Origin of the sequence: Neorhizobium sp. DAR64872/K0K18, assembly GCF_050500175.1 — a bacterium.
Lineage (GTDB): Bacteria > Pseudomonadota > Alphaproteobacteria > Rhizobiales > Rhizobiaceae > Neorhizobium > Neorhizobium soli.
Genome location: NZ_CP191445.1, coordinates 347,589 through 403,433, shown reverse-complemented (window position 1 = coordinate 403,433; position 55,845 = coordinate 347,589). Strand labels below are relative to the sequence as shown.

Sequence of the window (55,845 nt, the reverse complement as noted above, 5' to 3'; positions counted from 1 at the left end):
CGTCGGCATGCAGGCGGCATCCCGCGCCCGCATCACGCCCGGCGATACGGCGGTCGTCACCGGTTGCGGCACGATCGGCATCATGGTGGCGCTGGCGGCACTGGCTGGCGGATGCTCGCGTGTGCTGATTTCCGATCTGTCGGAAACCAAGCTCAAGCTTGCCGAGACCTATGCCGGGATTACCGGGGTGAACCTGCGCGAGACCGATATCGTGACAGCCACAAACAACGCCACCGACGGCTGGGGCGCGGATATCGTGTTCGAATGCTCCGGTGCGCCTGCCGCCATCCGCGACATCTTCAAGATCGTTCGCCCCGGGGGTGCCGTGGTGCTCGTCGGCCTGCCGCCGGAACCCGTCCCGGTCGACATCGCGGCCGCCTGCTCGCGCGAATGCCGGATCGAGACCGTGTTCCGCTATGCCAATGTCTTCGACCGGGCCCTCGCACTGATAGCGGCCGGCAAGGTGGACCTCAAGCCGCTGGTGTCCGACACTTTCCATTTCGACCAGTCGATCAAGGCGTTCGAACGGGCAGCGGAAGGCCGGCCGGAAGACGTGAAGCTGCAGATTGTCATGGGTGACTGATTGCCGGCCTGGAAGAAATTCCGGGCGGCGACCTCCCGATCGGATACCCGGCTCGTTGAGATTTATTTCAGCTCGACGACGCCGGCGGCAATGTCGGGCATTTCAGGAATGATTCCGCTTTTGGCGTACCACTCAGCCACGGCATTGATCTGCTTTACGGCCGATTGCGAAACGGCTGTCGTCGGCACCGCATTGTTTTCGCCGATCTTCGCCCCGAGTTCTGCCGGTACGTTCATTTCCTTCGCCCAGATCGCCCCGGCCTCCGGCTTGTTGGCAACTGCCCAGGCGTTTTCCGCTTTGATGACATCGAAGACGAGCTGCAGCTGATCGGCCTTGTCCTTGGCGAATTCGCGGCTCGCGACAAGAACGACAGCGTTGTCGGACCTGATGGCGGCGCCATCGGCGATCACCGCGCCGTCATAGGCTTTTTCCGCGATGGTCAGGAACGGATCCCAGGTCGCCCAGGCGTCGACATGGCCCTGGCTGAAGCTTGGGCCACTGTCGCTGGGGCTGAGATAGACGCGTTCCACGCTTGCAGGATCGATGCCGTTCGTCTCCAGTCCGCGCATCAGCAGATATTCCCCTGTGCCCCCGCGGTTGACCGCCACCTTCTTGCCCGCCAGGTCCCTGATGGTGGCGATGCCGGAACCCTTCGTCGCCACGATACCCTCAGAGCCTGACGCCATCTTCTGATAGGCAAAGATCACCAGCGGGATCCTGGCCGAGAGGGCTGCAATTGCCGAGGTCGAGCTGCCGGCGGTGATATCGATGCTGCCGGCGTTGAGCGCTTCGAACGCAGGTGCGGCCGCCGGGAACGGGCCCGCCCACTCGACCTTGATGCCTTTTGCGGACAGCGCCTTTTCCAACGTTCCGCGGGATTTGACGAGCGTGATGTCGTTGGGTCCCCGCAACCAACCGATCCGCACCACCTGATCGGCTGCCTGGACAGGAGGGGCAAACACGGCGGCGGCACTGAAGAGGGTGACAGCGGCAAGGAATGTACGCTTGGAAATCATAGCTCAGTCCAATCTGCGGTTTTCACATGGAAGTCAGTCTTGTGTGGGGAGGACGCCGAGATCTTCCAGCAGCGCCGCTTCGATGCGGCCCGTTCTGCGGTCGTCGCGGCGGCGGGGGCGGTCGATATCGACATTGATTTCGCGGATGAAATGTCCCTGATCGAGCACCAGGATTCGGTCTGCAAGCGCCACGGCCTCCCAGACGTCGTGGGTGACGAGCAGCACCGCCGGACGATGTTTGCGCCACAGCGCGAGGACGAGCTCATGCATTCGCAACCGAGTCAGCGCGTCGAGAGAGGCAAACGGTTCGTCCAGCAGCAGCAATTCGGGTTCACGCACGAGAGCCCGCGCAAGCGCCGCTCGCTGTGCCTCGCCGCCTGAGAGCGTCAGTGGCCAGGCATCGAGCCGATGGGACAGGCCGACTTCGTCCAGTGCCTGTGTGGCGAGCGTCCGGGCATCCGGGTGGCGCAGACCGAGCGCGACATTGTCGATCACACTTTTCCACGGAAGCAGGCGCGGTTCCTGGAAAACTACTGAACGCCGTGTGGTGAGCTGAAGCTTGTCGGCTGAAGCGGTGTCGAGACCGGCCAGAATGCGCAGAAGCGTGGTTTTTCCGGATCCGCTGCGGCCGAGCAGGGCCACGAATTCGCCGGGCGCCAGTGTGAGGTCGATGCCGTCGAGAACTGCGGCGGCGCCGAACGAGAGGGTGAGTTGCCTGATGTCGACGAGGGGGCTCACCCGATCACCTCCGGACGCCAGCGCAGCGCATAAGCTTCGATCACGCGCACGAGACCGTCGGTCAGCAGGCCGAGGATCGCGTAGACCAGAAGGCAGACGACGATGACATCGGTCTGCAGGAAGTCGCGGGCATAGGAAATGGTGTATCCGATGCCGCTTGCGGCATTGATTTGTTCGCCGACGACGAGGCTGAGCCAGGCGACGCTGAGGCCGTATCGGACGCCCACGAGCAGCGAGGGGAGGGCGCCTGGAATGATGATATGGCGAATGATGCTTGTCGTGCCGAGGTCCATTGTCTGCCCCGCCTCGATCAGCTTCCTGTCAATGCCGCGAATGCCGCCATAAAGGGTGAGGTAGATCGGAAAGATGGCGCCGAAGGCGACGAGCCCGATCTTCGGCATCTCGCCGATCCCGAACCAGAGAATGAATAGTGGCAGAAGACCCAGGAACGGCATCGCCTTCAGCATCTGGACCGGCGGGTCTATCACCGCTTCTCCGAACCGAGACAGGCCGGAGATCAGAGCCAGAACAATCCCGGCGACGAGCGCGATCGAAAAGCCTGCAAGCACCCGCAGGAACGATACGATCAGACCGCTGATCAGTTCGCCGGACGCGATGAGGCGTCCGGCCGTTGCGATGATGTTGCTCGGTCCGGCAAGAATGCGCGGCGACAGCAGTCCCGTCATGCTGGCGATCTGCCAGATGACGAGGAGGGCAACCGGCGAGGCCAGTCGCGACGCGAATTGCGTCATGCGTCCGGCCCTCGCAGGCCCCGCGATTCCCAAGCTCATGCCGGCCACCACCTGTGGAAGTGGTGGACCGGACCATGCCCGCCGCCGATCGAAAGGGCTTTTCCGGCGATGAGAGCGTCCTGGAGGTACGTCTTCGCCGCTCCCACGGCCTCGTGCAGCGTCAGGCCGCGGGCGAGGCCGGCGGTGATGGCTGCGGCAAGCGTGCAGCCCGTGCCATGGTCGTTTTTCGTATCGACACGGGGGGCCGAGAACTCCGTCACGCCTGACTGGTCGAAGAGGAGATCGATGCTGTCGCGGCCGGTTCCATGCCCTCCCTTGATCAGCACGGCGCTGGCCCCGGCGTTCAGGATCACCTCCGCCTGACGGATCATATCCGACCGCGTTTCGGCAACGGGCATGCCGGTCAGCAGTGCAGCTTCAGGCAGGTTCGGCGTCACGATCGTCGCTTTCGGCACGAGGCTGGCGATGAGGGCGGAGATCGCATCTTCGCGCAGCAGCCGATCGCCCGAGGTCGCGACCATGACCGGATCGAGGACGACGGGACCGCTATAGTGTGTCAGCCCCCCGGCAACCGCGTGGATTGTTTCGCAGCGGGACACCATGCCGATCTTGATCGCATGGACCGTGATATCGGCGAGCACTGCGCGCATCTGCTCCCCGATCATTGTCGACGAAATGTCTTCGACGGCGCTCACGCCCCGCGTGTTCTGGGCGGTCACGGCGGTGATCACGCTGGTTGCGAACACACCGAGTGCGGAAAATGTCTTGATATCGGCCTGAATGCCGGCGCCGCCACCGCTGTCGGAACCGGCAATCGTCATGGCAACTGATGTCATTGCTTACCCTCGCTCAAGGCATCATCGACAAGGCGCCGAAAACTGCGGCAGGCGTCTGCAGGATCCGGTGCGCGGAAGATTGCCGAAATGACCGCGACACCGTCGGCCCCCGCGTCGATGACGCTCCGCACCTGCTCCAGCCCGATGCCCGCGATCGCGCCGACGGGGAGGGTCGGATCCAGTTGTCGCAACCGTTCGCGCAGATCCCGAAAACCGTCGAGGCCGACCGGTGGATCGGGGTTCTGTTTCGACAAGGTCTCGAACACCCCGCCGATACAGGCATAGCTCGCCTGCGCCCGGCCGGCACGTTCCGCATCGGCACGTGTCTTGACGGTGAGGCCGATGATGGCGTGGGGGCCGAGCAGCCGGCGTGCGGTCCCGGCATCCATGTCGTCAGCACCCAGATGCACGCCGTCGGCGCCTGAAGCGAGCGCCACATCGACACGGTCGTTGATCACAAGCGGCACGCCGGTGCCTTCAAGGGCGGCCTTGATGCTTTTGGCCATGGCGATCATCTGCCGGGTGGAGCCGGCCTTGTCGCGGTACTGGATCAGCGTCGCGCCGTTTCGGACGGCGATCGCGGCGAGGTCCACGAGATCGCCGCTATCGGAAAGACCGGCATCGACGATCGGGTTCAGTCGGTAGTCAAATTTCATGGTCGATCCTTCCGTGCAGACTGAGCTCGTCGGGAGTGAGCGCCGAGAGCGCATCCAGAAACGCGATGCCGAAACTGCCGGGGCCGCGCGCGTGCCCGGCGGCCTGTTCGGCGGCGACGCCGGTCGTCGCTAGTGCCGCAGCCGCCGCAGCCATGGCTTCCGGTTCGACGGCCAGATACGCTGCGATGATGCCACCTGACAGGCAACCGGTCCCGGTGACATCCGCCATCCATTGATGGCCATTCCGAACAGTGGCGGTTCGCGCGCCATCCGTCAGGCGGTCGTGAGCGCCGGTCTCGATTTTCAGTGTTTCGCCAATGTCTCCGAACAGCGCCATCTCCGCGCTGTTGCCACGCAGTACTGTTGGGCGGCGGGCGATCAATGTCTTTGCAAACTCCAGCCGCACGGGGGAATAGTCGCTATGAACGGGATCGAGGACCCAGGGTTTTCCATGATCGTTTGCGACCTCGACAGCCAGTTCGATCACTTTGCGGCGATCAGCATCCAGCGTGCCGAGATTGACGACGAGGACATCAGCCTTCGAGACGAAGCCGACGATTTCGTCCGGGGAGGAGGTCATCGAGGGGATGGCGCCGATTGCAGTGATGCCGTCAGCAACGAATTTCTGCACCACCGTGTTCATCAGGCAATGGACGCGTGGGCGCCGGGCCCGCACACGTGCCAGGCGATCGCCGGCCTGTTGCGGCGTCGGGGAATTGTTCATTGTCATCACCGGATTTCGATCGCTAGATCTTCGACCGGCGGCGCCTGCGGAATGAGGCCGCTCGCGGCCATGAACTCACCGAAGCGCTGGTAGCGACCCCGATCCAGCGCTGCAGGCCGTTTGGCGAAACGCGGCAGCGTGTCGGTGAACGCCTGACGATTGAGCGGGTCGTCGAGGTTGGGATAGGCCTTGATGAACAGTTTCCAGGCATCATCGGGGTGATTGGTCAGGAAGATTGCAGCCTTCTCGACGGCTTCGAGAAAGCGGGGCAGGCGAGGATCTGTCGCCAGCCCGTCGCGCGTGATGAAGATCAGCTCGTCATAAACGGGGACGCCGTGTTCTTCCGGAAAGAAGGAACGGCCCTCGTGCCCTTCGATTCGCATCTGCGTCAGTTCGAAGTTTCTGAAGCCGCCAAGCGTGGCGTCGACCTTGCCGCCGATCAGCGATGGCGAGAGGGCGAAATTGACGTTGATCAGTTCGACCTCGGTAAGTGCAACGCCTTCTCCCTCGAGCATGCGCTTCAGCATCGCGTCTTCGAAACCCGTGACGGAAAAGCCGACCTTCTTGCCGCGCAGGTCCTTGAGGCTCTTGATCGGGCCATCGGCGAGAACCGTCACCGTATTCAAGGGCGTTTCGACGAGGGTACCGATTCGCTTGAGCGGCAGGCCGGCTGCACGATCGAGATACAGGTTCGGTTGGTAGTGGATGCCGATATCGGCCTGGCCGGCGGCAACGAGGCGAGGCACCGTCGACGGGTCGGCGGGAGGCACCAGCTCGACATCGAGGCCGGCGGCTTTGAAATAGCCGTTTTCGGCGGCAATCACGAGCGGCGCATGGTCCGGGTTCACAAACCATTCAAGCATGACGGTGAGCTTTTCTGCGGCATGCGTTGCGGATGCATTCATGCTGGCGGATATGGCAATGGCAAAGGCCAGAAGCATGCGTTTCATGGGTGGTCGTCTCTCCTCACGATGATAACTGTGTCTGTTGTTCGGTCTCGGTCGCCCAATGGGGGCGTCCCTTTACGAGACGGTCGAAACCGAGGCGCAGCGCGACGCTGGTCAGGGCCAGGATGGTCATGGCTGCGAAAACGGTGTCGGTCTGCATGCGGGCGTTCGCCTGAACCATGACGAAGCCGAGCCCGGCTGAAGCCCCGACCCATTCGCCGATCACGGCACCCAGCGGCGCGAGCGGCACGGCGACGCGCAGACCGGACACGAGCGCCGGCAGCGCAAGCGGTGTTCTGAGCCTCACAAGGATCTGCCAGGGCGTCGCGCTTGTCAGCGCGGCGGCTTCCAGGATCGCTGGTTCCGTCCGCCTCAGGCCATCTGCGAAGGCGGAGGCGACCGGGAAGAAGATGACGAGCGTCGTCATCATCACTTTCGACGCCATGCCGAAACCGAGCCAGAGCACCAGGATGGGTGCCAGCACGAAGACCGGAAAGGTCTGCAGGATAAGGATGATCGGCCAGGCAAGCCTGCCGGCCCGCGGGAATGCCACAACGAGAAACGCAACCGCCGCACCGAAAATGCTGCCTGCGATGAGACCTGCAAGGATTTCGCTCAGGGTGACGAGCGTGTGGTGGGCGAGGAAGCCGCTCTGACCCACCAATGCCTGCACCACCGCGAGTGGTGACGGCAGAAGATAGCGCGGCGGCGAAAAGACCTGAACGGCTATCTGCCAGCCTACCAGCAGCAGAAAAAGCCCGAGGGCTGCAAACCGGGACTGCATGTCAGCGACGCGGGTTGAAACCGTCGAACCGCATTCGTCCTATTCGGGTATTTCTCGAGAGCGTAAGCATGGCTGATCTCCTGACCTTGACATCATGGAGATCCAGGCGAGCGGAGAATAAGAAAGAGGTGCGGTATTGCGCCGTTTCCGTTCCTACGCCGGTATGACCCGGATCAGGTTCAAGGGTCCGGCTCACCGCCATCTCAGCACCGTTCGATGCTCCCCTCGGAATGACGCTAAGGTTGGACAAAGAAACGGCCTTTGTCAATCGCTTGCGATCGCTGTCCGGCAGAGCCTGCGCGGCGAGCTGACAAAAATTTTATTCTATGTCATCCGCCTCCCGGAAACCCGGGGCCCGTCCGCTGGTTATGTCTTCGCAACTTAGGAGGAGCAACCATGACCGATAGAGAACAGGAACAGCGCGAACGGGCCTACAGACTGTGGGAGGAAGAAGGCCGTCCTGAAGGGTCCCATGACGATCACTGGAAGCGTTCCGAGCATCCAGCCGACATGTCGGATCAGGAAAGCGACGATGTGACCAAGGTCAACCAGCAGGCTGATGCGGCGTTTGGTGGAGAGAACGATGCAGCGGCCGACGATGCCGCCACAATCCGGCCTCCGTCGTCAGTCGCGCCGGACTGACGTCGACCAGCGGTAGTCTGGATAGGTATCAGACCTGCCCTGCATGAAAGGGGTTGGCACAACACCTCGAAATATCGGCTGCCGATAGTTCGGCCGTCGACACACTTCAGCCGTCACAAAACCCGTTCGTCCGGTCCACTTTATGCGTCGTCGGGCGATCGAGAACCTGACCGAAACACACGACGGCCACCCGTTTTCCGGTGGCTTTCGCCAGATACATATAGTCGTCAGCGCGTTTGACATAGGTTTGCGGCGTGTCTTCGGCCTTTAGGAACGTAACGCCGACCGCGGCACCCGTGAATGTCACCTGGCCATCGATGGGGATCGGCTTGAACACCCTTTCCATCGTTTCCTGAATATGCGTCTGCATATCGCCCGCAAACTTGCGATCCATGTCGAGAAGAATAGCAAACTCGTCTCCTCCGACCCTGGCGATGAAATCCGTTGCTCGGAAACTTTCGCGAAGTCTCGCCGAGATCGTTCGCAGGACTTCGTCGCCTGCGGAATGCCCCAGACTGTCGTTGACGATCTTGAAGCCGTTGAGATCGATGTAGGCGATGGCGAGTTTTCTGTCATTGAGCAGGTTGCGGGCAACCTCTCCGGCAACAACCTCATCGAAACAGGCTCGGTTTGGTAGACCTGACAGGGCATCGGTCTGCGCGGAGGTTTTCAGAGCGCTTTCGATAGCGCGCTGCTGCCTGACGCGGGCAGACACATCGACAATGACCTCCACATCGAATGAAACGCCATCGACGATCGTGCGTTGCGCGGAAATCAGGGTTGGGATGATCGTACCATCCGAATGAGCAATCTCAACATCTTCGAGCTCGTAGGCGCCGTCCTCGCGCAATAGCCGGTGCCGTCTGTCGCGGGCGGGATTGTCGATCGCGGCACCCTCGGAAATCAGCTTCTTTCCGTTGATCTCGTCCCATTTCAGGCCGGTGAGCTTCAGATAGGCATCGTTGACTTTGACGTAGCTCGAGGTTTTCGTGTCGCTCGTCGTGATGGCCATGGCAATGGGCGCGGACTCAAACATCCTCATCAGCATTGAGATCAAGTGTTGCGTCGGCAGGACATCAGCCTGGTCCGGATCATGCCAGACATGAGGAGCCTTCACGGATACTTTCCCGTCCAGCGGGACCTCCGTGGGCACGATCTCGGTGATGGTGCCGTACCATTTCACGATCTTGCCGGTCGCATCGCGATGAGGCTTTGCCCGACTGACCATCCATCGCCAGCTGTCGTCGTGCAGACGCATGCGAAACCTGGTTTCGAATGGGTCGCCGGATGGCAGCCATCCAAGCCATTCCCGCCGAACCCGCAAACTGTCGTCCGGATGCATCCGACCGTACCAGTCCGCGATCCGGTCACGCATCCTGGACATCGTCGGGTCTGGCGTTGGCCCCATGAAATTGACAATGCCTTCGGCATCGCTCGACCAGGGAATGTTCGGGCTGAGTTCGATCGACCATCGTGCGTGGTCTTCCGTCTCGGTCAGCGCCTTTTCCATCGATTTGTGACCGGTAACATCGATCGCCGTGACCGAAATGCCGATCGGCTCGCCTGCGTCGTCATCGACCCGCTGGTTCACCACGAGGAGAATGTTCTCACTTCCGGGCGGACGATATTCGTCCACAATCAAAGGCTCGCCCGCAAGGACTCGCTGAAGATCTTTGGTGACCCGGCGCGCCTCTCGTGCCGGCATGAAACTGTGAACGGTGAGCCCGATCATCTGCTCGGGCGTTAATCCCAGCATTGCAGCGAACCGATTGTTTACACTGACATGGCGCAAGTCTGAATCGAGAAAGCAGAGACCGACCGGTGCCGCCTCATAGAGCGTTTCCAGTTGATGGACCCGCTGGAACAGCGAGCCGGTTCCGCGGCGTTCCGTGAGTGGCTTCTGCTTGCTGACAGCGAGAAGCCGTTCTGTCGCATCACCGTCGACAGGTCTGCCAAACAGCCACCCCTGTCCAACGTCGCAACCAAGACGCTTCAGCATTTCTGCCTGTTCTTCGGTTTCAACGCCTTCGGCAACAACCGTCATGCCAAGGCTTTGCCCCAGCCCAATGACCGAGGCGACGATTTTCCGGCTGCCGCTGTCATGCTGCATGGAGCGCACGAAGCTTGTGTCGATCTTCAGTTTGTCGAAGGGGAACGCGTGAAGCCGCGTCAGGCTGGCAAAGCCGGTCCCGAAGTCGTCGAGGGAGATACCCATTCCGGCAGACTTGAGCGATGCAATGTTTTCCCTGACGACTGTATCGTCATCGAGCAGTGCGCTTTCCGTCATTTCGATATGGATTCGGTTCATCGGAAACCCGGTTTCCGAGATTATCGAAGCCAGAAAGTGGAAGAGGTCTGGGTCCTGAAACTGCGTCGGCGACAGGTTGATCGCGAGGACAAAGTCTCCCCTCCAGCTTGCAGCTTTGCGACAGGCATCCTGGACGATCTTTTGCGTCAAAGCGCCAATCAGATTGCTGGTTTCGGCGAACGGAATGAAATCTGAAGGTGCGATGGCACCTGCTTCAGAATCGGTCCAACGCGCAAGAACCTCAAAGCCGATGATCGCACCGCTCTGCAGATCGACAAGCGGCTGAAATGCCGGCCAGATCGCATCGGTTGAGAGGGCGTCGGAAAGTCGTCGCTTTGACAAGATGCCGTCTTTGGCGGACGCGGGTCTTTTTGTCGAAACCTGCGGTGCAGATTTCCGATTTGCCGGACCGATATGTCGACCAGAGATCATGGCACTTTCCACACTTGCGGAAAAGCAATGTCAGAGACCGCTTAAGAATAGATTAGCATGGCTTAATTTAAGAAACGATGCGTATTTGTCGGCATCTACATTGGTTCGATGGCCGCCATGAGCTATGACCCCGCTCGTGAGACTACAGGAGCGCGCTGCGGATCTTGCTGATGGCGACGTCGGGATCTGAGCCATAGGGAATGAGCCCCTTCAACCGGCCATCCGCACCGATCAGGAACAGGTCCATCGTGTGGCTCATGGAATAGCCGCCACTCTTGTTCGGCTTCTTTTCCGCGAATGCGCGCCATCCGGCGACCACCCGCCGGATCTCTTCAGGCGTTCCGGTCACCCCCGTGATCCGGTCGGAAAACGCGGTGACATAGCCGTTCATAATGTCAGGAGTGTCCCGTTCCGGATCGACCGTGACCAGGTAGCTTTTGATCGGCAGGCCATCTTCACCCAGTTCCTTGAGATATCCAGCAACTTCATAAAGCGTCGTCGGGCAGGCTTCCGGGCAATGCGTGTAGCCGAAATAGACCAGTGACGGGTTGCCCTTGAAGATCGACTGATCGACCGCTTCTCCCCGATCGTTGATCAGAGAAAACGCGGCATTGAATGTGGTGTTTCTTGGCTCATCCTTGAACGTGAAGAAGAGGATTCCGACGAGGACAGTGATGAAGATTGCCGAGATTGTCGTTGCAACCAGCATGAACGGGTTCTTCATCATCAGTCGTGACCTTCATGAGCGGCATGAGGCTTTTGCGCACCGGCAAACGGTCCGACGGCAAAATCGACCTCGATCGGCCCGGCCTTTTCAAAAATGAGCGTGACCGCCAGCGTCTCGCCCTCCTTGAAAGGTCTAGAGACATTCGTGAACATAAGATGATAGCCACGGGGTTCCAGCTTGACGGTAGACTTGGCCGGCACGGGGATGCCCTTGTCCAGTTCCCGCATTTCCATCACGGCGCCGGTCATCTTCATCTCGTGGATCTGGACGTCTTCGGCACGATCCGACTTTGCGCCAACCAGCCGGTCGGCCGCACCGGAGTTGTTGATCGTCAGGTACCCCCCGCCGACCTTTGCCACCGGCAGCATGGCGCGGGAATATGCGGACTCGATCGTGATATCGCCGGTCCCGGGTGCATGCATGTGCTGGGAAGATGCGGTGCTGGGCAGCATCAATGCCACGGCCGCTACAAGAAATTTCGCTCGGATTGTCGACATGGGTATTCGCCTTTGACGTAGCAGAATTGGTTTTGCTTTCTCATCAGCTACGAACAGGAGGCCCTCTGGCCGAGGTGCCAGTCAGCAGGACGAACCGAGGCGGGCTTTCGTGGGTTCCGGAATTCGCGTGCACGATCTCGCGCAGGATCGGCGCACCCAACGTATCTGTCGGCAGTGGCAGTATTGATGCCGTCACATGCCGGCAGGCGTCGCAGGAGATCTTGCTTTCACCTTTATGGTGATGCGTTTTCCCGGCTTCCGAGGGAAGGCAAAGATCAGGCAGACTTCCGTCCGGGAGGATGTAGGACGCAATCGCGATGGTCTCGATCGAGCGCGCATTGGCGGTCGGATTGGAATTGGCAAATCCAAGCAGCAGAAACGCAAGGCTGCAGAGAATGCGCAACCCTACCTGTCTAATCTGCCCAAAACGCCGGATCATCTCGCCTATCAGCTCATCATGCAGCCCAAGGTCATAATGAGTTACGGCAACCCATGCAATGCGTTGCAACCACGAGGACATTGTGACGCAGATGAGCCGCGCGGGCACACGACCCGCCCGATCACGTGCAGCGCTGAATTGGCGTCAGAGGCTCACGCCGCTTTCCCGGTCGAAGACGTAGACGAGGTTTTTGTCGATGCCGGCGCGAAACTGCGTTCCGTGTCGCACGGGATGGTCTCCATCGACAATGGCGGTCATCTGCTGGCCAGCGAATTCAAACAGCACATGCGTCTGGGCGCCCGTCGGTTCGACGAGCAGCGTTTCTCCACCGATATTGTCGCCGCCGGCCGTGAGGTGTTCCGGGCGGAGCCCGAGCTTGACGCTCTGGCCGCGACGGACCTTGCGCAGCGGTGAAATGTCGATTGCGGATCCTTCCGCCAGACGAACGACCGGTCTGTCGTTTTCGCCGTCGATCGTGCCGTCGAGCAGGTTCATGGCGGGCGAGCCGATGAAGCCCGCGACGAAGAGGTTGGCGGGTGTCCGGTAGAGCTCCATCGGCGTGCCGACCTGCTCGATGCGGCCGGAATTGAGGACCACGATCCGGTCGGCAAGGGTCATCGCTTCGATCTGGTCATGCGTCACATAGATGGACGTCGTCCCGACCTTCTGGTGCAACGCCTTGATCTCGGTGCGCATCTGGACGCGAAGTTTGGCGTCGAGGTTGGAGAGGGGCTCGTCGAACAGAAACACGGCTGGATCGCGCACGATCGCCCGTCCCATCGCGACGCGCTGTCGTTGCCCGCCGGAAAGCTGGCTGGGCTTGCGGTCCAGAAGATCTTCGAGCGCCAGCATGCGGGCTGCTTCTCCGACGCGGGTGGCGATGTCAGGCTTGGTGACACCGGCAAGCTTGAGGTTGAAGCCCATGTTCTCGCCGACCGTCATGTGCGGGTAGAGCGCGTAGGACTGGAAGACCATGGCGATGTTGCGTTCCCGGGGCGTCATGGCGTTGACCACCGTACCGCCGATCGTGACTTCGCCGTCGCTGATGTCTTCAAGCCCCGCGATCATGCGCAGCAGCGTCGACTTTCCGCAGCCCGACGGCCCAACCAGGGCGATGAACTCGCCGTCATCGACCGACAGCGAGATATCGTGAACCACCTGGAGCGCGCCGTAGCTCTTGCGAACGTTTGTAAGGCCAACCGATGCCATGATGCTAATCCTTCAATTCAAGACTTTACGGCGCCGGCGGTAAGGCCTGCGATGATGTGTTTCTGGGCCAGGAAGAAGACGATGATCGTCGGCAGGATGGTGAGCGTGATAAAGGCAAGCACCAGCTGCCAATCGGTGCCGAACTCACCGCGATAGACCATGATGCCGAGAGGCCACGGATATTTGCTCTCGGTGTTCAGCATGATCAGCGGCAGGATGTAGCTGTTCCAGCTGCTGACGAAGGTGACGATGCCCACGGTTGCCACGATCGGCCGCGATAGCGGCAGCGATATGTACCAGAAAAAGCGGATATAGCCGCAGCCATCGACAAAGGCCGCCTGGAACAGCTCTTCCGGCAGGTTGCGGAAATAGTTGCGGAACAGAAGGATGCTCATACCGAGCCCGAATGCGACCTGCGGCAGGATCACGCCCCAATAGGAGTCGAGCAGGCCAAGATCGCGAATACGGATGAACAGCGGGAGAATTGCCGTTGCTGCCGGAAACATCAGCCCGATCAGGAAGTAGTTGAGCAGCTGGTTTGAGCCGAAGAAGCGGATATGCGCAAAACAGAAGGCCGCCATCGATGAGACCACCAGTGTCAGGAACACGGTAACACCCGCGATGATCAGCGAGTTCATCATCTGGCGCCAGTAGCGCTCGCCAAACAGGATATCGACATAGTTGGACCAGACCCATTCGCTGGGCAGTCCGAACGGATTGAGCCGGAGGTCGCCGAGCGTCTTGAAGCCGCCCAGTGCCGTTGTGACCAGCGGAACCAGCACGATGGCAGCGACCAGCGACAGCGAAACATAGACATAGAGGCGCGTTGCTGTGGACACGCGGACTGTGGACGATGTGTCAGTCATTGCGCATGAATATCCTTTTGTAACCGAATGCGATCGTTACACAAATGACGAACAGGACGACGCCGACGGCGCTTCCCAATCCGACCTGCATGCGCGTGACGCCGTAGGTGTAGAGAAAGGTGACCATGGTCTGCGTCGAGTTCGACGGACCGCCGCCGGTCAGCGGCATGATCAGGTCGAACAGCTGCAGCGATCCGATGATGGCAAAGAAGACGGACAGGCGCACGGTCGATCCGAGCAGTGGCAAGGTGACGTAGCGGAATTTCTGCCAGCCGGTCGCACCGTCGATCTCGGCCGCTTCCATGACGCTCTTGTCGATCGACTGGAGGCCGGCGATGAACAGCATCATGTGAAAGCCGAAATATTTCCAGATGACGACCGCCAGCACCGCGTAGATCGCAAGGTCTCTGTCGGCCAGAACATAGGGCGTCGCAACGCCGAGAAAGCCGGCGATTGCGGCGAACAATCCATAGTCACCGTCATAGACGAAGCGCCAGATGAGACCGGCGGCCACGTCGGCCAGAACATAAGGTAGAAAGAAGATCAGCCGGAATGCGACGACGCCCCTGATTTTCTTGCCGAGCATCACAGCGAGCCAGATTGCCAGCGGCACCTGCAGCAGCAGGGACACGACGATGATCAGGCCATTGTTGATCAAAGCCGTCGAAAAGGCGGCGTTGTTGAACAGCACCTCGAAATTGCGAACGCCCACAAATTCGGTCGGCGTGCCGTAGCCGTTCCAGCGATAGAAACTGTACCACGCGGCTTCGCCCATGGGCAGGATCACAAAGAGCGTGAACAGAAGCAGGGCAGGCGGCAGGAAGATGATCAGCGCCGGCAATCGGCCACGCGCGGTCGGGCTTTTGTAGCGGACCTTTTCCGGCACACCCATGACGGAGGCGCCGCTGATCTTCGCGGTCATGTTGTTCATCCGGTCTATCCTTGTCGCACCAATTCAGAAGTGCCGTTGCCGGTGACGGCGCTGCCGCCACCGGCTTTTCGGCTTACTCCAGTTCGGTCGCGTCCTGGATTGCCTGCGCTCCCTCTTCGGCGGTCATCTGCCCGGCGAGAATTTCGACCGAGACATCATTGACGACGCGGCCAACCGATGGACCGAGATCCTGGTCGAAGAAGTTCTGGTGCCAGGTGGATGCGGCAAGCTGATCGGCAGATTCCCGCATCAGCGGGTTTTTCAAGCCTTCCTCGGCATCGACAGCCGCAGGAATGATCATCCCTTCGGAGGCCATCTGCCGCTCCATCTCCTGACTGGTCAGGAAGCGGAGGAAATCGACAGCCGCCGGCGAAGCGTTCTTGCTGACGCCCCAGCCGTTCAGCCCGCCCAGCGTATCGGTGGCTTTGCCGGCGCCGCCTTCGACAATCGGGAACCCGAAGCGGCCGATGTTGTCGGCAGCAAGCCCCTTGCCGTCGCCGGCATTCTTGCGCTGGTTTGGCTCGGTATTTTCAAAGCCGAGAAGCATTGCAGCCCGTCCATCGCCGAACGCACCAAGCGTCTGCGGCCAGTTGGCGCCAAGATAGCCGTTCTGGAAAGGCTGAAGCTTCCCGAGCTCTGCCAGTTGCTCGCCGGCCTTGATCACCGCAGGGTGCATGAAGCCTTCGCCTTCCTTGTTCTTGGCGGCTTCGAACACCGCTTCGCCGCCATTGCGCATGACGAGGAAGCTCCAGTAGAAATGCAGCGGCCACTTATCGCCACCGCCACCTGCGATCGGTGCAATGCCGGCACCTTTCAACGTCTTGACCGCTCCCAGGAAATCGTCCCAGGTCTTGATGTCTTCGGCCTTGACGCCTGCCTTGGCGAACAACTCCTTGTTGTAGAAGAAGCTGACGGTCCCCATGCGGTAAGGGACGGCATAGATCTTGTCATCGAATGTCAGGCCGGCGACGGCGGCTGGCTTGTAGGTCTTGGCCCATTCGCCGCCGTTTGCGTTCATGGCCTCTGTCAGGTTCATCAGGGCGCCCGTCTGGGACTGCTGACGAAGAACGCCGCCACCCCAGCTGTAGAAGAAGTCAGGCGCCGCGTCGGACTGCAGAAGCGTCGGCAACTTGGCCTTGAACGCTTCGTTTTCGAGAAACTGCAGCTGGATATCGACATCCGGATGCTGCGTTTCATATTTCTTGGCGATGTCTTCCCACGTCTTGATATAGGCGGGTACGGTTTCGACGTGCATCCACTTGACGACCGTTTGTGCAGCAGTTGCCGTATGGGTCCCGAAAAGCGTCGAAAGTGCAGTGGCTGCGGCGAGCGCAGTGATCCGAACGCCCGTATAGGACGTTGCGTTGTGGTGATAGGTCATTCTTCCTCCTCCAAAGGGAAACAACCATCCTCAATTTTTCCCTTATGCGGATTAATTCAAACGACATTTACATCATTGTCAACCGCACCCGCTGAAGTTTTGCTCACATTGGCTTGACAAGAGGCAGTTCGTCGACGCTATTTAATTCGCGATCCGACATAAATATCGGAATCAAACGTCATAGCGATACGGGCATCCGGCTTTCCATGAAGACTGCAGATCCAGAATTGATGCGGGCGATCAATCGTTTCACGGTGCTGGACAAGATCCGCAGGCGCGGCCCGATTTCCCGGGTCGAGATCAGCGAACGTTCGCAGCTGTCGACCACGACCGTCTCGGCTATCACCGCATCGCTGCTCGACGACGGGCTGATCCTGACCAGGCATGAGGGTGACATCAGAAATACGGCGGCCCGCGGCAGGCCGCGCGTGATGCTGGAGCTCAACCCGGATGCGGCACGCGTCGTCGGCGCCAAGATCGCCACCAATCGTCTTGTTTTCGCCCTGACGAATTTCTGCGGCGAGGTTCTGTCGCAGCTCACCATTCCGGTCCGCGTTGACAGGTTGCCGATCGCCGTCATCAGCGATCTGGTCGAAGACGGCGTGCGCCGGTGCATCGTCGATGCCGGGATTTCGCTGAGCGACATCGACACAGTGTGCCTGGGCCTGCCGGGCGTTGTCGAACATCGCACCGGAAAGGTGCGCTCCAGCCCGATCTTTCGCGAGACGGATATCAATTTTGCCGAGGAGATGACGAGCCGGCTTGGCCTACCGACGATCGTCGAAAGCGATGCGCACGCGATCGCCTTGTCGCACCACTGGTTCGGTCAGGCCCGGGATCTCGACGATTTCGTCATCGTCTCGCTGGAGCAGACATTGGGCCTTGCACTTCTTCACAACGGCCAGGTGTTCCGTGGCGCTGGTGGTCTCAGTCATAATCTCGGCGATCTGGTGCTCGGGGCGACATCCGAGGAGACGCTCAGGCTTTCGGCGATTGCGGGCGAGACAGCCATTTTCGGTGAGCAGCAAATGGTCGGTCATTTCGCCGAAGCCGTCAGGCTTGGGCGCGGCATGGCGCATGCACAAGCGCTGATCGCCATCGAGAACAACCCATTGTCGGGCGCTGCCGTAAGGGCCGGCGAAGCGGTCGGCTTGGCGATTGCCAACATCGTCACACTCTTCGGTCCGCCCCGCGTCATCATCGTCGGCTCGACGCTGGGCCTTGGCGCCGCGTTTACCGACAGCCTGCAGCAATCCTATTCCCGCGCTATTCCGAGCTCGATCAGCGAAGTCGCCGAACTGGTTTTCGACCAGTCGACCGATGAAGCCTGGGCGCAGGGAGCGGCGGTCGTCGCTCTGCGGGAGCTTTACGAGTCGCCCTGGGGAACGACAGGTCCCGCTTCGAGCCTCTAGCGCAGGCGAACCACATATTTGCAACTTTGGGAGGAGACTATGCAAAAACTCGGCATCGGCATCATCGGATGCGGCAACATATCGTCAGCCTATCTGAAAGCGATGGCATCTTTCCCGGTCCTCGACATCCGCGGCATCGCCGACCTCAATCACGGTCTGGCCGAGCAGCGAGCCGGCGAGTTCAACCTTGCGGCCAAGAGCATCGATGAGTTGCTCGGCGATCCGGAGATCCAGCTGATCGTCAACCTAACCGTGCCCAAGGCGCATGTGGAGGTCGGTCTTCGCGCCCTTGCTCATGGCAAGCATACCTATTCCGAAAAGCCGCTCGGGATTACCTTTGCGGAAGGCAAGAAGCTGGCAGAGACCGCGAAGACGACTGGTCTTCGGATCGGCGCGGCACCCGATACGTTCCTCGGCGGCTCGCACCAGACGGCGCGGTCGATCATCGATACGGGCGTGCTGGGAACGCCGGTTGGCGGAACCGCCACCTTCATGTGCCCCGGCCACGAACGTTGGCATCCAAACCCGGATTTCTACTATGAGGCCGGCGGCGGCCCGATGCTCGATATGGGGCCTTACTACATCACCGACCTCGTCAACCTTCTGGGTCCGGTTGCCAAAGTCGCGGGCTTTGCGGTCACTCCGCGCAACGAGCGCACGATCACCAGCGAACCTCGCAACAGCCAGAAGATCCCGGTGCATATTCCCACGCATGTTTCGAGCGTCATGGCGTTTGAAAACGGAGCCGTGGTGCAGATCAACATGAGCTTCGACGTCGCGGGTCACAAGCATGTGCCGCTCGAGGTCTACGGTACCGAGGGAACGCTGATTGTCCCCGATCCGAACCACTTCGGCGGCGACATTCAGCTGCTGAAGAAAGGCGGCAGCTTCGAGCTGCAGCCGACGACGGAACCCTATGCGGATGGCAATTACCGGTCGCTCGGCGTTGCGGACATGGCTCATGCCATCCTGTCCGACCGCCCGCATCGGGCAAGCGGCGACCTGGCTCTGCATGTCCTTGAGGTCATGGAAGCCTTCGGCACCGCGGCGGACAAGGGGCAGACCGTTGACATCACTACCAAGCCCGAGCGGCCGGCACCGCTTTCGCAATCCTTGATAGACGGGCAGATCGCCCGCTGACACCACACTGGAGGAGACTGATATGCGCGAAGCTTTGATCGTATGGGGTGGCTGGAGCGGGCATGAACCGCAGGAATGCGCTCATGTCATAAGGGACATTCTTCAGGAAGATGGTTTCAAGGTCTATCTTGAAAACACGACGGAAGCGTTTGCAGATCCTTCCATTCACGACCTGTCCCTGATTGTGCCGATCATGACCATGTCGAAGATCGAGAAGGAAGAGGCGAAAAACCTCGCGTCTGCCGTCGAAAACGGCGTCGGCATCGCCGGTTACCACGGTGGCGCCGGTGACGCGTTTCGCGAATGCGTCGAATACCAGTTCATCATTGGCGGCCAGTGGGTGGCCCACCCCGGCAACATCATCGACTACACCGTCAATGTGACCCGCCCGGACGACGAGTTGATGCAGGGCATCAGTGATTTCCCATACACGTCCGAGCAATACTACATGCACGTGGACCCTTCGAACGAGGTGCTTGCGACGACCACGTTCAATGGCGATCACGCCTACTGGATCGACGGCGTTGTCATGCCTGTCGTCTGGAAGCGCAAATACGGCAAAGGGCGCGTCTTCTATTCGTCGCTTGGCCATGTGGCGAAGGAATTCGACGTGCCGCAGATGAAGACGATCTTCAGACGTGGTGCAAACTGGGCGGCGCGCTGATGGTTGCCTGACGCTCAGTCCACCCGATCTCCGACAAGCATGGCTCGGCTCTCATGAAAATCTCGGCGATAAAGGCCTATGTCACCAAACTCGGTGTTCGCAACCAACTGCTTCTCAAGGTGGAAACGGAGGAGGGGATTTATGGTTGGGGCGAGTCGGGCCTGTCATATCGAGAGAAGGCGGTTCTCGGGGCGATCGATCACTACAGCCGGTTTCTGATGGGTCGCGATCCGATGCATTGCGGCGCGCTGTGGCAGGAGATGTATCGAAGCCAGTATTTTGAGGGCGGCCGGGTGTTGACGGCGGCGATCTCTGCCCTCGACATCGCCTTTCACGATATCAAGGGCAAGGCGCTCGGAGTGCCCGTCTACCAGTTGCTCGGAGGCCGGCAGCGCGACCGGGTGCCGGCCTTCGCGACAACCTCTGCCGAACCGGGACCAGAGATGGTGGAGCAGGCGCTGCTTTTGAAAGACCAGGGATGGCGGTGCATCCGGATGATCGCCACCGGCCAGGAAAATAGCGATCGTTTCGAACCGCGCGAGTCGATCGCGACGACGGCCGAGTGGGTCACGCGGGTGCGCGAGGCCGTGGGTCATGAGATAACGCTTGGCGTCGAGTACCATCATCGCCTCAGCGTCGCCGAGGCCGCCTCGTTCTGTCAAAAGCTGCCGCGGGGCACTCTGGATTTCATCGAGGAACCGATCCGCGACGAGACGCCCGGTGCCTACGAAGCACTGCGCAGAATGACGGAGATACCGTTTGCTATCGGCGAGGAGTTTTCGTCGAAATGGCAATTCCTTCCCTATGTCGAACGTGACCTCCTGCAGTTCTGCCGCATCGACATCTGCAATGTCGGCGGTTTCACCGAAGCGATGAAGATTGCCGGTTGGTGCGAGGCGCATTACGTCGACCTCATGCCGCATGCGCCGCTTGGCGCCGTATGCACGGCGGCCTCCGTCCACCTTGCCGCAGCCGTCGCCAACTTCGCTTGGCTGGAATGCCGCAACTCACCGACAGAGCAGCTGGGTTTCGGTGACCCCGCAACCTACCCGAAACAGATCGGGATGGATGGAGCCTTCTACCGCGTGCCGGACGAGCCGGGTCTCGGTGTCGATGTCAATGAATCGCTTCTTCAGGCGTCGAGCTTCGAATACAGCGAGCCGCCGCACCTGCGCCGCGATGACGGCTCTTTCACCAACTGGTGAGATCGGGACCAACCGTGTTCGTATCGTGGGTGAACGCGGATGCGCGTCCTTGGTTGATCCGCCGTGCCTAATCTCAACGGAACAAAATCCGGCTCCGCGGGTTGTCCTCCGCGCATTCGAAAGTGAATGCAGAACTTGGAGGAACACCATGAAAAAACTTAGCTTTGGCCTCGCTGCAGTCCTTCTTTCGGCATCCGCCGTTCTGGCTCAGACAGAGCCTAAGACGACCGAGACGACACCAGCGGTGAGCACCTCCGGCGAAACAAATCCGGCCGCGCCGGTTGCTGGCAAGAACAGCTTCACAGAGGCGCAGGCAAAATCGAGAATCGAAGAAGCCGGTTACGCGGAAGTCTCCGGTCTCAAGCTGGACGACCAGGGCATCTGGCGCGCCATGGGTACCAAGGACGGCAAGCACGGCAACGTGGCGCTGGACTTCCAGGGCAATGTGGTGATGGCGAAGTAAGCCTGATCGTCCCAACAACAATAACGAATACGAAGAGGAAATTCCCATGCGTACCATTACTGGACTTTACGACAGCTACGATGACGCCCGCGCCGCGGTGAAGGCTCTCGAAGATGCTGGCGTGTCATCCGACGACATCAGCATCGTGTCGCACAAGAACGGCAAAGAAGATATCGAAGGCCAGGGCAGCAACGCTGCTGAAGGCGCGGGCACAGGCGCTGGCATCGGTGCCGTCGCTGGTGGCGCCGGTGGTCTTCTGGCCGGTCTCGGAATGCTCGCAATCCCAGGCGTTGGCCCGGTTGTAGCAGCTGGTTGGCTTGCAGCAACGGCAGCGGGTGCTGTCGCTGGCGCAGTGGCCGGTGGCGCAGCAGGCGGTATCGTCGGTGCAATGATCGAATCCGGTGTGTCGGAGAAGGACGCCCACCTTTATGCCGAAGGCGTACGCCGCGGCGGTTCGCTGGTCGTCGCCAAGGTCGATGACGACAAGGCAGTGGCTTCGGAAGCGATCCTGACCCGTTCGCGTTCTGTCGATCTCAACGAGCGTCGCACAGCATACACCAATGATGGCTGGTCGCAGTTCGACGACAAGGCTGATCCTTACACACAGGACCAGATCGACGCCGAGCGCGGTCGCTACCGCACCAACACTCCGATCTGATCCATATTCTGAAAGGGCGGTCTTCATGGCCGCCCTTTCTTTATGCCGGGCAATTGCCGGCGACTGCGCAAGGCGGCATCGATCTGTCAACTTGTGCTTTGTCAAAACCAACACGCAGCACCGCAAATTTAGGCTGGGCCGCGAACTCGATAGTCGCACTCGGGTACAATTCGCGTGAAAATAGCCAGCTACAACGTCAACGGCATCAACGGGCGGATCGATATCCTCCTCCAGTGGCTGGAGGAATCGCAGCCTGATGTCGTGTGTCTGCAGGAGCTCAAAGCGCCTGATCAAAAGTTTCCCATCAAAGCCATTGAAGCAGCCGGTTACGGCGCCGTGTGGCACGGGCAGAAATCCTGGAATGGCGTGGCGATTCTAGCGCGCGGCGAAGAGCCGTTGCTGACTCGAAAGGGCCTCCCTGGCGATCCTGACGATGTCCAAAGCCGATATATCGAAGCCCTTGTGAACGGTATCCTCATCGGCAACGTCTATCTTCCGAATGGTAATCCTTCACCCGGCCCGAAATTCGATTACAAGCTCGCGTGGCTGTCGCGACTGCAGGACTATGCCGCCGAGCTGATAGAATTAGACGTTCCGGTCATCATCGCTGGTGATTACAACATCATACCGACCGAACTCGACGTCTATAAGCCTGAGCGATGGGCAGATGATGCGTTGTTCCGGGCCGAAGTTCGCGATGAATTCAGGGAGCTTCTCGCGCAGGGCTGGACGGATGCCATTCGCAGGTTACATGCCGACGAGCGCATCTACACCTTCTGGGACTACATCCGGAATGCGTATGGGCGAAACGCAGGACTTCGCCTCGACCATTTCCTGTTGAGCCCAGGTCTCGCAGACGACCTCTCGCGAGCCGAGGTCGACACGCATGTTCGGGGCTGGGCCCACACGAGCGACCATGCACCTGTATGGATAGAGTTGTTAGACGATCTTAAAAAAGGAGCTGAGTGATGGAAGGCCATTGGACAAACGAACTTCGCCAGAAGGTTGAGGCACTCGTCGACGAATACGTTGCAGCTGGAGCATCCCAGAGCGATGTGCTCGATGTCATAGCAAAGACAGGGGTCGATCTGCGGCTTCCGAAAACCGATGAGCCTGATCGCGCCAGCGACAAGGCTGTTGTCGAGGAACCCGCCAACGATTGGCCGGCTGCGACGTAAGGCTGCGCGGAGGGGCGTGACGATCACGTTGCCGCGGACTACCATAACCGCCCGGCATGGCGGTTATGGCTCACATATGGGAAGGGAACAGAAACATGACAAAGCGGATCGTTTTCACTGGCGGCACCGGAAAAGCCGGCAAGCATGCGGTATCGTATCTTCTGGCGAAGGGATACTCGGTCCTGAATGTCGATCTGAAACCGCTCGATATGCCCGGCGTGAATACGCTGATCACGGATATCACCGACAGCGGCCAGGTCTTCAATGCGTTGACGACGCATTTCGGGTTCTCCGGCTTCGAAGACGGCGCACCGCCATCGGCACCCGATGCGGTCGTCCATTTCGCAGCGGTTCCACGCGTGCTGATCGAGCCTGATAACAAAACATTCGAAGCCAATGTCATGGGCACCTATAACGTGCTGGAAGCCGCCATGAAGCTCGGCGTACGCAAAGTCGTGATTGCTTCAAGCGAGACGACCTACGGCGTCTGCTTTGCCGAAGGTGACAAGAATTTCCACGCGTTTCCGCTGGAAGAAGATTACGACAGCGATCCGATGGACAGTTACGGATTATCGAAAGTCGTCAACGAAAAAACCGCTCGAGCCTTTGCCATGCGCTACGGAGCCGACGTCTATGCTCTGCGCATCGGAAACGTGATCGAGCCTGACGAATACGACAATTTCGCAGATTTCCTTGAACAGCCGATGTCGCGAAAACGCAATGCGTGGAGCTACATCGACGCGCGCGACCTTGGTCAGATCGTCCATCTCTGCGTGGAGAAAGACGGGCTTGGCTATCAGGTCTTCAACGCAGTCAACGACACGATCACCGCCGAGCTGCCAACCGCCGAATTCCTCGCAAAATATTGTCCGGATACGCCGGTCTGGCGCGAGATGGGTCGGGATGAAGCGCCGCTCTCGAACCGCAAGGCCCGCGAAGTTTTAGGCTTCCGCGAAGAGCATCCCTGGCGGCGATATATGCTTCGCTGAGCTGCCAGATTGTCCGCTTCCGCGAGGGCGGGGGAACTTGGAATGGATGTGGACGTCAGCCTATCGGAGGGGCTGGCGTCATCTCCGGCAAGCGGTTAGCAATAGTTCTAGACGAAGCCGCAGCTTCATCTTTGATCGCGAAGGCATAAGGCGCGCCGCTGTCGCATCAGCCTTAGCTGGGGCACGGGGACGAGGGGATGGGAGACGACAACGCATGCTGCAGATAATCGAACAGCTGGAACAACGCAGAGCTGAGGCGCGTCTCGGAGGGGGCCAAAGACGGATCGACGCCCAGCACGCGAAGGGCAAGCTGACGGCGCGCGAGCGGCTAGAGGTCCTGCTGGACGAGGGCTCCTTCGAGGAGTTCGACATGTATGTCACCCATCGCTGCACGGATTTCGGCATGGAGACCCAGAAGGTGGCGGGCGACGGTGTCGTGACCGGCTGGGGCACCATCAACGGGCGCCAGGTCTATGTCTTCAGCCAGGATTTCACAGTGCTCGGCGGGTCTCTGTCCGAAACCCATGCCCAGAAGATCTGCAAGATCATGGATATGGCGGTAAAGGTCGGAGCTCCGGTCATAGGCCTCAACGATTCCGGCGGCGCTCGTATTCAGGAAGGCGTCGCCTCGCTCGGCGGCTATGCGGAAGTGTTTCGCCGCAATGCCGAGGTTTCCGGCGTCATCCCGCAGATCTCGGTGATCATGGGACCATGCGCCGGCGGCGCCGTCTATTCGCCTGCCATGACCGACTTCATCTTCATGGTGCGTGACACGTCCTATATGTTCGTGACGGGCCCGGACGTGGTGAAGACCGTGACGAACGAGATCGTGAGCGCCGAAGAACTGGGGGGCGCCACGACCCATACCCAGAAATCCTCGGTCGCGGATGCCGCATTCGAAAACGACGTGGAAGCGCTGGAAGCGGTCAGACAGCTGTTCGACTTTCTGCCTCTCAACAATCGCCAGAAGCCCCCGGTTCGCCCTGTCCATGACGACCCGTCGCGGCTGGAGATGCGGCTCGATACGCTGATCCCAGATAGCGCGGCCAAGCCCTATGACATGAAGGAACTGATCACGGCACTTGCCGATGAAGGCGACTTCTTCGAGATCCAGGAAGCCTTTGCGAAAAACATCATCACCGGTTTCATTCGCATGGAGGGACAGACGATCGGCATCGTTGCTAACCAGCCGATGGTGCTGGCCGGCTGCCTCGATATCGATTCGTCGCGCAAGGCGGCGCGGTTTGTGCGGTTCTGCGATGCGTTTTCCATTCCGCTGCTTACGCTGGTCGATGTGCCGGGCTTCCTTCCGGGCACGGCGCAGGAATATGGCGGCGTCATCAAGCACGGCGCAAAGCTGCTGTTTGCCTATTCGCAGGCCACCGTGCCGATGGTGACGCTGATAACCCGCAAGGCATATGGGGGCGCGTATGACGTGATGGCGTCCAAGCATATCGGCGCCGATATCAACTATGCCTGGCCGACGGCTGAAATCGCCGTTATGGGCGCTAAAGGTGCGACCGAGATCCTGTATAGGTCGGAGCTTGACGATCCGGACAAGATCGCAGCCCGCACCGGGGAATACGAGGAGCGGTTCGCCAACCCGTTTATCGCGGCAGAGCGTGGCTTTATCGACGATGTGATCATGCCGCATTCGTCGCGCCGTCGTATCGCAAGGGCATTTGCCTCGTTGCGCGACAAGCAGGTGCAGACCCATTGGAAAAAGCACGACACAATCCCGCTGTGAGGCTCTAAGCATGATCAAGAAAATCCTGATCGCCAATCGCGGCGAAATTGCCTGCCGGGTCATCCGGACCGCCAAGCGGATGGGTATCGCAACCGTCGCCGTCTACTCGGACGCTGATCGTGATGCGCTGCATGTGAGGATGGCGGATGAGGCGGTTCATATCGGTCCAGCACCTTCCGACCAGTCCTATATCGTCATCGACCGTATTCTCGATGCCGTCGCGAAAACAGGCGCAGATGCCGTCCACCCTGGATACGGGTTTCTGTCGGAAAACGCCCTGTTCGCAGCAGCGCTCGAGAAAGCCGGCATCATCTTCATCGGTCCGCCGGTCAGGGCGATCGAAGCGATGGGCGACAAGATCACGTCCAAGAAGATCGCCGCCGAAGCGGGCGTTTCGACCGTGCCGGGTCACATGGATCTCATTGCGGATGCCGATGAGGCCGTAAAGATTTCCTCCTCGATCGGCTATCCGGTCATGATCAAGGCGTCTGCCGGCGGTGGCGGCAAGGGCATGCGGATCGCCTGGAACGATGCCGAGGCCCGGGAAGGTTTCCAGTCATCCAAAAACGAGGCGAAGTCTTCCTTTGGCGACGATCGCATCTTCATCGAAAAATTCGTGACGCAACCGCGTCACATTGAGATCCAGGTACTCGGCGACCAGCACGGGACCACGCTCTATCTCGGGGAGCGCGAATGCTCGATCCAGAGGCGAAACCAGAAGGTTATCGAGGAAGCGCCGTCTCCCTTCCTCGATGAGCAGACCCGGAAAGCGATGGGCGAGCAGGCCGTCTTGCTCGCAAAGGCCGTTGGTTATTTCTCCGCAGGCACAGTCGAATTCATCGTCGACGGCAACAGGAATTTCTACTTCCTCGAAATGAACACCCGGCTGCAGGTCGAGCATCCCGTGACGGAGCTAATTACCGGCGTCGATCTCGTCGAACAGATGATCCGGATCGCGGCTGGCGAAAAGCTGGCCCTCAGCCAGGACGACGTGAAGCTTGAAGGCTGGGCGATCGAAAGCCGGCTCTATGCCGAAGATCCCTATCGCAATTTCCTGCCGTCGATCGGCAGGCTCAGCCGCTACCGTCCACCGGTCGAGGGCGTCAAGCATGATGGCACGATCGTGCGCAACGATACCGGCGTCTTCGAGGGTGGCGAGATCTCGATGTACTACGACCCGATGGTCGCCAAGCTCTGCACCTGGGCGAAAGACAGGACGGCTGCGATCGATGCGATGGCGACTGCGCTCGACGGTTTTGAGGTCGAGGGCATCGGCCACAACCTACCCTTCCTGTCGGCGGTCATGAGCCAGGAGCGCTTCCGCTCCGGCAACTTGACGACGGCCTATATCGCCGAGGAGTTTCCCGATGGCTTTTCCGGTGTGCATCCCGATGCGGATGCGTTGCGGACGCTGGCAGTGATTGCGGCGTTTGCGCATCAGATGATCAGGCAGCGGGCGCTGCAGATCTCAGGAACGCTTGCGACCGCTGGCCGCGTGACGGCCAAGGACTGGATCGTGGCACTGGCAGACGCTGAGGAAACGGTCACGATCGAGACCGGATCGGCAGAAAGCGCCGTCGTATTTGCAGATGGCAGTCGCTTCGCGATCTCTTCGGACTGGCTGCCCGGCAAGCGACTTGCCAGTTTTACCATCGGTGACAGAGTTGCCGAAGTGAAAATCGATCTGATCGGATCGGCCATCCGGCTACGTTGGCGCGGTATGGATGTCAGGGCGCGGGTGCGTTCACCGCGTGTTGCGCAGCTTGCACGCCTGATGCCGGTCAAGGTCCCGCCGGATATGTCGCGAATGCTGCTCTGCCCGATGCCCGGTGTCATCACCTCGGTCACGGTCGGCGTGGGCGATCAGGTCGAAGCAGGTCAGACGCTGGCGACTGTCGAGGCGATGAAGATGGAAAATGTCCTGAAGGCGGAACGTCGTGGCGTGGTAAAGCGGGTGACAGCCGTACCCGGCCAGAGCCTCGCGGTCGATGAACTGATCATGGAGTTCGAGTAAGGTTCGCCGACGATCTCTCATAATCGGTGCCGACGCCGCACTCGGGACACAGAGTTTCAGCGGTTCTTGAGAACCGTGCAGGAAACGCCGTGGGCTTTAATTTCATTGCAAAGCTTGACTGCAGCGGCCCGGCTTTCCTCACCGATGCGGGCTGCGTAGCGCGGACGACGACCGAAATTTCCGCCGCGCTGGCGCACGATAAGTGCGCGTTCGGCATTAAGCGGCGAGGGAAGTTTCGCAGCCGAGGCGGCAAATAGCCGGCCGGCAACGCCAGGGTTATAATGCGCGGCGAGCTGGACACCCCAGGGCGCCCAGTCGGCTGACGCACCGAGAACCGGATCGTTGATGCGCCGAGTGTCCGCCAGCGCGACGCAGGCGTCCTTAAACGGTTTTTGAGGGTCCAGATCGGGTGCGGCAACCGCCGGAGCATTGTCTCTCCAGACTTCCGCGGGATAGCCTGTGATCGCGAAGACGTAGTCCCGCGTCTCCATCGGCAGGCTTCCTGAACCGAGAAACCGCTGAAGCCTTGCCTCTCCGGCATTGTAGGCGGCTGCCGAGAGACCAAAATTGCCGAACTTGTCTTTCATTTCAGCGAGATATTTGGCCGAAGCATCGAGCGCATCGATGACGTTGAAGCTGTTGTCCAAGCCGCGCAAACGGGCGGTATCGGGCATGAATTGCGCGATACCCTGCGCGCCCTTCGGGCTGACTGCTTCAGGCCGAAACAGGCTTTCACGCCATATCAGGCGGGCGAAAAAGGCGGGCGGCATCTTCTGTTCTGTCGCGAAATGTTCGATTGCGTGACAGAGATCGACGTTGAACGTCTCCTTGGCGATGCAGAGCGCTTCGTCGCCGTCGCGCCGCTCGTAGAGGCACTCCGTCTCTTTGGTTGGTTCCGGAGGTGCGGTCTCGGCAGCGACAGGGTCGGCAAAGGCAGCCGCGACCATCAAAGCGCCAGCGCCCAGAAGTTGGAATTCCCTTTTCAACAAAAACCGCTCTCTTCTATCCGTTCGCATGTCCGCCGCCCTGCGTCACGACAGAGGCGACCTTTGGCGCTGCCTTCTTCTTGACGACATCCTCCAGCGTTACCGGCCGAAGCCCCTGCGCATCGACGCCAACGTCAAACTGCCGTGGCAGCGGTTTGAGCCGGCCATGCGAGTGGCCGTGGAGGTTGATCGATTTCTTGCCCATCTTGTTCCAGGTGCGAAACGCGTAGTGGCAGAGGATCAGATGGACATCGTCGATATGAAGCTCATGATAGTGCTGCACGGACGTCCAGCCACTGGCCGACGTCGTGGTCTCCGGGTCGTTATTGCCGATGATCAGGTGTTTGCGGCCGTTGAGCTTCGCCAGTAGCCCATCGCAATCGCCACCGCGTACCGACATGAAATCGCCGAGATGCCAGACATCGTCGTCAGCGCCGACTATATCATTCCAGTATTGAATGAGTGCCTCGTCGTGCGCGACCATGTCCGGGAACGGTCGCCGGTCGATGCGCAACACGCGAGTATCGGCAAAATGGGTGTCGCTTGTGAAGTAGATCATGTGGTTTTAACCGGACCGCGCGAGAAGGACAGCCGCATCTATAAGGACATGCTGGTGCTATGCGGTCTCTGTCTTGGCCTCCAGATTTTCTGCCTTAGCTTTGCGACCGCTGAAGATGCGCCGTACGAGCACGAAAAACAGCGGGACGTAAAGCGTTGCAAGGATCGTCGCCGTGATCATGCCGCCGATGACCGCCGTACCGATCGCGATGCGGCTCTGTGCACCCGCGCCGGACGAAATTGCAAGCGGCAAAACGCCGAAGATGAAGGCAAGACTGGTCATCAGGATCGGTCTTAGCCGCAGGCGGGCGGCTTCCATGGCCGAATCGTAAGCGCTCTTGCCGGCCCGTTCCGCCTGTTCCGCGAACTCGACGATCAGAATCGCATTCTTTGCAGAAAGGCCCATCGTGGTCAGAAGGCCGATCTGGAAGTAAACGTCGTTCTCCAGTCCGCGCAACGTGACAGCACAGACCGCTCCGATGATGCCAAGCGGGATGATGAGCATGACCGAGAACGGGATCGACCAGCTTTCGTAAAGTGCTGCAAGGCATAAGAAGATGACGAGAAGCGACAGCCCGTACAGGATGGGCGCTTGTCCGGCGGACAGTCTTTCCTGGTACGAGAGACTGCTCCAGGCCACCGACGTTCCCGGCAGATCCGCTGCCAGTTCCGTCATACGGTCCATTGCCTGACCGGAGCTTAGGCCCGGTCCCGCTTGTCCCTGGATTTCGTAGGACTGCAACCCGTTGAACCGCGTCAGCGTTGTCGGCGCCTGGGACCAGCTCGTCTTGGCAAACGAAGAGAAAGGTGCCATTTCGCCGCTTGCCGTGCGCACATACCAGCCGTCGAGATCCTCGACAGCGCCGCGGTGGGCGGCATCACCCTGGACGTAGACCCGCTTCACGCGCCCACGGTCCACGAAATCGTTGACATAGACGCCACCCCAGGCTGCGCTCAGGGTTGCATCGACATCGGACTGCTGGATCCCGAGTGCGCCGACCTTTTCGTCGTCTATGTCGATCTGTAACGTCGGGACGTCTTCAAGTCCGCTCGGACGTACGCGCGCAAGTGTCGGATCCGCAGTCGCCGCAGCGAGAAGCTGATCGCGCCGCTGCTTGAATTCCGTCAGGCTGAGATCGCCATTGTTCAAAAGCTGCATGGTGAAGCCGTTGGACTGACCCAGTCCCTGCACCGATGGCGGTGTCAGCGCAAAGAACTGGGCGTCGCGCAAGGAGCGCCCGAGCGCGGCTGTGGCACGCGCCACAATCGAGGCGGCCGCGTTCTCTTCGCCCACTCGTTCGTCCCATGGCTTGAATTGCACAAAACCCTGACCGACGTTCTGGCCGGAACCGCTGAAACGGAAACCCGAAATCGTAAACAGGCCAGCAATATTCGCCTGCTCCGGTCCGAGGAAGTGGTCTTCGATCGCGGCTGCCGTCTCGACCGTGCGAACACGGGTTGCGCCGGGAGGAAGGGTGTACTGAACCACGCCGTAACCCTGATCCTCGACCGGAAGAAAGCCGCCGGGAAGTTGGAGGAAGAGAAACACGACGGCGCCGACCAGCGTACAAAAGGCGATGATCGAAAGCCAGATCCTGCGGATGGCGATCGTGACGGCCGCGAGATAAGTCTTTTGAACCCAGCCGTAACCGCGGTCGAACATCGTCCCAAACCGCCGGATCAGGCCGCCAGTTCGCTTTGGCGCATCCTCTTTTCCGCGTGGTTTCATCAGTGTTGCGGTCAGGGCCGGCGTCAGCACCAGCGCCACCACGACCGACAGAACCATTGCGGAGATAACAGTAACCGAGAACTGCCGGTATATGACCCCGGTTGAGCCGCCGAAGAATGCCATCGGAACAAACACCGCCGACAGGACCAGCGCGATCGCAATCAACGCCGTCTGGATTTCACCCATCGAGCGAAGCGTCGCGTCTCGGGGGCTTAAGTCCGGCTCCTCCTCCATGACTCGTTCGACATTCTCGACGACGACGATCGCGTCATCGACCAGAAGACCGATCGAAAGGACCAGTCCGAATAGGGTGAGCGTGTTGATCGAATATCCGAACAGTGCAAGCACGCCGAACGTGCCGAGCACGACGACCGGGACGGCAAGTGCTGGAATCAGCGTCGCACGCCAGCTGCGCAGGAAGACGAACATGACGATGACGACGAGAACGATCGCCTCGATCAGTGTCTTCACCACTTCCTCGATAGAAAGCCGGATGAACTCGGTGGAGTCACGAGGGTAGGTGACGCGGTAGCCATCCGGCATGTTTGCCGCTTCGCCATCGATAGCCGCTTTCACCAGCTCGGCCGTTTCAAGCGCGTCCGCGCCGGGGGCAAGCTGAACGGCAATGCCGGATGCCGGATGACGGTTGAAACGGGTGAAGCGCGTATAGCTTTCCTGTCCGAGTTCGACGCGGGCGACATCCGCCAAGGTGACACGTGCGCCGCTTTCGTCCGTGCGGATGACGATCCGCTGGAACTCCTCCGGTGTCGTCAGGCGCGAACGGGCGGTCACGATCGCATTCAGCATCTGCGTGTCGGGGGAGGGTTGGGCGCCGATCTGGCCGGCCGCAACCTGCGTATTCTGCGCCTCGATCGCGGTGATGACGTCCGACGGCATCATCCCGTATGAAAACAAACGACCCGGGTCGAGCCAGATGCGCATCGCGTATTGCGAGCCGAAAAGGTTGGTATCGCCGACGCCGGGAAGGCGACCGATCCGCTCCTGGAGATTGGCGGCAATGTAGTCCGAAATGTCGGAATCCTTCGCCTTATCGGTTTCATCGTAAACTGCGGCGACAAGCAAAAAGTCACTGTTGGACTTTGTAACGGTGAGACCTTGCTGCTGCACCTGCTGGGGCAGACGAGAGAGAGCCTGCTGCACTCTGTTTTGAACCTGAACCTGTGCGATATCGGGATCGGTGCCCTTGTCGAATGTTACCGCGATCGTGACCTGGCCTTCGGCGCTGGAGGTCGACGTGAAGTAGATGAGGCCGTCGATGCCGGTAAGCTGCTGCTCGATCACCTGTGTCACGCTGGTTTCAAGCGTTGCAGCAGAAGCCCCAGTGTAATTGGCGCGGATGTTCACCTGCGGCGGCGCGATATCCGGATACTGCTCGACCGGAAGCGTCAGGATGGAGCCGATACCACCCAACATGATCACGATCGCGATCACCCAGGCAAAGATTGGACGATCGACAAAGATACGGCTGATCATAGCGCGGGGACCGCCTTGTTCTCAGTTGCTTCTGCGGTCTGCTTCTTACCCAAGTCAACAATCTTGACCTTGTCGTCGGGTTTGACCTTGGAGACGCCTTCAACGATGACCCGGTCTCCGGGAGCAAGGCCTTCCGTCACAAGCCAGCGATTGCCGACAGCCTGAGCGACCTGTAGCCCACGCCGCTGGACGGTATCTCCCTCGCCGACCACGAGCGCGCTTGCCTCTCCCGTCGGGCTCCTCGTCACGCTCTGCTGCGGCACGAGGATCGCGTCCTTCGCTTGAGTCTGTGAGAGAACTGCGCGGACATACATGCCTGGCAGCAGGATGGCGTCGGGGTTCGGAAACTCGGCGCGAAGTGTGACAGATCCGGTCGACGGATTGACGGTGACATCGGTAAACTGGAGTTTGCCCGGAAGCGGATATTCCTGACCGTCTTCCAGTTTCAAACGCACCTCGGCCGTGTCCTTGGACAATTCGCTCGAGGCCATCGCATCTCGCAGCTTCAGAAGCGCGGTCGAGGATTGCTGAATATCGACGAAGATTGGGTCGAGGCGCTGGATGGTCGCCAAGGCCTGCGTCTGCTGAGCCGATACGAGCGCACCTGTCGTCACCAGCGAACGGCCGATCCTGCCGCTGATCGGCGCGGTCACCTTGCTGTAGCGCAGGTTGATCTCCGCGGTCTGAAGCTTCGCATTGTTCTGCGCGACGGCCGCAGTGGCAGACCGGAGCGCTGCAGTGGCATCCGTAAACGCCTGCTCGCTAACCGCTCCCTTTTGCGCCAGGGGCTTTAAACGTTCGAATTCGATCCGCGCGTTGTCTTCGCCCGCCCGTGCGCTTTCGAGATTGGCGCGTGCCTCCGCAACCGAGGCGTCGAACAGGCTTGCATCGATCTGGTAGAGCGTGTCGCCCTTCTTGACGAAAGCACCCTCGGTAAACGAGCGAGCCTCGATGATCCCTGACACCTGGGGTCTGACCTCAGAAGTCTCGAACGGGGATGTGCGACCTGCAAGCTCGTTCACGAGCGGCACGTCTTCTGTCATCGCCGTCACAATCCCGACTTCCGTTGGCTGGCGCGGTGGCTTTGCTTCCTCCTCTGCCTGCAGATTGCAGCCGGCAAGTGCAACGGCACAGCCGATGGCTGCAAGCCGCGGCAGCAACCCCTTCTTCGGGTAGGAGAACTGTGTGGGGATCATCGTAATTTGGCCTGTTCCGTCGCTGCCGAGATGAGTTGCTCGGCAGGTAACGCGGAAGGCGGCAAATCGTACGGTGGTGTTTCATCACGATGTTGCGATGCAATCGCGAGCCGGGCATTTTGTTTCGGAGAGGCCTGAGAAAGCTGGCCCATGAGAGCCGGCTTGTCCGCAGTTTTTGCAAACGGTTTCAGAGTAGCTGTATGGTGACTGCTTCGACCAGAATATGATAGATATTCTCTATGACCGTCTGGCAATCCGTTTTGAACGGTGCCGACAGGTTTTTAGAATGTTCCTAAAGTGTTCAAATTATCGGTATCTAATATTATCGTTTGCTAATTTTGCAACGCGGTCGCGATCCCGCTGCCCCCTTAAATCTAGGGGTGTGTCGATTGACATTTTCTATCAGGTCATTTGTTTCGTGCCTCAATGTCATTCGGGCACGAACCGCTTGATGGATAGTGGCGATATCTGCGTCGGCGGGCTTTGCAAAGGTCGTGCCGTGTGAGATGGCTCGCGAGCAAGGATGGAGGCGGAACGAGCTCATGCAAGCGAAATCAACCAGCCAAGATGATGAACGCAAAAGCGGTATGCAGGCGGATCCGGTCGGGGTTTTGCAGAAGGTTTACGGCTACCCATCCTTTCGCGGCGACCAGGAGGCTGTCGTTCGCCATGTTGTCTCGGGCGGAGACGCGGTTGTGCTGTTTCCGACGGGCGCAGGAAAGTCCCTGTGCTTTCAGATCCCGGCTCTCTGCCGCGACGGCGTCGGCATCGTTGTTTCGCCGCTGATTGCGCTGATGCGCGATCAGGTCGAAGCGTTGAAGCAGATCGGAGTCCGTGCCGCTTCGATCAACTCCTCCATGCCGCGGGAAACGTTCGGCGAGGTCAAACGCGCGCTCGCGGCCGGCACGCTCGACATGCTGTACGTGACCCCCGAGAGGATCGTGACATCAGGGTTTCGCGAGTTGATCGGAGACGCCAAGGTCGCGCTGTTTGCAATCGATGAAGCGCATTGCGTCTCGCAATGGGGGCATGATTTTCGCCCGGAGTATCGGCAGCTCGGTGAACTCGCCGACCTTTACCCGGGCGTGCCGCGTATGGCGCTGACCGCGACCGCCGACCCGCATACGCGGGAAGATCTCATCGACAGGCTCACCCTGCGCAATGCCCGGGTCTTCACCGCGTCGTTCGATCGCCCCAATATTGCCTACGAGATCGTTGAACGGGATCAGCCGCGCCAGCAGTTGCTGCGCTTCCTGGAGAATCACAAGGGATCGAGCGGTATCGTCTACTGCCTGTCGCGCGCGAAGGTCGAGGAAACCGCGGAGTGGTTGAGTGCGCAAGGCATCCGCGCGTTGCCCTACCATGCCGGTATGGACCGGGAGGTTCGCGATGCCAATCAGGACGCCTTCTTGAAAGAGGAAGACCTCTGCCTCGTCGCGACCGTCGCGTTCGGGATGGGCATCGACAAACCCGATGTACGCTACGTCGCGCACCTGGATTTGCCGAGCTCAGTCGAAGCCTATTATCAGGAGACGGGCCGTGCCGGTCGTGACGGTCTGCCGTCCGAAGTTTGGATGGCCTACGGGATGGCCGACGTCATTCAGCGCGGCAGGATGATCGACAACGGCACGTCCGGCGACGACGTCAAGCGGGTCGAGCGCGCCAAGCTCAATGCGTTGCTTGCGATCTGCGAGACGGCCGGCTGCCGACGACAGGCGATCCTCGCACATTTTGGAGAAGAGCATGCGGGGCATTGCGGAAACTGCGATACCTGCATCAAGCCCGTGGACACCTGGGACGGAACCGAGGCCGCCATCAAGGCGCTCGCTGCCGTGTATCGAACAGAGGAACGGTTCGGTACCGGCCATTTGATCGATGTCCTGCTCGGCAATGACAACGAAAAGACACGTCGCTTTGGCCATGTGGACATGCCGGTCTTCGGTGCGGGGAAGGATCTGGCACAAAAGACGTGGCAGTCCGTCTATCGCCAGCTTCTGGCCGCAGGGCTGGTGCGCGTCGATCACCAGGCTTTCGGAGCTTTGAAACTGGAGCCTTCGGCACGCGATGTCTTCCGCCACGAGCGGACCGTCCGTTTCCGCAAGGACCCGGTGACCGGCCGCAAGACGGCACGAGGGCAAACGTCAGGCTCGAAAAACCCAAGGTCGCAGTTGGGAGAGACCGATGCGGTCTTGTTTGAGGCATTGCGCAAGATGAGAATGACGATTGCGAAGGATCTGGCGATCCCTCCCTACGTCGTATTTGCCGATGCGACGCTTATCGCGTTTGCAACGCAGCGGCCGACAACCCACGATGCGCTCCTCGGTGTATCCGGCGTCGGGCAAGCGAAGCTTGAGCGCTATGGCGACGCGTTCCTCGATATTATTCGGGCACACGACGGATAATCGACAGACGACTGTTCGATTGAAAGGTGGAAGCGCGCTGCGTCCGGCTAATGGTCGTCCCGACACTATATCGGGACGACGCCAGTCTTACTGCTTTGTGACGGGAAACGTTCTGAGGCGGTCCGGCGGGCACGTGCCCTCGATCCCGGCGCGTCTGTCCGCTACGTACTGGATTGCTTTCACGACCTCGAGATCGAGGATCGGCTTCTCCATCACGCCAAGCGTCCCCTTCACGCCCGCCCCCAGCGCGCCCGGATCGCTCGTCATGAACAAGACGGTGATGTCGGCGATTGCTAGGTCGCGCCCGATGCCCGGCCCGGTTGGACCGTCATCGAGGTTGACATCGACCAAAGCCATATCCGCTGTGGCCGCAAGCAACGTGGCTTCCGCTCTGTTTCTCGCCACGCCAATCGAATGGTGCCCCAACGCTTCGACAGCGTCTTCCAGACCCATTGCAATAATTGGCTGATCTTCGACAATCAGAACATTGAAAGCCATTTCCATTCTCCGTTCATGAACACTTTTGCGTAATCTCTTAGTGAACGAACGGGCGGAAATGCTGGGTGTTCCAGTTTTCGTCACAAATACTTATGGTTGAGCGTGGTTATCGCGTGATGCCCCACAGAAATCCGATAGCCGCCGCAAGCCCAACGGCTCCGATTGGCGATCTTTGGATACCGCGCTTGATGTCGTCCACAATAAGGCGGGGTTCGTCCGCGTACTCGCGGTAGGTTGCTGGCTCTACGGCTCTGTCCTTCAAACTTTCGAGCTCTGCGCGGAGGGCTGTCAGCGTATCTCGTGCTTTGGCAGTTGCCGAGTTGTCGCGGTCGTGGACCGATGCCAGCGCTTCATCGACAAGCGGTTCGTCTGAACTCGTGCTCGGGCCGCCAAAGCCTGTGGCAGTGGACGAAGATGAAACAGGATCGGAACCCGGGAAGGTCTCCTCGAGGCCCTGTTGCAGGACTTCGTCTGGAGTGCGGGCGCGTTGTGCTGCCTGTTCGCGAAGAAGAGAAGCGGCAGCAGGCGACTGGGAATGATCGGCCATTGGGTTTTCCTTGCTTGTTTGTGTGGGGATCGAGACATCCTCTGATCCGGCTCGTGTTTCTATGGGTACCGAAACTCGCTCTTCGAGAGCGGTTTCGGGAGAGGAGCGAGCCTTCCCGAAACCGAACGACAATGAACGGATCAGATCATGATCTCGCCGCCGGTCACCGGAATGACGGCGCCAGTCATGTAGCTGCCAAGGTCGGACGCCAATAGAACATAGGCACCTGCCAATTCGGCTGGCTGGCCCGCACGACCGAGCAAGGTCTGCTCGCCGAACTTCGCCGCCTTTTCAGCCGGCATGGTCGAGGGAATGAGAGGCGTCCAGATCGGGCCCGGCGCGACGGCATTCACCCGGATCCCATGTTCTGCCACCATTTCGGCAAGACCAGCCGTGAAGTTGGAGATGGCACCCTTGGTCGAGGCGTAGGCGAGAAGCTGTGGCGAAGGTTGACGCGACTGGATCGACGTCGTGTTGATGATCGAGCTACCCGGCTTCATCAGAGGGACAGCCGCCTTCGATAGGAAGAATGGTGCGTAGATGTTGGTCCGGAACGTCTCGTCCCACTCTTCCGCAGTGATATCGGTAATGGTGGCATAGGTGCGCTGGAAGGCGGCATTGTTGACGAGGATGTCAATTTTTCCGAGCTCATCGGCCGTGCGCTTCACGAGCGCGTTGCAATGCTCTTCCGACTTGATGTCGCCGGGAACGACCACTGCCTTGCGGCCTGCTTCGCGCACCCACTTCGCCGTGTCTTCAGCGTCTTCGTGTTCGCTGAGGTACGAAATCAGGATATCTGCGCCTTCGCGGGCGAATGCGATCGCCACAGCTTTGCCGATGCCTGAGTCAGCACCGGTGATAAGCGCGACCTTGCCCTCAAGACGACCATTGCCCTTGTAGGAGTGTTCGCCATGATCCGGCGCCGGATCCATCAATGCGGTCTGGCCTGGCGGATCCTGATGCTGGGCGGGATGGGGAGGTGTCGGGCGACGTGTTTCTTGCATGGTTTGATCTCCAGTCTAGCGTTCTGAGCAGAAACAAGCTGATCCACAATCGGTTCCGTTGTCGCTAACTCAGCCTCTTCGAAAGCGCTCCAGTCGGGCCGGGGAAACTAAAAGTTGACTTTCGGGAGCGTAGCCGCTATTTGTCGTTTATCGATATTTTGCTTGCTGATCTTTGGTTATTGCGCTTCGAACGAAGCGCCTGAGCGAACTTCCTCTTCAAAACAAATCGCTATCACCTTCTGCAAGATCTCGTTTTGCAGATATCTTCTCTATGCTTTGAAAGGGTTCACTATGACCACCGGCACAGTAAAATGGTTTAATTCCACTAAGGGCTTCGGCTTCATTCAGCCTGACGATGGCGGCGCTGATGCGTTCGTTCACATCTCCGCAGTCGAGCGCGCCGGAATGCGCGAAATCGTTGAAGGCCAGAAGCTGGGCTACGAACTTGAGCGCGACGCAAAGTCGGGCAAGATGTCGGCCTGCAACCTTCAGGCTGCTTAATTCGATTTTTGCTTCGCTTTGACCACGGATGTACTGGCACTGTCGAAGTAGCAGTTGGTGAGGGCCGAGCATACGTGCTCGGCCTTCTTATTTGGCGTCTACCGCCAGGATTGGATAAGAAATGACGGAAACAATGTCGAAGTCGCGCGAGCGTGCGGAAGCCGCATTTGCTCAGACCCAGACCCAGTTTTTCTCCCGCGTCGAAGCGGTCGCAGAATTAAACGCACACGTCGCCGAACGTGACTCAAAGACGGCTCGGCTCAAGGCTGCGCGCCTTGCAAAAGAAATTGAAGACCGCGCCTCTGCGACTGCTGCCCTGATTGCCAAGCGCGCCAAGAAGGCCTGACACCAGCCCGACATCGAATGAACTCGGCCCGCAGCCTGCGCGGCCGATCTTGTTTGATGCCCGTGGCTACGATTACTGCTATAGTCGACCAGAGATCACGGACCTCCGATCGTCGGCAGATACGTCTCGACTTCACGCCTTCCCACGGCGTCGAGCACAGCGATATTCTCGTTCCAGAAATCCTCAGCTTCTTTGGTATCGGTTCCCCATGCACGCGTAGCGCTGCGACGACCACCGAGACGCAGATACTGATGGGCCAGCATCGACAGGCCGGACGCAGTCCCAGTCTCAATCGTGGAGTTCCTCACGGGAAGTGCAGATAGCATCCGCTCAAGCGCGTCGTGCTCGGAGCCACGTGGGTGTTGACTTAAGAACACGTCCACTGGAATCCGCGTTTCGTGGCCACCGGACGGCAAGTTGCCACGGTGAATAACTGTTGGGTGCTGGTTCTCGGGAGCGGGCTCTATAAACCACCGATCTCCATTGGTGCTGTGCGCAAACTCCTGCGGTTCGTTCATGCTGCCGATCCTTACGAGTTTTCGAGGGGGAGACGCTATCCGGACTCGCCGCGCGCCTCCACTATCAACAGCGACAGCCGCCAATGGTTGCCGAGAGCCTCGAATTGAGTTCGAGGCCCGGCTGCAATCCGCTAAACCCGTTCCAGGGCGAGGGCGATCCCCTGGCCAACGCCGACGCACATCGTGGCAAGCGCGTATCGCGTACTACCCAGCGATAGCTCCAGTGCCGCGGTTCCGGCAATGCGTGCTCCGGACATGCCGAGCGGGTGACCCAGCGCGATCGCACCGCCATTCGCGTTGACATGCTCCGCATCATCGGGGATTCCGAGCTCGCGCAAAACGGCGATGCCCTGAGAGGCGAAGGCTTCGTTTAGCTCGACAATCCCGAAATCCTGCGGCGACAAGCCGAGGCGTGCGCAGAGTTTCTGCGTCGCTGGCGCAGGCCCGATGCCCATCACCCGTGGCGGAACGCCAGCCGCAGCGCCGCCGAGGATGCGTGCAATCGGCGTCAGGCCATATTTCAGGGCCGCTTCCTGCGAGGCGATGATCAGTGCCGCTGCCCCGTCATTGACGCCGGATGCGTTGCCGGCAGTGACCGTGCCGCCTTCCATTTTGTTCACCGGCCGGAGTTTAGCCAATGCCTCCAAGCTGGTTGCGCGGGGATGCTCGTCCTTGTCGACGATGATGCTATCGCCCTTCTTTTGCGGAACGCTGACGGCTTTGATTTCTCTTGCTAGCCTGCCGTTCTGCTGGGCGGCAGACGCCTTGTTCTGGCTGCGCACTGCAAACGCGTCCTGATCCTCGCGAGAGACATGGTAATCGATCGCGACATTGTCGCCGGTTTCCGGCATGGAATCGACGCCGTACTGCTTCTTCATGAGCGGATTGACGAAACGCCACCCAATGGTGGTGTCGTATATCTCCGCGTTGCGTGAAAACGCGGTCTCGGCCTTCGGCATCACGAACGGAGCGCGGCTCATGCTTTCCACGCCACCGGCAATCATGATGTCGGCTTCGCCGGCCTTGATGGCGCGGGCAGCGGTGATCACGGCATCCATGCCCGATCCGCAGAGACGGTTGATCGTCGTGCCGGATACGGACACTGGCAGGCCGGCAAGCAGCAGCGACATGCGCGCGACATTCCGGTTATCTTCGCCCGCCTGGTTGGCGCAGCCAAAGACCACGTCGCCGACCGCTTCCCAGTCGACGGCAGCGTTTCGCTCCATCAGTGCCTTAAGAGGTACAGCGCCCAGATCGTCCGCACGGACCGATGACAGCGCGCCGCCGAAACGACCGATCGGGGTACGGATATAATCGCAGATAAATGCTTCGGTCATCGATCTCTCCTCAAAGCGCCGGTACGACAAGATCGGCAACAGCGCCGTCCACATGGAGCTGCGCGCCGGTCATCGCCTGCAATTCCTCGATGGTCATTGCGGCGAGCTTTTCACGCAGGACAAAACGGCCGTCAGCGATATCGATCACCGCATGGCTCGTATAGACCCTCGTGATGCAGCCGACGCCCGTGAGGGGAAATGTGCATTTGGAGACCAGCTTCGGCTTGCCGTCTTTCGTCACATGCTCGGTGATCACGAAGACCTGCTTTGCGCCATGCACAAGATCCATCGCGCCGCCGACCGCCGGCACGCCCTTGGAGCCAACACGCCAGTTGGCAAGGTCGCCATTCTCCGCCACCTGATAGGCGCCGAGGATGGCAACGTCGAGATGGCCTCCCCGCACCATGGCGAAGCTGTCCGCGTGATGGAAGAAAGCAGCACCAGGCTTGACCGTGACGGCCTTTTTGCCCGCGTTGATCAGATCCCAGTCTTCCTCACCGGCTGCCGGAGGCTCGCCGAAATCGAGGATGCCGTTTTCCGTATGGAAGATCGCCTGTCTGCCGGGCGGCTGATAGCGGGCGACCATTTCCGGAAAACCGATCCCGAGATTGATATAGGCGCCATCTTCGATATCCTGCGCGGCACGCCAGGCGATCTGCGTGTTCGACAGTTTGATGTCGTCGCGGGTGTCCAGTGTCTGAGTTTCGCCGCTCATGCGCTCATTCCTCCGGCATAGGCCACTCCGGCCCGGATGAGTTCTTCTTCTTGCTGAGGGTTTGAAACCTCGACCACCGCATCGACAAAGATGCCGGGCGTGATCACGTGTTCGGGGTCGATGTCGCCGGGTTCAACGATCTGCGAGACCTGGGCGATGGTGGTGGTCGCCGCCATGCACATCAGAGGATTGAAGTTCCGGCCGGCCTTGCGATAGGTGAGGTTGCCATGGGTGTCGCCCAGATGCGCCTTGACGATGGCAAAGTCGGCCTTGAGCCAGCGCTCCTGCACGAATTGTCGTCCATCGAACTCGGCGACCGGCTTGCCCTCGGCCAGTTCCGTTCCATAACCCGTCGGAGTGTAGAAGGCCGGTATGCCGGCGCCACCTGCGCGGATCCGCTCGGCAAGCGTGCCCTGGGGGACGAGTTCCAACTCGATCTTTCCGGCCAGATAGGTATCGGTAAAAGCCCGCGGATCGGACGAGCGAGGGAAGGAGCAGATCATCTTCGCGATCATGCCCGCATCGATCATTGCCGCAATACCGATGCGTCCGTTCCCGGCGTTGTTATTGATCACGGTCAGGTTTTTAGGACCGCTGTCGATCAGCGCGTGGATGAGTTCGATCGGCGCACCGGAGCCTCCGAAACCACCGATCATCACCGTGGCACCGTCGGTGATCTTGGACACGGCATCAGCCAAAGTCCGAATTGTTTTGTCCATCAGTATCCTCCGCAAACCGCTCCCGCTGCAGAAACAACTAAATCCCATACAGATGGACGGCAAACCATTTGTGCGATATCGTCTCTTTGTACGATTATCGCACAAAATGAGGCTCTGTTGGACGTCAAGACGAGAGACATGATGGGCGGGCTGGCAAAGGGCCTCAAGGTCATAGAAGCCTTCTCTGCCGAGCGACCGCGTCTCAGCATCGCCGAAGCCTCACAGCTCACCGGTTATGATCGCGCGACGGTGAGACGATGCCTCCTGACGCTCTCCGAACTCGGCTATTGCGCCTATGACGGAAAATTCTTCACCGTCACCCCCCGCGTCTTGCGACTGGGAACGGGATGCCTGGCAGCGATGCCATTGCCGAAGATCGTGCAGCCCTGGCTCGATGACCTGTCCGAACAGACAGGCCAAAGCACATCCGTTTCCATTCTTGATGCGAGTGACATCGTCTACGTCGCGCGGGCCGCGCAGCGCAGGGTCATGTCGATTTCGCTGATGCCGGGCTCACGCCTTCCAGCCTACTGCACCTCTATGGGGCGGGTGATGCTGGCAGCACTTCCTGTCGAGCAGGCAGAAGATCTTCTTTCATCAAAGCCGCTCGTGGCGAGGACCGCAAAGACCGTGACCGACATCGAAACACTCAAGGGCGAACTGCTCCGCATCCGTGATCGCGGTTATGCCTGCATCGATCAGGAGGTCGAAATCGGCCTCCGCTCTCTGGCCGTCCCGCTATTCAGCCCCCGCGGCCAGGTCGTCGCCGCGCTGAACATCGGGCTAGCCGCGTCAGAGGAGCCGATGCAGGCTGTCGCTGACCGTTACATTCCGTCACTGCTTAAAGTTCAGAAGGAGCTGACCGGCATATCGGGTTGAATTTGCGGCATATGCCGGCGTTCCAACTCCGAAACCGTCCTATTCCCGCGGTATCTCCTGCAGCATCCGGATGATGGCGGAAAAGTCCTCGCCGCCGTGTCCGGCTGCCTCGAACCGGGCGTAGAGGTCGGCCGCGTGGGCTCCGAGCGGTGTCGCGGCGCCGGATTGTTGTGCTGCTTCTTGCGACAGTAGCAAGTCCTTCAGCATCAGCGCCGTGGCAAAGCCGGGGCGGTAGTCGTTGTTGGCAGGCGATGTCGGCACGGGACCGGGCACGGGGCAATAGGTCGTCAGCGACCAGCACTGGCCCGATGAGGTCGAGGCGACATCGAACAGCGCCTGATGCGAGAGGCCCAGCTTTTCAGCCAGACCGAACGCTTCGCAGACGCCGATCATCGAGATGCCGAGGATCATGTTGTTGCAGATCTTTGCAGCCTGACCCGCACCATCGCCGCCGCAGTGGACAATCTTGCGGCCCATGGCTTCGAGGATAGCCTTACCCGACGCAAACGCACTCTCCGAGCCGCCCACCATGAATGTCAGCGTGCCCGCTTCCGCGCCAGTCGTTCCCCCGGACACCGGAGCATCGAGAGAGAGGCAACCCATCGCGCTTCCCAGAGCATGCGCCTTGCGGGCGCTTTCCACGTCCACGGTCGAACAATCGATGAGCAGCGTTCCCTCGGGGATCACGGATGCCAGATCCGACCAGACGGCGAGGACATGCTGGCCCTTGGGCAGCATGGTGATAATGCAGTCTGCATTCAGCACAGCCTGGGGGAGGGTGCTTGCCGCGTTGACGCCATGCGCACTTGCGGCATTCCTGCTCGCCTCCGAAAGATCGAAGCCCCAGACGTCATGTCCCGCCTTGACGAGATTGGCCGCCATCGGCCCGCCCATGTTCCCAAGTCCAACGAATGCAACCTTGCTCATAGTCCCCCCTTATCGATTGTCCGCCAGGATCATCGCTGCTGCCTTTTCGGCAATCATGATCGTCGGAGAATTGGTGTTGCCCGATGTGATGGCCGGCATGACCGACGCATCGGCAATTCTCAACCGGCCGAGTGCTCTCATCTTCAGTCGCGGATCGACGACGCTATCGGGGTCAGACCCCATCCGGGCCGTGCCCACAGGATGGAAAATCGTCGTTCCTATTTCGCCGGCAGCGCGCTCCAGATCTGCATCCGTGTCGTATGCCGGTCCCGGCTTGTATTCTTCCGGCTGGTAGCGGGCAAAAGCAGGCTGCGCGACGATGTTGCGGGTCAGCCGGATCGAACTTGCCGCGACACTGCGGTCGCCAGCTGTCGAAAGATAGTTCGGCCGGATCGCCGGCGCTGCGGCGAAATCGGGGCCTTTCAGATGCACGGAACCGCGGCTTTCGGGGCGAAGATTGCATACGCTTGCGGTGATTGCCGGAAAAGCATGAACCGGATCCCCGAAGCGGTCCAGCGAGACCGGTTGGACATGGTATTCGAGATCAGCCGTTTCCTTGTCCGGACCCGACCGGGTAAAAATCCCGAGCTGACTTGGAGCCATGGACATAGGTCCTGAGCGTTTCAGCGCATATTCCAGCCCGATCGCAGCCTTGCCGAGCCAGCGAGAGGCTTTCTCGTTCAGCGTCGGCACGCCGGTGACCTTGTAGACCAGCCGAAGCTGAAGGTGATCCTGCAGGTTTTCGCCGACCTGTCGCACCTCCTTGACCATCTCGACCCCGGCGTCCGCCAGAACTTCGCCGCGTCCGACGCCTGAGAGTTCGAGCACATGCGGCGTCCCGATCGCGCCGGCCGAAAGCACCGTCTCGCGACGGGCATGAGCCACCTGCGACACGCCATTCTGCTGAAACTCGACGCCTTTCACCTCACCGGTTTCGATGATCAGGCGGCGGACATGCGCCTTGGTGAGGACGCGTAGGTTCGGCCGCTTCATCGCGGGCCGCAGAAAGGCCTTGGAGGTGTTCCAGCGAATGCCCGAACGCTGGTTGACGTCGAAATAGCTCGAGCCTTCGTTGTCGCCGCGGTTGAAATCCTCGATCATCGGGATGCCCGCCTGTTCCGCCGCCTTGCGGAAACTGTCGAGCACCGCCCAGTGCAGACGCTGCTTTTCGACCCGCCATTCGCCGCCTTCGCCATGCAGATCGTCGCCGCCCTTGTAGAAGTCCTGGCTCTTGCGAAACAGCGGCAGCACGTCGTCCCAGCCCCAGCCGGCACATCCCATCTGCCGCCATAGGTCGTAATCGCGCGCTTGGCCGCGCATATAGATCATGCCGTTGATCGAAGAGCAGCCACCGAGCAGCTTTCCGCGCGGATAAAACAGGGAGCGGCCGTTGAGGCCTTCCTCCTTTTCGGTGGCAAAACACCAGTCGGTGCGCGGGTTGTTGATGCAATAGAGATAGCCGACCGGGATATGCACCCAGTGATAGTTGTCGGTCCCGCCGGCTTCCAGCAGCAGCACGCTGTTGCGGCTATCGGCCGAAAGGCGGTTCGCAAGAACGCAGCCGGCGCTTCCGGCACCGATGATGATGTAGTCGTAGGTTTCCATGATCTTCAGCCAATCAGCGGCGATGCTCGAAGCCCAGTTTTCGGCCAAGCCGCGAGGCGTAGAATTCCCCGATCAGGCCGCGCCGGAAGAGGAGGACGCAGACCATGAAGACCACGCCGGTGATGATCGTGACGGGAAATTCCGAGGTCGCGAGGTAGTTCTGCAACGCAACGACAAGCCCGGCGCCAAAGATCGGTCCGATCAGCGTGCCGATGCCCCCAAGCAGCGTCATCAGGATCACCTCGCCGGACATCTGCCAGCCGACATCGGTCAGCGTCGCGAACTGGAAGACGAGCGCCTTGGTTCCGCCGGCAAGCCCGACAAGCGCCGCCGACATGACGAAGGCGCCGAGCTTGTAGCGGGATACGGAATAGCCGAGCGAGATGGCGCGCTGCTCGTTTTCGCGGATCGATTTGAGGATCATGCCGAACGGCGAGTTGATGAACCGCCAGATGATCGCCATGCCGATCAAGAAGACGGCCAGCACGAAATAGTACATGTTCGTCGTTTCGCTGAGATCGATAAAGCCGAACAGGTGGCCGCGCGGCACGGACTGGATGCCGTCTTCGCCATGCGTGAATTCCGCCTGCAGGCAGAAGAAGAAGAACATCTGCGAAAGCGCAAGCGTGATCATCGCAAAGTAGATGCCCTGCCGCCGTATCGCAAAGAAGCCCATGATCAGGCCAAGCACGGCCGCTCCGAATGCACCGACGAGAATGCCGAGTTCCGGCGACAGACCCCAGACCTTCACGACATGGGCAGTAAAATAGGCGGCTCCGCCGAAGAACGTCGCATGGCCAAAGGACAACAGGCCCGTGTAACCCAACAGCAGGTTGAACGCGCAGGCAAATAGCGCAAAGCACAGAAGCTTCATCAGAAAGATCGGGTAGAAGAACAGCGGTGCAACAAGGAGCAGCACCAGTCCCAACCCGATGAAGATCGCGTAGGTTTTCGTGGCTGTGCCCGACCTCTCTATGCGCGGCGGGGCGGCGGTGTGGATGATGTCGCTCATCTCTGGCATCCTTCCCTAAACATCCCGGCCGAAAAGACCGGCTGGCCGCAGAAGCAGCACGATCGCCATGATCACGAAGATCACGATGCTCGATGCTTCCGGATAAAACACTTTCGTCAGGCCCTCGGCGATTCCGAGCATGTAGCCGGTCAGGATCGCACCCATGATCGATCCCATGCCGCCCACCACGACGACCGCAAAGACGACGATGATGATGTTGGATCCCATCAGCGGCGAGACCTGGTAGATCGGCGCGGCCAACACACCCGCGAAGGCTGCAAGTCCGGCGCCGAGCCCGTAGGTCAGGGTCAGGAGCACCGGCACGTTGACGCCGAAGGCCTGCACGAGGGTCGGATTTTCCGTCGCTGCCCGCAGATAGGCCCCGAGCTTGGTTTTTTCGATCAAAAGCCAGGTGCCGATACAGGCGATCAGCGACACGACCACGACCCAGCCGCGATAGATGGGCAGGAACATGAAGCCGAGATTGGTGCCGCCGGCAAGCTGCGGCGGGACCGAATAGGGCTGGCCTGACGATCCGTAGAGATACCGGAACGTGCCCTCGATGGTAAGCGCTAGCCCGAAGGTGAAGAGCAGACCGTAGAGATGGTCCAGCTTGTAAAGCCGCGATAGCAGAAAGCGTTCGGTGACGGCGCCGAACAGGCCGACGATGAGCGGCGCGAAAACAAGCGCGAACCAGTAGTTGATGCCGAAATACTGCAGCAGCAGCATGGCGACGAACGCGCCGAGCATATACTGCGCGCCGTGGGCAAAGTTGATGACCCGCAGCAACCCGAAGATGACCGCAAGACCGAGGCTTAAGAGTGCGTAGAAAGAGCCGTTGATCAGGCCGATCAGGAGCTGTCCGAGGAAAGCCTGGAGCGGAATGCCGAAAATCATGGTCATGGTGCGGCGCTCCTGGCGTCGTCTGATTTTACCGAAACTGGACGCGAGCGCGTTGCCAGGTCGTCCGTGCGGTGATCCGTTTGCATTGCGACCATGCTCAAACCCCCAGAACCTTGTGCAGCATGTCCATCCTCTCGGGCAGTTCGCCGACGGGAAAATTTGCCACCATTTTTCCGTGATCCATCAGGTAGAACCGGTCAGCGACGCGGCTTGCGAAGCGAAAATTTTGCTCGACCATCAGCACCGTCATGCCGCGGTCTTTGAGCGTCTTCAGGACTTCGCCGATGCGCTGCACGATGACAGGCGCAAGCCCTTCGGTCGGCTCGTCGAGGATGAGCAGTTTTACCCCGGTGCGCAGGATACGGGCGATCGCCAGCATCTGCTGTTCGCCACCGGAGAGCTTCGTGCCCGGGCTGGAGCGGCGTTCGTGAAGGTTCGGGAATAGCTCGTAGATCTCGCTGAGCGGCATTCCACCTTGCGCAACGACAGGCGGCAGCATCAGATTTTCCTCGACCGTCAGCGTCGAGAAGATACCGCGCTCCTCCGGTACGAAGCCGAGACCCGCATGGGCGGTTCTGTGCAATGGAACCCGCGACATGTCCTGGCCCGAAAAGAGGATCTCGCCGCGCCGTTCGCGGATGATGCCCATGATCGTGCGCAGCGTCGTGGTCTTGCCGACGCCGTTGCGACCGAGAATGGTGATGGTTTCGCCCTCATGCACCGTCATGTCGACGCCGTGCAGGACGTGGCTTTCACCATACCAGGCATTGAGATTGGAAACCTGAAGCAGGGGTTGCGCCATCATGCTTCCTCCGTGCCCATGTAAGCCGTGCGGACGCGCGGATCCTGGCTGACCGTCGCGTAATCGCCCTCGGCCAGAATTTCGCCACGCTGCAGTACTGTGACGTGGTGGCAGATATCTGCAACGACGGAAAGATTGTGCTCCACCATCAGCACCGCGCGGGTTCTCGCCACTTCGCGGATGATGGCGGACACGGTACCGATATCCTCCTGGCCCATGCCGGCCATCGGCTCGTCGAGCAGCAGCACTTTGGGATCGAGTGCCAAAGTCGTGGCAATCTCCAGTACCCGCTTGCGACCGTAGGAAAGGTCGGCAGCCAGCGCGTTGCGCTCGCGTTTCAGCCCCACAGTCTCGATCAGCTCGTCGGCGCGGGCATCCAGCCGGTCGAGCGAGGAGAGCGGCAGCCAGAACTGCGTCGACAACCCGCTCGGACGCTGCAATGCGACGCGGACATTGTCACGCACTGTCAGATGCGGAAACACGGCTGAGATCTGGAAGGAGCGGACCAGCCCCATGCGCGCCACCTTGTCCGGCGGCAGTTTCGTGATGTCGGCGCCGAGCAGCGTGATCGAACCGGCGGTCGGCTGCAAAAACTTGGTGAGCAGATTGAACACCGTCGTCTTGCCGGCGCCATTCGGACCGATCAGCGCATGGACACTGGCGTCGTGAACATCGAGATCGACATTCTTGACGGCTGCGAATGCTCCAAAGCTCTTCGACAGGCCACGGGCGGACAAGACCACCCGTGGCTGCTCGTTAGTCGAGATCGATGCGACTGCCATCGCTCACTTCACCAGCTCGCAACCGGCCTTGGCCGGGTCGAGATAGGCCTCCTTGCCGGGAATGGTGGCAAGCACGTTGTAATAGTCCCACGGCTCCTTGCTTTCGTCAGGCTTCTTTACCTGCAGCAGGTACATGTCGTGGATCATTCGGCCGTTGGCTCCGACCGTGCCGCCGCGCGCGAAAAAGTCGTCGACCGGCATTTCATGCAGAGCTTTGGAAACCGCATCGCTCTCGTCCGTACCGGCCTTCTGCACGGCTTTGAGATACTGCGTCACGGCAGAATAGGTGCCCGCATGAACCATGTTCGGCATCTTGCTGGTCCGGGCAAAAAACTTCTTGGCAAACTCGCGGCTCTTGTCGTCGAGGTTCCAGTAATAGCCTTCCGTTAGCGTCAGGCCTTGTGCTGCCTCAAGTCCGAGCCCGTGCACTTCGGCCAGCGTGAACAGGAGCGCCGCCAATTTCTGACCGCCTTGGACAATACCGAACTCGGCCGCCTGCTTGATAGAGTTGGCCGTGTCGAGACCGGCATTGGCAAGCCCGATCACCTTCGCGCCTGATGACTGCGCCTGCAGCAGGAAGGATGAGAAATCCTGGCTCGACAGGGGATGCCGCACCGAACCGACGACCGTGCCGCCATTGGCCTTCACGTAGTCACTGGTCTGCTGCTCGAGGGAATAGCCGAATGCATAGTCCGCGGTCAGGAAAAACCAGCTGTCACCGCCCTGCTTGACCATCGCACCGCCTGTGCCGACCGCAAGCGCATGGGTATCATATGCCCAGTGGAAGCCGTAGGGCGTGCAGGACTTGCCCGTGAGATCAGTGGTCGCCGCACCGGTGTTGATGGTGATCTTCTTCTTGTCCTTGGACAGCGCCTGGACCGCGAGACCGACCGACGACGTTGTCAGGTCCATGATCGTATCGACCTGCTGGGTATCGTACCACTGGCGGGCGATGTTGGAGGCGATGTCGGGCTTGTTCTGGTGATCGGCGTCGATGACCTCGATCGGAACATCCAGAACCTTGCCGCCAAAATCCTCGACCGCCATCTTTGCAGCCTCAACGGACGACTTGCCGCCGAAATCGGAATACACGCCGGACTGGTCGTTAAGGATACCGATCCTGACCTTGCCGTCGGATGCCGTTTGGGAAAATGCAGTGCTGCTGGCGAGCAATACGGCCAGCGGTGTAACAACGGACGCCACAAACGTCTTTCGCATAAGGTCTCCTCCCAGAGATAACAGCGCGCGAATCTGTTCAAATTTGGCGGGCCACCCTCCTCAAAGCAGCCCCTCCTGTGGGTATGGTCAAGTAAAACGAACGTTGACGCAAGGAGGAGCGCGCTATTAATTGCAAACAGCCTCTGTTCAATTTTGAACAGACACGTGACAGCGTTTGAACAGATAGGGACATTGGAGCGCTAACCGCCGACATGACAGCCAGCCCGAACTTCACCTGGGACGACCTTCAATATTTCCTGGCGGTCGCCCGAACCGGGCAGCTTTCCGTCGCGGCCCGGCAATTGCGCACCAGCCATGCCACCGTGTCGCGCCGCATCGACCGACTGGAATTCAGTCTCCGGATCAAGCTTTTCGAGCGCAATCCGCGCGGCTATGTCCTGACCGGTATTGGACAACGCTTCATCGAAGCGGCGGAACGCATGGAGGCGGAAGCGGACCGGTTGCAGATGGATATCTTCTCGGGGAGCGCTGCTCATCAGGGCGTCGTCCGTCTCAGTGCTCCGGAAGGAATTGCGAACTTCTTCCTCGCGCATCAGATCGGGGATTTCACCGTCCAGCATCCCAATCTCTCGCTCGAGCTGGTGACGATCCAGCAGATCATGTCCTTATCGCGCAAGGAGGCGAACATTGCCATTTCGCTCGATCCGCCGAAGGGCGGACCCTACGAGATCGAGAAGATCACCGACTATCGGCTGAACATCTACGGCGCAAAATCCTACCTGTCCGAGCGACCGGAGATCAAAAGCCGCGACGACCTGCTGCTACACCCGTTCATCGGCTACATCCAGGATATGATCTTTGCGCCGGGACTGGACTATCTTGGCGACGTCCATCCGGGAATCCGGCCGCGGTTTCAGAGCTCAAGCATCTCGGCGCAACTGACGGCGACGCTTCAGGGCCAGGGACTCTGCATCCTGCCGCATTTCATTGCGCGCCGTCAGCCGGATCTCGAGCTGGTGCTGCCCCGCGAGGTGCAGTTGACCCGGCACTACTACCTGGTCCGTCACCGCGACATGAGCCGCATTCCCCGTGTACGTGCCGTCGCCGACTACCTTTTGGCGGTCGTGCAGAACAATCGAGATGCGTTTCTTGGCGAAATTGAAAGCGCCTAAGCAGAACGAAGCGTGCCCGCCAAACCTGGTTTACCTGGCGTGGCGGGCACTGTACCGGACGGTACTCGCGTTCGGGATCAGTGGCTGACGATCTTCACCGGGATTGCCTTGGACGCCGGCGTCTTGGACATCTCGTCGTGATGGTCGATTGCGTTCAGCACGTTGCATTCGGGGTAGTACCCGCCGATCGTGCCGCGCGGAAGCTTGTGCGCTCTAACCGTCAGCCCGCTAAGTTCGCGATGTTTGCCGTCTTCGAAGTCACTGACGAGCGATACGACCTGACCTTCCCGAAGTCCTGCTGCAGCGATGTCTTCCGGACACATTAGAAGCACGTCTCGCGTACCCTCAATGCCGCGGAATCGATCCGAATAGCCATAGATCGTTGTGTTAAACTGGTCGTTGGATCGCATCGTGATCAGCCGGAACCGACCAGGCGCATCCTCGAACGACAACGCGTTGAGCTGATGCGGCGTTGTAAAGACCGCTTTCTTTTCCTCGGTATTCCACTTGCGGTCATGCGCATCATTGCCGCGGTAAAAGCCGCCGGGCTCGAACATGCGCTGGTTGTAATGCTTGAAGTCGTCGGGGTAGGTTGCCTCGATGAGATTGCGAACGAGGCTGTAGTCCCGCGTCCATTCGTCCCATTTCAGCTTCGGGTTATGGTCGAGGGTTGCCTTGGCGATGCCGGTCACGATCGCAAGTTCGCTCTGGAGTTGCTTGGATGCCGGCGTGCGCTTTCCGATCGATCCGGAAATGTGGGAGAAGCTGTCTTCCGTCGTGACGGACTGATTTCCGGTCGCCTGCATGTCGATCTCGGTTCTGCTGAGACATGGCAGGATCCAGGCCTCCTTGCCCGGAAACAGATGGCTGCGGTTGAGCTTCGTCGAGACCATGACCGTCAGCTCCTGTTCGGCCCAGACCCGCTCCATATCGACCTGATCCGGCACGGCCCGAAGCAGATTGCCGCCGAGTGAGATCGTGGCGCGAATGGTTCCCGCCATCATGCCTTTGACCGCATCGACGATGTGCGTTCCGTCCTCGGTTGGAGGATCGAAATCGAACAGTTCCTTCAGTTTGTCCATCGGGATGAGCTTGGTTTTTTCGGCGATGCCGACGGTCCGCTGGCCCTGAACGTTCGAGTGGCCACGCACCGGACAGCAACCAGCCCCCTCGCGGCCGATATTGCCGCGCAGGAGGAGAAGGTTGACCAGCATCGCGATGTTGAGGCCGCCCTGCGAGTGCTGGGTCAGTCCCATTCCATAGACGCCGATGACGCGCTTGGCGGCAATATAAGTCGCGCCTGCCTCGCGCAGATCAGCCTCCGTGAGCCCGCTTTCGCGCACAATGTCCGACCAAGGCGTGTCGCGCACGCATTCGATGAACTTGTCGAAGCCCGTCGTGTGCTCGGCGATGAAATCGACATCGAGAACGCGCGCCCGGCCAGCGGCAACCGCCGCATCATCGGTCTCGACGACGGTCTTACATAGACCCAGCATGGCAGCGACGTCACCGCCGGCCTGCACCTGCAGATACTGATCGGATATCTTGGTCTCGTTGCCCGTGACCATGTCGAGCGGATTTTGCGGGTTCACGAACGACACGAGACCCTGCTCGATAACAGGGTTGAATGTGACGATCTTCGCGCCGCGCTTTTTGGCTTCCTGCAGCGGATGGAGGAAACGTGGACTGTTGGTGCCCGGGTTCTGGCCAAAGAAGAAGAAGGCGTCGGTCTTTTCCAAATCTTCCCAGACGATGGTACCGACCGGCGAGCCGATGACCTTGGTGAGGCCGACGGACGTCGTCTCGTGGCACATGTTCGAGCTCTGCGGCAGGTTGTTGTTGCCATAGGCGCGTGCCAGCAAGGCATAGAGGTAGGATGCTTCCAGTCCGGCATGGCCGGACGAATAGAAGACCACGCTCTTCTTCTCCAGGCGCTTTAGCGTTGCGCCGATCTTCTGGAACGCCTCGTTCCAGGTGGCCTCCACGTATTGTCCGGTCGCGTGGTCGAAGCGGAGAGGATGGGTCAGGCGACCTGTCATCTCCAGATCGTGGTCTTTCCAGCCCTTCAGCTCCTCCACCGTATGCTTCTTGAAGAAATCAGGTCCGCAACGGGAGTTGGTCAGGTCCCACATGGTGGCCTTGGCACCATTCTCGCAAAACTCGAAGGGGTGATAGTTTTTGGGCTTTGGCCAGGCGCACGAGACGCACATGAATCCGCCCGGCTTGTTTTGTCGAGACAATGTTTCGAGAAACGCTGGTGGAGGCGAACTCTCGCCGTAGATCCGGAAAATCGACTTTACCGAGCCCCAACCACCTGCAGGGCCTTTGCCTTCAGGATTGCTGATGTTGTCTGCCATGGGTGGGCCTCCGAAATGTTCGCTGAAAGGGATGCTAGGGGCGGCATCGACATAACTCGAAGAAGGCGCGATCGTTCCTCCCGCCGGGCAGTCGTTTCCGAGCGGCTGTCGGATCCGGAGACGGCATACGGCCTCGGTTTCAGGACGAGGCATACCGCAAATGACTGACGTGACGTTGCTCCACTATTCTTCTTGAACCGGCGGCATATATAGGCGTTTGCGTCCGGACGATTGCGGTTGGGCGCGCCAGGCAAGACTAGTTGTAAACAGGGAGATACCGGCCGTGCACCTGCCCAAGATCGTGATCGGAACCATATTCGCCATTGCCGCATCTGCGGCCACGGCATCGGCGCAAGTCGTCGTCTCGTCGAAGATCGATACCGAGGGCGGCGTCCTCGGTAACATCATTCTGTCCATCCTGAACGCCAACGACATCAAGACGACGGACCGTGTTCAGCTCGGCGCCACGCCTGTCGTTCGCAAGGCGATTACCGCCGGCGAGATCGACATCTATCCGGAATATACCGGCAATGCCGCGTTCTTCTTTGAAAAGGCGGAAGACCCAGCCTGGAAGGATGCCGCAAAAGCCTATGCTGAAGCCAAGAAGCTGGATTACGACGCCAACAAGATCGTCTGGCTGACACCGTCGCCGGCGAACAACACCTGGGCCGTCGCCATCCGGAAGGAAGTCGCGGACGAAGGCAAGATCAAGACCTTTAGCGAATTCGGCTCGTATGTTGCTGGCGGCGGTAAGGTTGTTCTGGCCGCCTCCTCGGAATTCGTCAACTCGGCTGCAGCCCTTCCGGCCTTCCAGAAGACCTACGGCTTCACGCTCAAGTCCGACCAGCTGATCACGCTGTCTGGCGGCGACACCGCTGCCACGATTGCAGCAGCTGCCAACCAGACAAACGGCGCCAATGCCGCGATGGTCTACGGCACGGATGGTGGCATTGCTCCCTCCGGTCTCGTCGTTCTGGAAGACGACAAGGGCGTCCAGCCGGTCTACCAGCCGGCTCCGATCATCCGTGAAGCGGTTCTGAAAGAACATCCGCAGATCGAAACCCTTCTGAAGCCGGTCTTCGAAAAGCTCGACCTCGTGACGCTTCAGGAATTGAACGGCCGCGTGCAGCTCGGTGGCGAACCACCGAAAGCCGTCGCCGAAGACTTCCTGAAGAAGAACGGCTTTCTGAAGTAACACTGTCTGCTTGATGCGTTCCTCCCGAAAGGGAGGGATGCATCATCCGAGGGCCAAGGAGGATCGGATTGAAGCTTCGCCTCGATAAGCTGGGTGTCGTCGTGGCGCTGCTGGCGGTCTACGCTGCCTTCTTCGCGCCCCTCATGATTTTCCGTCCCAACCGGATCGTGCCGGGGCAGGGGAAGCTTCTTTGGGAATCGTTGCCCTCCTCCACGTCGATCGGCTTCGTCCTCGTCATCGGCGCAGCAACCCTAATCGCTCTCTTCAAAACGCCCCTATACCTGAGGCTCGCGGCTGCCGCCGCCGTGCTCGCGGGACTGGCCATCTCGGTCGGCTCTGCCGCATCGTTCCTGACGCCTGAAGGCAATACCTATGCCCGCGTATCGCCGGCCTCAGGCGCCTGGCTTTTGATGCTCGCGTTCTTCCTGCTCGCCGCCGATGCGATCGCCAGACTGCGGCCAACGCCCGTCGTTCGGATCGCCCTGCTGGCGGTCAGCCTAGCGGGCATCGCGCTCGTCCTGTCTTCGGGTCTCTGGGACGGACT

The 55,845-nt window shown here is 60.0% G+C and carries 55 protein-coding genes and 1 riboswitch (2 of these 56 running past the window's edge); of the genes, 20 read left to right on the top strand and 35 right to left on the bottom strand.

Annotated elements, in window-relative coordinates; translation table 11 throughout:
* A protein-coding gene (locus ACQY1P_RS01845) for an NAD(P)-dependent alcohol dehydrogenase (protein WP_325264857.1) crosses the window boundary here: on the top strand, positions 1 to 583 show its 3' portion. It extends 455 nt beyond the left edge of the window; the window shows 583 of its 1,038 coding nt (coding positions 456–1,038); its start codon lies beyond the left edge, outside the window; its stop codon occupies positions 581 to 583.
* A 62-nt stretch (positions 584 to 645) separates the two neighbouring features.
* Here the strand turns inward: ACQY1P_RS01845 and ACQY1P_RS01840 are convergent, their stop codons facing one another.
* The 8 genes from ACQY1P_RS01840 to ACQY1P_RS01805 are packed head-to-tail and all read right to left on the bottom strand — an operon-like array spanning position 646 to position 7,036.
* Positions 646 to 1,599 (bottom strand): aliphatic sulfonate ABC transporter substrate-binding protein, encoded by a 954-nt coding sequence (locus ACQY1P_RS01840; RefSeq protein ID WP_430253696.1) that lies wholly within the window; start codon positions 1,597 to 1,599, stop codon positions 646 to 648.
* 33 nt (positions 1,600 to 1,632) lie between these two features.
* Complete coding sequence (locus ACQY1P_RS01835) at positions 1,633 to 2,337, bottom strand: ABC transporter ATP-binding protein (protein WP_430253694.1); 705 nt, start codon at positions 2,335 to 2,337, stop codon at positions 1,633 to 1,635.
* Positions 2,334 to 3,089: an ABC transporter permease subunit gene (locus ACQY1P_RS01830; RefSeq protein ID WP_430253692.1), complete on the bottom strand. Its 756-nt coding sequence runs from the start codon at positions 3,087 to 3,089 to the stop codon at positions 2,334 to 2,336. The genes ACQY1P_RS01835 and ACQY1P_RS01830 overlap by 4 nt, the downstream gene beginning before the upstream one ends.
* 35 nt (positions 3,090 to 3,124) lie before the next feature.
* Positions 3,125 to 3,925 (bottom strand): bifunctional hydroxymethylpyrimidine kinase/phosphomethylpyrimidine kinase, encoded by an 801-nt coding sequence (gene thiD / locus ACQY1P_RS01825; RefSeq protein WP_430253690.1) that lies wholly within the window; start codon positions 3,923 to 3,925, stop codon positions 3,125 to 3,127.
* A complete protein-coding gene (gene thiE, locus ACQY1P_RS01820) occupies positions 3,922 to 4,581 on the bottom strand; it encodes a thiamine phosphate synthase (protein WP_430253688.1) in 660 nt (219 codons plus the stop codon). Before thiE ends, thiD begins: the two co-directional genes overlap by 4 nt.
* Positions 4,571 to 5,311 (bottom strand): hydroxyethylthiazole kinase, encoded by a 741-nt coding sequence (locus ACQY1P_RS01815; RefSeq protein WP_430253686.1) that lies wholly within the window; start codon positions 5,309 to 5,311, stop codon positions 4,571 to 4,573. Before ACQY1P_RS01815 ends, thiE begins: the two co-directional genes overlap by 11 nt.
* Entirely contained in the window at positions 5,311 to 6,255 is a 945-nt protein-coding gene (locus tag ACQY1P_RS01810; protein ID WP_184655404.1) for an ABC transporter substrate-binding protein, read from the bottom strand. The genes ACQY1P_RS01815 and ACQY1P_RS01810 overlap by 1 nt, the downstream gene beginning before the upstream one ends.
* Before the next feature lie 16 nt (positions 6,256 to 6,271).
* Complete coding sequence (locus tag ACQY1P_RS01805; protein ID WP_430253683.1) at positions 6,272 to 7,036, bottom strand: ABC transporter permease; 765 nt, start codon at positions 7,034 to 7,036, stop codon at positions 6,272 to 6,274.
* A gap of 133 nt (positions 7,037 to 7,169) precedes the next feature.
* A riboswitch (TPP riboswitch) is annotated at positions 7,170 to 7,272 on the bottom strand.
* 160 nt (positions 7,273 to 7,432) lie between these two features.
* On the opposite strand from ACQY1P_RS01805, the gene ACQY1P_RS01800 reads away from it, so the two are divergent.
* Positions 7,433 to 7,678, top strand: coding sequence for a DUF2934 domain-containing protein (locus ACQY1P_RS01800; RefSeq protein WP_062459613.1), 246 nt, complete (start codon positions 7,433 to 7,435; stop codon positions 7,676 to 7,678).
* Between the two features lie 106 nt (positions 7,679 to 7,784).
* Here ACQY1P_RS01800 and ACQY1P_RS01795 read toward each other — a convergent pair whose 3' ends face one another.
* The 8 genes from ACQY1P_RS01795 to ACQY1P_RS01760 all read right to left on the bottom strand — a co-directional run bounded on the left by ACQY1P_RS01795 (position 7,785) and on the right by ACQY1P_RS01760 (position 16,468).
* Positions 7,785 to 10,328, bottom strand: a complete 2,544-nt coding sequence (locus ACQY1P_RS01795; RefSeq protein WP_325264875.1) for an EAL domain-containing protein — start codon at positions 10,326 to 10,328, stop codon at positions 7,785 to 7,787.
* Positions 10,329 to 10,560: 232 nt separating this feature from the next.
* Positions 10,561 to 11,145 carry an SCO family protein gene (locus tag ACQY1P_RS01790; RefSeq protein WP_430253681.1) on the bottom strand — a complete coding sequence of 195 codons (585 nt, stop codon included), beginning with the start codon at positions 11,143 to 11,145 and terminating at the stop codon, positions 10,561 to 10,563.
* Positions 11,145 to 11,642, bottom strand: a complete 498-nt coding sequence (locus tag ACQY1P_RS01785) for a copper chaperone PCu(A)C (protein ID WP_430253679.1) — start codon at positions 11,640 to 11,642, stop codon at positions 11,145 to 11,147. The genes ACQY1P_RS01790 and ACQY1P_RS01785 overlap by 1 nt, the downstream gene beginning before the upstream one ends.
* Before the next feature lie 43 nt (positions 11,643 to 11,685).
* Positions 11,686 to 12,081 (bottom strand): hypothetical protein, encoded by a 396-nt coding sequence (locus ACQY1P_RS01780; protein ID WP_430253677.1) that lies wholly within the window; start codon positions 12,079 to 12,081, stop codon positions 11,686 to 11,688.
* Positions 12,082 to 12,225: 144 nt separating this feature from the next.
* Positions 12,226 to 13,290, bottom strand: a complete 1,065-nt coding sequence (locus ACQY1P_RS01775; RefSeq protein WP_092663091.1) for an ABC transporter ATP-binding protein — start codon at positions 13,288 to 13,290, stop codon at positions 12,226 to 12,228.
* A 17-nt stretch (positions 13,291 to 13,307) separates the two neighbouring features.
* A complete protein-coding gene (locus ACQY1P_RS01770; RefSeq protein ID WP_092663089.1) occupies positions 13,308 to 14,156 on the bottom strand; it encodes a carbohydrate ABC transporter permease in 849 nt (282 codons plus the stop codon).
* Complete coding sequence (locus ACQY1P_RS01765; protein WP_092663466.1) at positions 14,149 to 15,048, bottom strand: carbohydrate ABC transporter permease; 900 nt, start codon at positions 15,046 to 15,048, stop codon at positions 14,149 to 14,151. Before ACQY1P_RS01765 ends, ACQY1P_RS01770 begins: the two co-directional genes overlap by 8 nt.
* A gap of 112 nt (positions 15,049 to 15,160) precedes the next feature.
* Positions 15,161 to 16,468: an ABC transporter substrate-binding protein gene (locus ACQY1P_RS01760; RefSeq protein ID WP_062578044.1), complete on the bottom strand. Its 1,308-nt coding sequence runs from the start codon at positions 16,466 to 16,468 to the stop codon at positions 15,161 to 15,163.
* 206 nt (positions 16,469 to 16,674) lie between these two features.
* Here ACQY1P_RS01760 and ACQY1P_RS01755 point away from each other — a divergent pair, with 206 nt between their 5' ends.
* The 11 genes from ACQY1P_RS01755 to ACQY1P_RS01705 all read left to right on the top strand — a co-directional run bounded on the left by ACQY1P_RS01755 (position 16,675) and on the right by ACQY1P_RS01705 (position 27,938).
* Positions 16,675 to 17,880 (top strand): ROK family protein, encoded by a 1,206-nt coding sequence (locus tag ACQY1P_RS01755; protein ID WP_430253674.1) that lies wholly within the window; start codon positions 16,675 to 16,677, stop codon positions 17,878 to 17,880.
* Between the two features lie 39 nt (positions 17,881 to 17,919).
* Positions 17,920 to 19,020, top strand: a complete 1,101-nt coding sequence (locus ACQY1P_RS01750) for a Gfo/Idh/MocA family protein (RefSeq protein ID WP_430253672.1) — start codon at positions 17,920 to 17,922, stop codon at positions 19,018 to 19,020.
* Between the two features lie 22 nt (positions 19,021 to 19,042).
* Positions 19,043 to 19,684 carry a ThuA domain-containing protein gene (locus ACQY1P_RS01745; RefSeq protein ID WP_062459644.1) on the top strand — a complete coding sequence of 214 codons (642 nt, stop codon included), beginning with the start codon at positions 19,043 to 19,045 and terminating at the stop codon, positions 19,682 to 19,684.
* Between the two features lie 53 nt (positions 19,685 to 19,737).
* Complete coding sequence (locus ACQY1P_RS01740) at positions 19,738 to 20,889, top strand: mandelate racemase/muconate lactonizing enzyme family protein (RefSeq protein WP_430253670.1); 1,152 nt, start codon at positions 19,738 to 19,740, stop codon at positions 20,887 to 20,889.
* Positions 20,890 to 21,037: 148 nt separating this feature from the next.
* On the top strand, positions 21,038 to 21,352 hold the full coding sequence (locus ACQY1P_RS01735; protein ID WP_062459650.1) for a hypothetical protein: 315 nt from the start codon (positions 21,038 to 21,040) through the stop codon (positions 21,350 to 21,352).
* 46 nt (positions 21,353 to 21,398) lie between these two features.
* Positions 21,399 to 22,010 carry a general stress protein gene (locus tag ACQY1P_RS01730; protein WP_062459654.1) on the top strand — a complete coding sequence of 204 codons (612 nt, stop codon included), beginning with the start codon at positions 21,399 to 21,401 and terminating at the stop codon, positions 22,008 to 22,010.
* 174 nt (positions 22,011 to 22,184) lie between these two features.
* Positions 22,185 to 22,979 (top strand): exodeoxyribonuclease III, encoded by a 795-nt coding sequence (gene xth / locus ACQY1P_RS01725; protein WP_430253668.1) that lies wholly within the window; start codon positions 22,185 to 22,187, stop codon positions 22,977 to 22,979.
* On the top strand, positions 22,979 to 23,188 hold the full coding sequence (locus ACQY1P_RS01720; protein WP_092663073.1) for a hypothetical protein: 210 nt from the start codon (positions 22,979 to 22,981) through the stop codon (positions 23,186 to 23,188). Before xth ends, ACQY1P_RS01720 begins: the two co-directional genes overlap by 1 nt.
* Positions 23,189 to 23,283: 95 nt before the next feature.
* Positions 23,284 to 24,177: an NAD-dependent epimerase/dehydratase family protein gene (locus ACQY1P_RS01715; protein WP_062578031.1), complete on the top strand. Its 894-nt coding sequence runs from the start codon at positions 23,284 to 23,286 to the stop codon at positions 24,175 to 24,177.
* A 214-nt stretch (positions 24,178 to 24,391) separates the two neighbouring features.
* Positions 24,392 to 25,924 (top strand): acyl-CoA carboxylase subunit beta, encoded by a 1,533-nt coding sequence (locus ACQY1P_RS01710; protein WP_430253666.1) that lies wholly within the window; start codon positions 24,392 to 24,394, stop codon positions 25,922 to 25,924.
* A gap of 10 nt (positions 25,925 to 25,934) precedes the next feature.
* Positions 25,935 to 27,938 carry an acetyl-CoA carboxylase biotin carboxylase subunit gene (locus ACQY1P_RS01705; RefSeq protein ID WP_430253665.1) on the top strand — a complete coding sequence of 668 codons (2,004 nt, stop codon included), beginning with the start codon at positions 25,935 to 25,937 and terminating at the stop codon, positions 27,936 to 27,938.
* 56 nt (positions 27,939 to 27,994) lie between these two features.
* Here ACQY1P_RS01705 and ACQY1P_RS01700 read toward each other — a convergent pair whose 3' ends face one another.
* From ACQY1P_RS01700 to ACQY1P_RS01685, 4 genes are read right to left on the bottom strand one after another with little or no spacing between them, the layout of a single operon-like run.
* Entirely contained in the window at positions 27,995 to 28,885 is an 891-nt protein-coding gene (locus ACQY1P_RS01700) for a lytic transglycosylase domain-containing protein (protein ID WP_430253884.1), read from the bottom strand.
* 55 nt (positions 28,886 to 28,940) lie between these two features.
* On the bottom strand, positions 28,941 to 29,483 hold the full coding sequence (locus tag ACQY1P_RS01695; protein WP_430253663.1) for a hydrolase: 543 nt from the start codon (positions 29,481 to 29,483) through the stop codon (positions 28,941 to 28,943).
* 57 nt (positions 29,484 to 29,540) lie between these two features.
* Entirely contained in the window at positions 29,541 to 32,705 is a 3,165-nt protein-coding gene (locus ACQY1P_RS01690; RefSeq protein WP_430253661.1) for an efflux RND transporter permease subunit, read from the bottom strand.
* Complete coding sequence (locus ACQY1P_RS01685) at positions 32,702 to 33,901, bottom strand: efflux RND transporter periplasmic adaptor subunit (protein WP_430253659.1); 1,200 nt, start codon at positions 33,899 to 33,901, stop codon at positions 32,702 to 32,704. Before ACQY1P_RS01685 ends, ACQY1P_RS01690 begins: the two co-directional genes overlap by 4 nt.
* Before the next feature lie 587 nt (positions 33,902 to 34,488).
* On the opposite strand from ACQY1P_RS01685, the gene recQ reads away from it, so the two are divergent.
* Positions 34,489 to 36,303 (top strand): DNA helicase RecQ, encoded by a 1,815-nt coding sequence (gene recQ, locus ACQY1P_RS01680; protein ID WP_430253882.1) that lies wholly within the window; start codon positions 34,489 to 34,491, stop codon positions 36,301 to 36,303.
* 87 nt (positions 36,304 to 36,390) lie between these two features.
* Here the strand turns inward: recQ and ACQY1P_RS01675 are convergent, their stop codons facing one another.
* The 3 genes from ACQY1P_RS01675 to ACQY1P_RS01665 all read right to left on the bottom strand — a co-directional run bounded on the left by ACQY1P_RS01675 (position 36,391) and on the right by ACQY1P_RS01665 (position 38,352).
* Positions 36,391 to 36,801, bottom strand: a complete 411-nt coding sequence (locus tag ACQY1P_RS01675) for a response regulator (protein ID WP_082471777.1) — start codon at positions 36,799 to 36,801, stop codon at positions 36,391 to 36,393.
* Positions 36,802 to 36,907: 106 nt separating this feature from the next.
* Positions 36,908 to 37,348, bottom strand: coding sequence for a hypothetical protein (locus ACQY1P_RS01670; protein WP_430253657.1), 441 nt, complete (start codon positions 37,346 to 37,348; stop codon positions 36,908 to 36,910).
* Between the two features lie 140 nt (positions 37,349 to 37,488).
* On the bottom strand, positions 37,489 to 38,352 hold the full coding sequence (locus ACQY1P_RS01665; RefSeq protein WP_082471776.1) for an SDR family oxidoreductase: 864 nt from the start codon (positions 38,350 to 38,352) through the stop codon (positions 37,489 to 37,491).
* Positions 38,353 to 38,643: 291 nt separating this feature from the next.
* Between ACQY1P_RS01665 and ACQY1P_RS01660 the strand changes: the two genes are divergently transcribed.
* Positions 38,644 to 38,853, top strand: a complete 210-nt coding sequence (locus ACQY1P_RS01660; RefSeq protein ID WP_062459695.1) for a cold-shock protein — start codon at positions 38,644 to 38,646, stop codon at positions 38,851 to 38,853.
* A gap of 121 nt (positions 38,854 to 38,974) precedes the next feature.
* Positions 38,975 to 39,199, top strand: a complete 225-nt coding sequence (locus ACQY1P_RS01655) for a hypothetical protein (protein WP_062459699.1) — start codon at positions 38,975 to 38,977, stop codon at positions 39,197 to 39,199.
* Positions 39,200 to 39,294: 95 nt separating this feature from the next.
* Here ACQY1P_RS01655 and ACQY1P_RS01650 read toward each other — a convergent pair whose 3' ends face one another.
* The 4 genes from ACQY1P_RS01650 to ACQY1P_RS01635 all read right to left on the bottom strand — a co-directional run bounded on the left by ACQY1P_RS01650 (position 39,295) and on the right by ACQY1P_RS01635 (position 42,488).
* Positions 39,295 to 39,717, bottom strand: coding sequence for a hypothetical protein (locus tag ACQY1P_RS01650; RefSeq protein ID WP_430253655.1), 423 nt, complete (start codon positions 39,715 to 39,717; stop codon positions 39,295 to 39,297).
* A 131-nt stretch (positions 39,718 to 39,848) separates the two neighbouring features.
* On the bottom strand, positions 39,849 to 41,054 hold the full coding sequence (pcaF, locus tag ACQY1P_RS01645) for a 3-oxoadipyl-CoA thiolase (RefSeq protein WP_192087331.1): 1,206 nt from the start codon (positions 41,052 to 41,054) through the stop codon (positions 39,849 to 39,851).
* A gap of 10 nt (positions 41,055 to 41,064) precedes the next feature.
* Complete coding sequence (locus tag ACQY1P_RS01640) at positions 41,065 to 41,769, bottom strand: CoA transferase subunit B (RefSeq protein WP_062459708.1); 705 nt, start codon at positions 41,767 to 41,769, stop codon at positions 41,065 to 41,067.
* A complete protein-coding gene (locus tag ACQY1P_RS01635; protein ID WP_113165399.1) occupies positions 41,766 to 42,488 on the bottom strand; it encodes a 3-oxoacid CoA-transferase subunit A in 723 nt (240 codons plus the stop codon). Before ACQY1P_RS01635 ends, ACQY1P_RS01640 begins: the two co-directional genes overlap by 4 nt.
* Before the next feature lie 117 nt (positions 42,489 to 42,605).
* On the opposite strand from ACQY1P_RS01635, the gene ACQY1P_RS01630 reads away from it, so the two are divergent.
* On the top strand, positions 42,606 to 43,367 hold the full coding sequence (locus ACQY1P_RS01630; protein ID WP_325264911.1) for an IclR family transcriptional regulator domain-containing protein: 762 nt from the start codon (positions 42,606 to 42,608) through the stop codon (positions 43,365 to 43,367).
* 39 nt (positions 43,368 to 43,406) lie between these two features.
* On the opposite strand, the gene mmsB is transcribed toward ACQY1P_RS01630, so the two are convergent.
* The 7 genes from mmsB to ACQY1P_RS01595 all read right to left on the bottom strand — a co-directional run bounded on the left by mmsB (position 43,407) and on the right by ACQY1P_RS01595 (position 50,616).
* The gene (mmsB, locus tag ACQY1P_RS01625; protein WP_325264913.1) at positions 43,407 to 44,294 is read right to left on the bottom strand and encodes a 3-hydroxyisobutyrate dehydrogenase; all 888 of its coding nucleotides are present in this window, start codon (positions 44,292 to 44,294) and stop codon (positions 43,407 to 43,409) included.
* A gap of 9 nt (positions 44,295 to 44,303) precedes the next feature.
* Entirely contained in the window at positions 44,304 to 45,899 is a 1,596-nt protein-coding gene (locus ACQY1P_RS01620; protein WP_430253652.1) for a GMC family oxidoreductase, read from the bottom strand.
* Positions 45,900 to 45,912: 13 nt separating this feature from the next.
* Positions 45,913 to 46,911, bottom strand: a complete 999-nt coding sequence (locus ACQY1P_RS01615; protein ID WP_430253650.1) for a branched-chain amino acid ABC transporter permease — start codon at positions 46,909 to 46,911, stop codon at positions 45,913 to 45,915.
* Positions 46,912 to 46,926: 15 nt separating this feature from the next.
* Positions 46,927 to 47,814 carry a branched-chain amino acid ABC transporter permease gene (locus tag ACQY1P_RS01610; RefSeq protein WP_062578012.1) on the bottom strand — a complete coding sequence of 296 codons (888 nt, stop codon included), beginning with the start codon at positions 47,812 to 47,814 and terminating at the stop codon, positions 46,927 to 46,929.
* A gap of 97 nt (positions 47,815 to 47,911) precedes the next feature.
* The gene (locus ACQY1P_RS01605) at positions 47,912 to 48,616 is read right to left on the bottom strand and encodes an ABC transporter ATP-binding protein (protein ID WP_062459733.1); all 705 of its coding nucleotides are present in this window, start codon (positions 48,614 to 48,616) and stop codon (positions 47,912 to 47,914) included.
* On the bottom strand, positions 48,616 to 49,398 hold the full coding sequence (locus ACQY1P_RS01600) for an ABC transporter ATP-binding protein (RefSeq protein WP_113165394.1): 783 nt from the start codon (positions 49,396 to 49,398) through the stop codon (positions 48,616 to 48,618). The genes ACQY1P_RS01605 and ACQY1P_RS01600 overlap by 1 nt, the downstream gene beginning before the upstream one ends.
* A gap of 3 nt (positions 49,399 to 49,401) precedes the next feature.
* Positions 49,402 to 50,616, bottom strand: a complete 1,215-nt coding sequence (locus ACQY1P_RS01595; protein WP_430253647.1) for an ABC transporter substrate-binding protein — start codon at positions 50,614 to 50,616, stop codon at positions 49,402 to 49,404.
* A gap of 212 nt (positions 50,617 to 50,828) precedes the next feature.
* Here ACQY1P_RS01595 and ACQY1P_RS01590 point away from each other — a divergent pair, with 212 nt between their 5' ends.
* Positions 50,829 to 51,749 (top strand): LysR family transcriptional regulator, encoded by a 921-nt coding sequence (locus ACQY1P_RS01590; protein WP_430253645.1) that lies wholly within the window; start codon positions 50,829 to 50,831, stop codon positions 51,747 to 51,749.
* A 77-nt stretch (positions 51,750 to 51,826) separates the two neighbouring features.
* Here the strand turns inward: ACQY1P_RS01590 and ACQY1P_RS01585 are convergent, their stop codons facing one another.
* Positions 51,827 to 54,106, bottom strand: coding sequence for an FdhF/YdeP family oxidoreductase (locus ACQY1P_RS01585; RefSeq protein WP_430253644.1), 2,280 nt, complete (start codon positions 54,104 to 54,106; stop codon positions 51,827 to 51,829).
* A 283-nt stretch (positions 54,107 to 54,389) separates the two neighbouring features.
* Here ACQY1P_RS01585 and osmF point away from each other — a divergent pair, with 283 nt between their 5' ends.
* Together osmF and ACQY1P_RS01575 are read left to right on the top strand one after the other, a co-directional pair.
* Entirely contained in the window at positions 54,390 to 55,301 is a 912-nt protein-coding gene (gene osmF, locus ACQY1P_RS01580) for a glycine betaine ABC transporter substrate-binding protein OsmF (protein WP_430253642.1), read from the top strand.
* Between the two features lie 68 nt (positions 55,302 to 55,369).
* On the top strand, positions 55,370 to 55,845 hold the 5' portion of the coding sequence (locus ACQY1P_RS01575) for an ABC transporter permease (RefSeq protein ID WP_430253640.1). Its footprint extends 691 nt past the window's final position; the window shows 476 of its 1,167 coding nt (coding positions 1–476); it begins with the start codon at positions 55,370 to 55,372; its stop codon lies beyond the right edge, outside the window.

Bases quoted from the DNA above. Each gene is read 5' to 3' on its own strand.
- ACQY1P_RS01840 (WP_430253696.1), bottom strand. From the start codon at position 1,599: ATGATTTCCAAGCGTACATTCCTTGCCGCTGTCACCCTCTTCAGTGCC.
- ACQY1P_RS01735 (WP_062459650.1), top strand. From the start codon at position 21,038: ATGAAAAAACTTAGCTTTGGCCTCGCTGCAGTCCTTCTTTCGGCATCC.
- thiD (WP_430253690.1), bottom strand. From the start codon at position 3,925: ATGACATCAGTTGCCATGACGATTGCCGGTTCCGACAGCGGTGGCGGC.
- ACQY1P_RS01805 (WP_430253683.1), bottom strand. From the start codon at position 7,036: ATGCAGTCCCGGTTTGCAGCCCTCGGGCTTTTTCTGCTGCTGGTAGGC.
- ACQY1P_RS01640 (WP_062459708.1), bottom strand. From the start codon at position 41,769: ATGAGCGGCGAAACTCAGACACTGGACACCCGCGACGACATCAAACTG.
- ACQY1P_RS01745 (WP_062459644.1), top strand. From the start codon at position 19,043: ATGCGCGAAGCTTTGATCGTATGGGGTGGCTGGAGCGGGCATGAACCG.
- ACQY1P_RS01770 (WP_092663089.1), bottom strand. From the start codon at position 14,156: ATGACTGACACATCGTCCACAGTCCGCGTGTCCACAGCAACGCGCCTC.
- ACQY1P_RS01695 (WP_430253663.1), bottom strand. From the start codon at position 29,483: ATGATCTACTTCACAAGCGACACCCATTTTGCCGATACTCGCGTGTTG.
- ACQY1P_RS01740 (WP_430253670.1), top strand. From the start codon at position 19,738: ATGAAAATCTCGGCGATAAAGGCCTATGTCACCAAACTCGGTGTTCGC.
- ACQY1P_RS01755 (WP_430253674.1), top strand. From the start codon at position 16,675: ATGAAGACTGCAGATCCAGAATTGATGCGGGCGATCAATCGTTTCACG.
- ACQY1P_RS01610 (WP_062578012.1), bottom strand. From the start codon at position 47,814: ATGACCATGATTTTCGGCATTCCGCTCCAGGCTTTCCTCGGACAGCTC.
- ACQY1P_RS01720 (WP_092663073.1), top strand. From the start codon at position 22,979: ATGGAAGGCCATTGGACAAACGAACTTCGCCAGAAGGTTGAGGCACTC.
- ACQY1P_RS01590 (WP_430253645.1), top strand. From the start codon at position 50,829: ATGACAGCCAGCCCGAACTTCACCTGGGACGACCTTCAATATTTCCTG.
- ACQY1P_RS01660 (WP_062459695.1), top strand. From the start codon at position 38,644: ATGACCACCGGCACAGTAAAATGGTTTAATTCCACTAAGGGCTTCGGC.
- ACQY1P_RS01685 (WP_430253659.1), bottom strand. From the start codon at position 33,901: ATGATCCCCACACAGTTCTCCTACCCGAAGAAGGGGTTGCTGCCGCGG.
- ACQY1P_RS01790 (WP_430253681.1), bottom strand. From the start codon at position 11,145: ATGATGAAGAACCCGTTCATGCTGGTTGCAACGACAATCTCGGCAATC.
- ACQY1P_RS01620 (WP_430253652.1), bottom strand. From the start codon at position 45,899: ATGGAAACCTACGACTACATCATCATCGGTGCCGGAAGCGCCGGCTGC.
- ACQY1P_RS01830 (WP_430253692.1), bottom strand. From the start codon at position 3,089: ATGACGCAATTCGCGTCGCGACTGGCCTCGCCGGTTGCCCTCCTCGTC.
- ACQY1P_RS01750 (WP_430253672.1), top strand. From the start codon at position 17,920: ATGCAAAAACTCGGCATCGGCATCATCGGATGCGGCAACATATCGTCA.
- recQ (WP_430253882.1), top strand. From the start codon at position 34,489: ATGCAGGCGGATCCGGTCGGGGTTTTGCAGAAGGTTTACGGCTACCCA.
- ACQY1P_RS01675 (WP_082471777.1), bottom strand. From the start codon at position 36,801: ATGGCTTTCAATGTTCTGATTGTCGAAGATCAGCCAATTATTGCAATG.
- ACQY1P_RS01670 (WP_430253657.1), bottom strand. From the start codon at position 37,348: ATGGCCGATCATTCCCAGTCGCCTGCTGCCGCTTCTCTTCTTCGCGAA.
- ACQY1P_RS01700 (WP_430253884.1), bottom strand. From the start codon at position 28,885: ATGGTCGCGGCTGCCTTTGCCGACCCTGTCGCTGCCGAGACCGCACCT.
- mmsB (WP_325264913.1), bottom strand. From the start codon at position 44,294: ATGAGCAAGGTTGCATTCGTTGGACTTGGGAACATGGGCGGGCCGATG.
- ACQY1P_RS01760 (WP_062578044.1), bottom strand. From the start codon at position 16,468: ATGACCTATCACCACAACGCAACGTCCTATACGGGCGTTCGGATCACT.
- thiE (WP_430253688.1), bottom strand. From the start codon at position 4,581: ATGAAATTTGACTACCGACTGAACCCGATCGTCGATGCCGGTCTTTCC.
- ACQY1P_RS01800 (WP_062459613.1), top strand. From the start codon at position 7,433: ATGACCGATAGAGAACAGGAACAGCGCGAACGGGCCTACAGACTGTGG.
- ACQY1P_RS01635 (WP_113165399.1), bottom strand. From the start codon at position 42,488: ATGGACAAAACAATTCGGACTTTGGCTGATGCCGTGTCCAAGATCACC.
- ACQY1P_RS01775 (WP_092663091.1), bottom strand. From the start codon at position 13,290: ATGGCATCGGTTGGCCTTACAAACGTTCGCAAGAGCTACGGCGCGCTC.
- ACQY1P_RS01665 (WP_082471776.1), bottom strand. From the start codon at position 38,352: ATGCAAGAAACACGTCGCCCGACACCTCCCCATCCCGCCCAGCATCAG.
- ACQY1P_RS01765 (WP_092663466.1), bottom strand. From the start codon at position 15,048: ATGGGTGTGCCGGAAAAGGTCCGCTACAAAAGCCCGACCGCGCGTGGC.
- ACQY1P_RS01605 (WP_062459733.1), bottom strand. From the start codon at position 48,616: ATGGCGCAACCCCTGCTTCAGGTTTCCAATCTCAATGCCTGGTATGGT.
- ACQY1P_RS01690 (WP_430253661.1), bottom strand. From the start codon at position 32,705: ATGATCAGCCGTATCTTTGTCGATCGTCCAATCTTTGCCTGGGTGATC.
- pcaF (WP_192087331.1), bottom strand. From the start codon at position 41,054: ATGACCGAAGCATTTATCTGCGATTATATCCGTACCCCGATCGGTCGT.
- ACQY1P_RS01655 (WP_062459699.1), top strand. From the start codon at position 38,975: ATGACGGAAACAATGTCGAAGTCGCGCGAGCGTGCGGAAGCCGCATTT.
- ACQY1P_RS01730 (WP_062459654.1), top strand. From the start codon at position 21,399: ATGCGTACCATTACTGGACTTTACGACAGCTACGATGACGCCCGCGCC.
- ACQY1P_RS01615 (WP_430253650.1), bottom strand. From the start codon at position 46,911: ATGAGCGACATCATCCACACCGCCGCCCCGCCGCGCATAGAGAGGTCG.
- ACQY1P_RS01815 (WP_430253686.1), bottom strand. From the start codon at position 5,311: ATGACAATGAACAATTCCCCGACGCCGCAACAGGCCGGCGATCGCCTG.
- ACQY1P_RS01600 (WP_113165394.1), bottom strand. From the start codon at position 49,398: ATGGCAGTCGCATCGATCTCGACTAACGAGCAGCCACGGGTGGTCTTG.
- ACQY1P_RS01595 (WP_430253647.1), bottom strand. From the start codon at position 50,616: ATGCGAAAGACGTTTGTGGCGTCCGTTGTTACACCGCTGGCCGTATTG.
- ACQY1P_RS01710 (WP_430253666.1), top strand. From the start codon at position 24,392: ATGCTGCAGATAATCGAACAGCTGGAACAACGCAGAGCTGAGGCGCGT.
- ACQY1P_RS01780 (WP_430253677.1), bottom strand. From the start codon at position 12,081: ATGATCCGGCGTTTTGGGCAGATTAGACAGGTAGGGTTGCGCATTCTC.
- ACQY1P_RS01705 (WP_430253665.1), top strand. From the start codon at position 25,935: ATGATCAAGAAAATCCTGATCGCCAATCGCGGCGAAATTGCCTGCCGG.
- ACQY1P_RS01785 (WP_430253679.1), bottom strand. From the start codon at position 11,642: ATGTCGACAATCCGAGCGAAATTTCTTGTAGCGGCCGTGGCATTGATG.
- ACQY1P_RS01585 (WP_430253644.1), bottom strand. From the start codon at position 54,106: ATGGCAGACAACATCAGCAATCCTGAAGGCAAAGGCCCTGCAGGTGGT.
- ACQY1P_RS01650 (WP_430253655.1), bottom strand. From the start codon at position 39,717: ATGAACGAACCGCAGGAGTTTGCGCACAGCACCAATGGAGATCGGTGG.
- ACQY1P_RS01715 (WP_062578031.1), top strand. From the start codon at position 23,284: ATGACAAAGCGGATCGTTTTCACTGGCGGCACCGGAAAAGCCGGCAAG.
- ACQY1P_RS01810 (WP_184655404.1), bottom strand. From the start codon at position 6,255: ATGAAACGCATGCTTCTGGCCTTTGCCATTGCCATATCCGCCAGCATG.